The sequence below is a fragment of the Kribbella monticola genome, assembly GCF_003261635.1.
Taxonomy (GTDB): domain Bacteria; phylum Actinomycetota; class Actinomycetes; order Propionibacteriales; family Kribbellaceae; genus Kribbella; species Kribbella monticola.
In genome coordinates, this window is sequence record NZ_QFXK01000092.1 from 1 (window position 1) to 55,993 (window position 55,993).

Sequence of the window (55,993 nt, forward strand, 5' to 3'; positions counted from 1 at the left end):
ACCCCGGCACCCCCGCACCCCCGCACCCCGGCGCCCCCGGCGCCCCCGCACCCCGGCGCCCCCGCACCTCCGCACCCCGGCGCCCCCGCACCCAGCGTCACCCGCTCCCGGCGAACCCACATTTTCAGGGGTCCACCCCAGAAAATGTGGGTTCGCGGCCGGTATACGGGCAGGCAACCCGCACTTTGAGGGGTCCGCCCCCGAGGCGGTGGGTTGGCGCGGGATGCGGCTGGGCGACCTGCGACCTGCGGTTTGAGGGTGGGCTCGTGAAAGTGTGGGTTGGCGGGCGGTATGCGGGCAGGCAACCCGCACTTTGAGGGGTGGACCCCCGAGGTTGTGGGTTCGCGGGCGGGGGGTCGGCCGTTCAGGTGCGCGGGTGGGTGGGGCGTGTTGAATACGCTGGGCGACTGGGTGGTATCTGAATGAATTTGCTACTCGTGGGTCACAAGCCATGGCGTGCTAGTCCGGAACGGCTTATTGTCGTCGTCGGACAGGCACGTGGTGAGGTCACGGGGAGCATGGCGGATGCGTAGGTCTGGGGCGAATGAGCGGGGCGGTGGGTCGATCGGGGCTCTCGCTGTGCTCGTGTTGCTTGGGGGCGTGGCGGTGGCCGGCGTGCTCGGGAACAAGCACGACGAGTTGCCGCCGGTTGATCTGAGCACGCTCACCGCATCGTCGACGCAGACGACGATCGCGTCCGCGCCGCTGGATCCGGAGCCGTTCGCGGCGACCGACGGGTTGGTGGTCCATCCGCGTGCGGAGACCGCGCTCTACACCGCGCCCGATGCGGAGGCGTTCGCGAAGATCGCGCCGAACCAGTTCGGGGCGACCTGGCTGCCGGTGGTCGAGAAGACCGACGGCTGGGTCCGCGTGCTGCTGCCGTCCAAGCCGAACCGGTCGACCGGCTGGTTGCAGGACGAGGACCTGGATCGCGCTGCGTCGGCGTACCAGATCCGCGTGCACACCGGTTCGCGGACCATCGAGTTGTTCGAGCAAGGCAAGCGGCTCGGCGAGTGGAAGGCCGGGGTGGGTGCGAAGGCGACTCCGACGCCGCCCGGGCGGACCTTCCTGCTCGGCTCCATCATCGACAAGACGCGCTCCGCCTCGCCGGTGGTGCTTCCGCTGGGCGCGCACAGCCCCACCCTCGACACGTTCGGCGGCGGGCCGGGCACCGTGGCGATCCACGGCTGGCCGCGGCCGGACGTGTTCGGGGCAGCCATCAGCGCCGGTTGCGTGCGAGTACCTCGTACGGCGCTCGCCAAGCTTCAGCGGGTGCCGCTCGGCACTCTCGTCCTGATCGACAGCAAGTGACAGCAGGTGACAACGTGAGGAACGCGCAGATGCGACGACACTTCGGACCGACCGTCCTGACCATCGCGGCGGTGACTGGCGTGGTGACGTTCAGCCTGGTCGCCAGCGCTCCCGCCGGTACCGCGGCCAGCCGGCCCTCGTCGGCGTACGGGATCACCGCGACCGGACAGGTCCCGGTGGCGAAGACGCCGTACGTCGAGTCGCCGGACGGGAAGCGGCATACCTCCGCGGCGCTCGAACTGCCGCAGAACCCGTTGATCGCGCTGCGGGCCGGGAACGCCTCCGCGGGGAACGACTCGGCCTCGGTCGAACTCTTCGATCTCACCGTCGGGCCGGACCTGCTCAAGCAGATCAAGATCCCGCCGGACCTCAAGCAGAAGTGCGCCACGTTGCCGGCCACCGGTGCCGGCGACCTGCCGATCCCGGAGTTGCCGTTGCCGGATCTCGGGTTGCCGCTGCCGAAGCTGAGCACCAAGGATCTGCCGGTCAAGAATCTGCCGGACCTGTGCAACCTGCTGCTGACGCCGCCGAGTTCGTTGCTGGCGATCGACAGCGTGAATGTCTACTGCACGGGGGATTCGGGTGCGGTCGACATCGGTTCGCTGACACTGCTGGGCCAGAAGCTCGCCCTTCCCAGTACCAAGCAGACCGTCGTGATCCCGGCCGCGCCGCTGGCCAAGATCACGGTGAACGAGCAGTCGAAGGGTTCGGACGGTTCGTTCACGATCACGGCGTTGACGATCGACCTCGGCAACGGCGCCGAAGTGATCAAGCTCGCCTCGGCGACCTGCGCCAAGCCGGCCGCGAAGCCCACGCCGAAGCCGACCCACCAACCGACGATCCCGCAGCCGACCGAGCCGGGCAACGTTCCGCCGGCCCCGGTACCGAAGCCGGTCAAGACCCACCACGCCGTCACCGGCTGACCGCGCGCCCCTGTCGGCTGAGAGGCTTGGGGGATGGAAGCGGAGCAGGCGTTCGTCGTGGGCATCGATCGGGACGCGGTGCTCGCGCGGCGGGAGGTGGTCCGGCGTGGGCTTCGGCGCGGCGCCTGGATCACCGTCGGGATCGGTGCCGTGGGCATCGTTGTGGCGGTCTACGCGCTGCTCGCGTTCCGCGGCTCGGGGATGTGGCCGTTCGCATTGCTGCTGATGGCGAGCATGCTGCCGCTGGTGGCCAGTACGGTTCAGGCGCTGCGGCTGGATGCTGAGCGGCGGCGCTGGAACGCCCAGAACGAACTGCCGCCGGTGGCGTTCCGGATGTCGGCGAAAGGCCTGGAGCTCGCGTGCGACGGCGCGCCGTACCCGGTGTCGTTGCCCTGGGCCACCATCCGCGGATTCAAGCAGGAGAAGGTGTTCGGGCAGTTCGTGCTGCAACTGGAGCTGGCCCCTGGGATCGCGGCCACCACGGCCGGCGTACGCGGGCTTGATCAGCCGGCGGTCAGGGCGCTGGTCAAGCCGAGTCCGCTCCTGAAGCCGACCGGGCTGTATCTGGTCAAGGCTCTGGATCAGCCGTTGCACGTCATCGATCAAGCCCTGAAACACTTCTCCGACGGCAAGGCCGGCGTCTCGACAAGGTAGGGCTCAACAGGGGAGGGCGCGAAACGTGTAGCCCTGGGCGGACAGTTTCGTCAGCGCTCGGTCGAGGGCTGCGACGGTCTGCGTGCGGTTGCCGCCGCCGTCGTGCATCAAGATGATCGCGCCGGGGCGGGCTCCGCGCAGGATCTCGCGTTCGATCGCGGCCGCGCCGGGCTTCTTCCAGTCGTTGGTGTCGACGTCCCAGAGGATCTGGTGGAAGTGGTACGACGTGGCGATCGCCTCCACCACCTTGTTGGTGTCGCGGTACGGCGGCCGGAAGCAGCGCGACTTCACCCCGCTGGAGATCTCCTGCCGGATCCGGGCCTCGGTCAGGTGGGTGAGCATCGGGTGGTCCCAGGTGTGGTTGCCGATGTGGTGCCCCGCGGCCCGGGTCGTCTCGAGGAGTTGCGGATGCGCGGCGACCTCGCGGCCGAGCACGAAGAAGGTCGCCAGGGCGTGATGCCTGGCCAGGATGCTCAGCACCTGCGGCGTGTAGATCGGGTGCGGCCCGTCGTCGAAGGTCAGGTAGAGAGCCTTCGCGCCGTGGGTGCTCAGGTCCCAGCCGGTCTGGCTGATCCGCTGGTTCTTGCGGGTCGGCGTCTTCACTCGCTTCTCGACCTGGAGCGTGAGCGGGGCGTGGACGGCGACGGGGCGGACGGACGGCGCGGCCTGCGCGGACGGGTGCACTGCCGGTCGCGCGGCCTGGGAGAGGGCGGCGGAGAAGAGGAGAACGGCGGCGAACAGGAGTTTGCCGGGCGGCAAGGTCATGGATCGCATCCTCTCCCGTGGGCAGGGCCATCGGAAAATCAGCCGGGCCGTATCGTGCTGGAAGCCACAACCCAACGACGCGTGAGGCAGAACATGGACAACGGTGACTCTTCGACGATCGGCAGGCGCACGGTGATCGGGGGCGCCGCCGCGACGGCACTCGCCGCGGCCGGCTTCCAGGCAGTCCCCGCGTACGCCGGTACGCCCGGCCGGCCCGCCAAGACGGTCCGGTTGAGCGTGATGGGCACGACCGACCTGCACGGCAACGTCTTCAACTGGGACTACTTCAAGAACGCCGAGTACGACGACACCGCGCACAACGACATCGGGCTGGCCAAGGTCTCCACCTTGGTGAAGGCGGTCCGCGAGCGGATCGCAGCCGAGCGCCGTACGCCGGCGCCGCTGATGCTCGACGCCGGTGACACCATCCAGGGCACCCCGCTGGCCTACTACTTCGCCAAGATCCAGCCGATCACCGGTGGCCACGTCCACCCGATGGCGGCCGCGATGAACGCCATCGGGTACGACGCCGCCGCGCTCGGCAACCACGAGTTCAACTACGGGCTCGACATCCTGCGGAAGTTCCAGCAGCAGCTGAAGTTTCCGCTGCTCGGCGCGAACGCCCAGGACTGGAGCACCGGGTTGCCGGTCTTCCCGCCGTACGTGCTCAAGCGGGTGCACGTGCCGGGCGAGCGGCCGATCACGGTCGGCATCCTCGGTCTGACCAACCCGGGCATCGCGATCTGGGACAAGGCCAACGTGGAGAACAAGATCAAGTTCGGCGGGATCGTCGAGCTGGCCAAGCTGTGGGTGCCGCGGGTCCGCGCGGCCGGCGCCGACGTGGTGATCGTGGCGGCGCACTCGGGGATGGACCTGTCTTCGTCGTACGGCGACGCGCTGCCTGTGCCCGAGAACGCCTCCGTGCTGATGGCGGAGACGGTTCCCGGCATCGACGCCGTACTGGTCGGGCACGCGCACCTGGAGATCCCGGAGCGGCTGGTCACCAACAAGGTCACCGGGCAGCAGGTCGTGCTGACCGAGCCGCTCAAGTGGGGTATGCGGCTGTCGCTGATCGACCTCGACCTGCAGAAGGAACGCGGCTGCTGGAAGGTCGTCGGCCGGCACAGCCAGGTGCTGAACGCCAATACCGTCGAGGCCGACCCGCACGTCGTCAGCCTGCTGCAGGCCGATCACGACAAGGTCGTCGGCTACGTGAACGCGAAGATCGGTACCTGTACCGAGGCGATGTCCGCGGCGACCGCGCCCTGGGAGGACACCGCAGCGCTCGACTTCGTCAACTTCATCCAGGCCGACGCGGTCAGCAAGGCACTAGCCGGTACGCCGCAGGCCGCGCTGCCTGTGCTGGCCATCGCGGCGCCGTTCAACCGTGCAGCGGCGATCCCGGCCGGTGACGTCTCCGTGCGGGACGTGGCGGGCCTCTACATCTTCGACAACACCCTCCTCGCGGTCACGATGACAGGCGCTCAGATCACCGACTACCTGGAGTTCTCCGCGTCGTACTTCAAGCAGGTCAGTGGTCCCGGCCCGTTCCAGGCCGACCAGGTGACGAACGCGGTGACGCCGACCGCTCCGAACGGAACGCCCGACTACAACTACGACATCATGGGCGGTCTGACCAAGCCGCTGGCCTACCAGATCGACATCGCCAAGCCGGCCGGGTCCAGGATCAGCGACCTGACGTACGGCGGTGCGCCGGTGACGGCCGATCAGCAGTTCGTCGTCGCGGTGAACAACTACCGGCAGTCCGGCGGCGGCAACTTCCCGCATGTCAAGACCGCCCCGGTCGTCTACAACCGCCAGGTCGAGATCCGTCAGCTGATGATCGACTACGTCACCGCCACCGGCGAGGTGAACCCGTCGACCTTCCACACCACCGACTGGTCCCTCACCTCCGGCGGCGCCCCGATCGTCGTCACCGCCTGAGCCGAACCGCCGGCGCGCGCTCAACCGGGCGTGTACCGGCCCGGCATGGCTAGTCGGTGACGGTCACTCCGGCCGTGCGTAGGTCGAGGAGGGCTTGTTCGGTGCTGGCCGGCGCCACCCCAGCGGTGAGGTCGGCCAGCACCGTCGTACGGAAGCCTTCGTTGTTGGCGTCGAGGGCGGTGGCGCGGACGCAATAGTCGGTGGCGATACCGCAGACGTCCACCTCGGTGACGCCCTTGTCCCGCAACCAGGCGGCCAGGCCCGCGCCCTCCTGCGACTTGCCTTCGAAGCCGGAGTACGCCGCGGCGTACTCGCCCTTGTCGAAGATCGCGTCGAAGGGCTGCGGGTCGAGATTCGGGTGGAAGCCGACGCCGTCGGTACCGGCGACGCAGTGCCGCGGCCAGGAGTTCACGAAGTCGGGCGTGTCGGAGAAGTGGTCACCCGGGTCGACGTGGTGGTCCCGGGTGGCGACGACGTAGGAGTACTTGTGCTCGCCCGGCTCGGCCTCGTGCCACTCGTGCAGCAGGGTGCCGATCCTGAACGCCACGTCCGCCCCACCGCTGACCGCCAGACTCCCGCCTTCGCAGAAGTCGTTCTGCACATCCACCACAATCAACGCCCGAGCCATCACAACGCTCCTTCGCCGGTGTCCTGCTCCTCACGGTACAAGTTCGACTGCCTAGGCTGGGTGAAGTGGACCTCACGGGGATGCAGCAGTTCGCGGTCGTCGCGGCAGGGTTCGGCGCCGGGGTGCTGACCGCCACGGTCGGGGTGGCGTCACTGCTGAGCTTTCCCGTATTGCTCGCGCTCGGGCTGCCGCCGGTGGTCGCGAACGTGTCGAACACGGTCGGGTTGATCGCGGGCAGCCTGAGCGGGTCGATCGGCTACCGCCGCGAACTGATGGTGAAACCGCGTTTGGCGGGGTTCGTGGTGATCACCTGTACGTCGGGGGCGGTCGTGGGCGCCGTCTTGTTGCTGTGTCTGCCGTCCGGGGTCTTCGAGGCCGCCGTACCGTGGCTGATCGTGCTGGCCTGCCTGACCGTCGGGGTGCAGCCGTGGCTCGGGCGATGGATCCGCCGCAACGACGAGCCGGGCGGCCGTCGTACGCGATTGTCGCCGGCCACGACCGTGTTCGCCGCGCTGACCGGCGTCTACGGCGGGTACTTCGGTGCGGGCGCGGGCGTGATGATGATGGCCGTGCTGAGTCTCGGCCTCGACCTGGACCTTCGGGTGGTGAACGCCCTCAAAACCCTCGGACTGCTGGTGGCCAACATCGTCGCCGGCCTCATCTTCGTCCTTGTCGCCGACGTGGACTTCACCGTCGCCGGCCTCCTCGCCGTGGGTGCCGTCATCGGCGGCTACGCCGGGGCCCACCTCGGCCGCCGCCTCCCACCCACCCTCCTCCGCCTCCTCGTCATCGCCGCGGGCCTGACCACAGCCGTCACCATGCTCTGAGCCGTGAATGTACGAACTTCGTTCAGACCTGGGTCGGGGCGTGAGGCGTCGGGGGTTTTGTGGAACTCCAGGACGGTAATCTTCTGGGGGACTGCTTACCGATCGTCAAGGGGGAGGGACTGCGCGTGACGACGAATCCGGCCGACCGCGACGTGTCCGCCCACATCGACGTGACCAAGCCCAGCGTGGCGCGCGTCTACGACCTCGCTCTCGGCGGCAAGGACAACTACGAGAGCGACCGGGTCGTCTACCGGCAGATCATGGAGATCCTGCCCGAGGTGCCGGAGTGGGCGCAGGAGAACCGGCGCTGGCTGCAGCGCGCGGTCCGCTGGATGGCCCGCGACCAGCGGATCGACCAGTACCTCGACCTCGGAGCCGGCCTGCCGACCGTGCAGAACACCCACCAGATCGCCCAGGGCGAGATCCCGTCGGCCAAGGTGGTCTATGTCGACAACGACCCGTCGGTGATCGCCCACGGCCAGGCGTTGCTGATGGACAACGAGCGGACCGACTTCGCCGCCGCCGACTTCACCCGGCCGGACGAGGTGCTCACCGATCCCGCGGTGAAGGAGATGCTGGACTTCAGCCGGCCGGTCGGGCTGATCCAGGCGCTGGTCCTGCACCACATCAGCGATCTCGACGAGGTCGTCGCCCACCAGGCCGAGTATCTGGACCGGCTCCCGTCCGGGTCGTGTGTGGCGATCAGCCACGCCTGCAACCCGCGCGACGGCAGCGAGGCGGCGACGCTGGCCGCGACCTTCGAGGAGAAGTTCGAGCCGCACTTCCCGTCGCTGCGGTTCCGTACGCCGGCCGAGATCACCACCCTGTTCGGTGACCTCGAACTGGTCGACCCCGGGCTGGTCCGCCTCTTCGACTGGCACGGCCCGGGTATCGAGGTCGACGACACCCCCGCCGACCACTACCGCGACGCCGCCAGCCAGTTCCTCCTCTGCGGAGTAGCCCGCAAACCCTGAAATGTCAGGTCTCGGACCGACGCTCCGACGTTGCTCGCAGAAGGTGGAAGCGAGCTGAGCGGAGAACGAGATGAGTGTCGTGGCTGAGCAGGTGGCGGTGCCGCAGGAGTCGCTCGACGAGGTGCAGGAGCGCCTGGCCCGAGTCCGGTGGGCCGATGAGCTGCCGGACACCGACTGGGAGTACGGCGTACCGGTCGGGCTGGTTCGTGAGCAGGTGGCGTATTGGCGGGAGCAGTACGACTGGCGTCGGTGGGAGTCGCGGTTGAACGCTTTCCCGCAGTACGGCACGGAGATCGACGGGCAGCGGGTGCACTTCCTGCATGTGCGTTCGCGTCGGCCGGATGCGACGCCGTTGGTCCTGACGCACGGGTGGCCGGGGTCGGTGTTCGAGTTCCTGGATGTGATCGAGCCGCTGACCGAGCTGGGCTTCCATCTCGTCGTACCATCCCTGCCGGGGTTCACGTTCTCCGGCCCGACGAGGGAGCGAGGCTGGGACCTGGACCGGATCGCGAGGGCGTGGCACACGCTGATGCAGTGCCTCGGGTACGAGCGATTCGGTGCTGCCGGCAACGACTGGGGCTCGAGCGTCACCCTCGCACTCGGCCGCCGCTTCCCGGCCGACGTGATCGGCATGCACGTCACCCAGGTCTTCGCCGAACCGGAACCGGGTGAGCAGTTCGACGACCCGGCCGGGATCGCCGACCGCGAGTGGTACCACCAGAACATGAGCGCGTACGACGTACTGCAGTCCCAGCAGCCGCAGAGTGTCGCGCACGCGCTGGCCGACTCGCCGGTCGGGCTGCTCGGCTGGATGAACATCGTCTTCCGCGGCGGCCTCGACCTGGACTTCGTGCTCACCAACGTGATGGCGTACTGGTTGACCGGCACCGTCGCCTCGTCCATGCGCCTGTACTACGAAGCCTCCCGCACCGGCCGCCGCTTGCGCACCGGTGACGTCCCGCTCGCGGTCGCCCAGTTCGCCGACGACTACCGCTCGATCCGCTCACTGGTCGAACGCGATCACCAGGGCCTGACCCGCTGGACAGAATTTGCCCACGGCAACCACTTCGCCGCGCACTCCGCGCCGGACGACCTGGTCGCCGACGTGACCGCCTTCTTCGGCGGGCTCTAGTCCGCGAGCGGCACCGGAGTCGCTTCGAGTTTGCGCCGGATCAAGATCAGCGATTTGGGAGAGTCGTGGTCGAGCGCGAGCGCGATCTGGTCGAGCGTCTGCCAGTACTGCTCCTTGGCCGGCCAGTTCAGTGGGAGGGACGAGACCCGGGCGCTCGCGCAGCGGACCTGCAGGCGGAACCGCAAGATGGCGTGTTCGCCTTCGTAGGCAGGGGTTTTGGTGAGATTCCTGGCCAAGGTCAGTTCGTCGAGGAGGTTCTCGTGGGCGCGCTGAGCCTCGGCGTACGGGTCGCGGCGCGTCCTGTCGACGGGGCGTTGGAGTGCGGTGGCGACGAGCGCGAGGATGCCGGTTTTGACGGCCTCGTCGAGAGGGGTGGGAGAGGCCGCAACCGAGGACAGCAAGGCGATCTTGACGACGAAGGTGATCAGCTCGCTGAGCAGCGAGTGGTCCCGGGTGGTCTCGATCTCCTGCAGCTTGGTCCGCAGACTCGCCAGTCCCGCCAGAGCTTGGTCGCGACTGAATTCGCCGCGCGCTGCCAGTGAAGCCAGTACGTCGTCGACGTCGTCGCGCGAGAGCTCCAGCAGGTCGGCGACGTCCGTGAGCGGCAGGTAGCCGCGTTCGTCGATCGCGATCAACTGCGGAACGGCCTTTTTCACCTGCTTCCTGGTGCGTCGGCCGCTCGCGGAGGCGCGCAGTTCGGTCGCAGCGGCGGCGAGCAGAGCATCCAGATCGCCGATCACCGCGTGCAAAGCCTGATCGGCCAACTTCTTGTCACCGGCACTGAGCGCGGCCGACCGGGTCTGCTCATGCTGCACCAATCGTTCCCGCCCCGGCGGCGTGGCCGGATCGGTCAGCTCGTCGTCATCGACCAGCGGGTCCGGTGCCGCCAGGCCCGGTCGAGTCTCCAGTCCCTTGCCGCCCACGACAGCCGACAACGCATCGTCCCGTTTCGGGCCGGGCCTCGAAAAACTCAACGCTCCTCCTAGGACGTGGACCCCTCAACCCTAGTTCGCCCGCCGGGTTTCGATCCTGATGGGAAGGATTGTTCGCGTCCGGACCGGAACTGAGACTGGCTGCTGCGGTGGCCGTCCGAGCCCGGATGACGGCGCCGCCGAGCTCTGGAGGCGCCTGATGCGCTGGATTCGAACCGTCCTGGCGGCCGCGATGGTGGTGAGCGCCGCGGCTCTGGTGACGCCGCCCGGCGCCGGCGCCGTCGCGCTCGCCGCGGCAGCCCCCAACAGCTGGACAGAGTCGGCGTACACGTCGGTCTTCAAGGACAGCGGCCCGTCGGCGGACGCGGCGCAGGTGATCCGCCTGGACACCGCACGGAACGACTACGAAGGCGGACAGGTCGTCCTGCGCAGTCCCGATGCGTTCACCGTCAACAGCGTGACGTTCTCCGACCTCGCCGGTCCGTCGGACGCGATCGCCGCGGCCAACCTGTCGTACAACTTCGTCGGGTACCAGTACCTGAACCACAACTCGACCTTCGACGGCGTGCAGCGGGTGACCCAGACGATCCGCAACGCCCCGGGCGACTTCCCCGACCGGTTGCTCAACGACACCAGCCGATCGGTTCCCGCCAACACGACCCAGTCGATCTGGATCCGCGTCTACGTTCCGGCCGAAGCGGCCGGCGGTGTGTACCGCGGCACGGTGACGATACGGACCAGCGCCGGCGACATCCCGGTCCAGCTGAGCGTGAACGCCCGCGCGGTGACGATCCCGCCCTCCGCAGACGGTGCCTTCACCAACGTGATGTGGCAGAGCACGATCCCGATCGTCCATCCGGACGCGACGATCAAGGACACGATCCGGGAGATCTACAAGTACGAGCCGTACTCGGCGAAGTGGTGGCAGCTGCTCGACAACCAGGCCGCGATCACCAAGCGGTACCGCGGGAACAGCGTGCAGGTGCCGGTGATCGGCCTGTTGCGCGACGCCGGCAGTACGCTCGACGCCGCGACCGGCAAGTACACCTTCAACTGGACGCTGCTCGACCAGGTGATCGAGCACTTCCAGGCCAACGGCGCCGTGAAGCGGATCGAGGGCTTCGACCCGATGGGCGGCTCGCCGAAGTACCGGCCGGCGACCTTGTCGACGACCGCGGGTGCTCGTCAGGTGTACGTCGACTGGGACTCCGCGGCGGGCCAGAACTGGCTGAACCAGTACATCCCGGCGTTGCGCGATCACGTTGCGGCGAAGGGCTGGTCCGACCGGTGGTTCTACCACGTCGCCGACGAGCCGCAGGGCAGCGAGTCCGAGCAGCAGTGGATCGCCGTCGCGGCCAAGATCCGCTCGCTGTGGCCGGGCGTCAAGATCGCCGACGCCGTGGTCAACGCGTCCGCGCCGACGATCGCGAAGTACGAGGACATCGCCATCCCGAATCTGCACACCTATACGAACAACCCGGTCCCGTTCGACGCGGAGCTTGCCAAGGGCAAGGAACTCTGGTTCTACAACTGCAACATCCCGGTCGGTGGGCATTTGAACAGGTTCATCGACCAGGCGCAGTGGAACCAGCGGCTGACGATGTGGCTGGCGTACAACAAGGGCGCGACCGGATACCTGCACTGGGCCTACAACAACTGGCAGTACAAGCTCGACGACCAGGAGCCGAAGGGCGACGGCTGGATCACGCAGCCCGACGTTGCCCGCAACACCCTCGAGGTGACCACTCGCTACGAGTCGTTGCGCGACGGGATCGAGGACTGGGAGGTGCTGAACCTGCTGGGCAAGACCAAGCCCGGCGTCGCGAAGCAGCTGGCCCGCAGCCTGGCCGAGCGCAGCGACAAGTACACCTTCGACACGGCGTACATGCAGCGGATCCGCGCGATGATGCTCGACGCCGCGGCCGGAAAGCCGTTGGTCGCTGATGACGCCGCAGCGGGCCGTACGACGACCGCCTCCAGCCAGCTCGCCGGATCGGAACCGGCCAAGGCAGTGGACGGCGACGGTACGACGGGGTGGCAGCCGGCCGGCAACACCAAGGACGAGTGGCTCCAGGTCGACCTCGGCGGCCAGGCCAAGGTCACCGGAGTGCACCTGACCTGGTCCGGTACGGCGCCCGCCAACTACCGCGTGCAACTGTCGTACGACGGCGCGACCTGGAGTGATGCCGCCACAGCCACCGCCACGGACAGCGAGTACTTCGCCGGGATCAACGGCAAGGCGAGATACCTGCGGGTCGTCGTACCGGCGGGAGCTCCGGCGGTGAGCCTCACCTCGGTCGAGGTCACCGCCGACCGGTTCCTCCAGCAGAACCTTGCCGGAGGCAAGAGTTATACCCGCTCCGTCGCACCGGCCGCGGCCTACGGCGACGCCGGCCGGGAGGCGACGGACGGCGTCCTCGCCCACGACAAGGCGGACAAGCGCGGCTTCGGCTACGACGTACCGGCCGACGGTGCGGCACACTCGTACGACGTGACGGTCGACCTCGGCGTCGTACAGACCGTCGCGCGAGGCCGGATCCACGCCTACGAAGACAATCCGGCGTTGCAGGCCGACGTGATGGCAGTGTCGACCAGCGGTGACGGGGTCAACTTCACCAGGCGCGGCCAGGTGTCAGCGGTGAACGGGATGTGGAAGCGGTGGTACGACGTCGACTTCGCACCCGCCAGGGCGCGGTACATCAGGTTCACCTTCACCAAGACCCGTACGGCTGACGGGACCCAGACCTTCGTCGACGATGTGGAGGTCTACGGCACCGGCAGCGTCTCGGCGGTCGACGACATCCCGGGCTCGGCCGGCTATGAGTGGAGTGGTCAGGAGCTGGTGTTCGCGCCGTCGACGACGCAGACGATGCGGCGGTGGAACTGGTCGAGCGGCCAGGGAACCGTCAACACCGACTGGGGTGGCGGCCCGATCGTGGGCAGGCCGTCCGGTTATGCGTGGAACGACCAGCAGCACGCGGTGGCGCGGAACGCGAACGGCGATCTGCTGCACTGGTGGTGGATCAACGGCGAGACCCAGCCGCACCTGGCGAACTGGGCCGGCGACGCCGCGTCCGATCCAGTGGCCACGGTCTGGGGAGGGCAGCAGCACATCTTCGCCGCCTCGACCGCGGGTGCTCTGTCGCACTGGTGGTGGGATCCGGCCGACGGCAAGCTGCGGCTGGACACCTGGTCGGGCGCACCCGGAGCCATCGTCGGCCGGCCGGCGGTCTACACCTGGAACGACCAGTTGCACGTCGTTGCCAGAGGCGCCGACAACCACCTCCACCACTGGTGGTGGATCGCGGACGAATACGAACCGCACTTCGCTGACTGGGGCGGTGAGGCGTACTCCGAGCCGTCGGCGTTCACCTGGAACGGCCAGCAGCACATCTTCACCCAGGCGGCCGACGGCCAGCTCTACCACTGGTTCTGGGACGCGGGCGACGGCTTGCACAAGGTGAAGTGGACCGGCGCACCGGGCAAGTTCGTCGGTGCACCGGCGGCCTTCAAACAGGGCGCGCAGCAACATGTGGTTGCCCGCGGCCCCGGAAACACCCTCTACCACTGGTGGTGGGACCAGGCGACCGGCTTGGTGAAGTGGGAGGACAAGGGCGGCCAGGCTTACTCCGACCCGATCGCCTATGTCTTCCAGGGCCAGACCCAGCTCTTCGCCGAATCCGCGAAGAACACCTTGTACCACTGGTGGTGGACGCCCGAGGACGGCTGGCACCAGAACGACTGGGGCGGCAGCGTCGACTACAAGTAGCTCTCGGATCGCGGCCGGTCCTGACCGTTCTCAGGACCGGCCGCGCCGATCAGGCCAGGCCGGTGAGCGAGGAGATCGTTGCCTTGTGCAAGTGGGTGATCACGTTCAGGGTCTTCGGGTCCGAGCGGTAGGTGTGCGAGCCCGACTCGAACACCAGGTAGGCGCGGCCGCCGTACTCGGTGATGCCCTCGGACATGCTCGGCGCGCGGAAGCAGCTCAGCTTCGCCTTGTCGAGGTCGGGCTGGCCGCGACGCACGACGTACAGGTTGCTGCGGTTGGTCCGGCCGTACGACGTGCTGAAGACGAAGTGCGTGCCGGTGACCAGCAGGCCCTGGGTCTTGGTCGGCACCTCCCACGCCTTGTTGATCGTGGTCAGCGAGCCGTTGCTGTTGATCTTGTACTGGTACATCTTGTCGCGGCCCTTGTCGTTGAACTTGCCGGACCAGACGTAGCCGCCGTAGCTGGTCAGGAACGACGCGCCGTACACCTTGCGGTCGGCGCCGACGGCCTTGACGAACGGCGTGCCGGCCTTCTTCAGTCCGGCCTTGAGGTCCGACAGCCGGTACTTGCGGATCGTGTTGGTGCCGCCCTGCACGAACGCCCAGCCGTTGCTGGTGGTGATGCCGCCGCCGTGCGTCGGGGCGATCGCGACCACACCGACGGTCTTGTTGGTGGCCGGGTCGATGCCGATGATCTGCGAGTTCGAGCCGGTGCGGTAGGCGGCGACCAGCAGCAGGTTCTTCTTGCCGTCCCAGTTCCACCAGGTGCCGATGCCCTGCGGGGTGTGGGTCGACAGGTTCGGGACCGCCGCGCTGTTGCTGAAGCGGGCGTCGTACACCTTCGAGGCCGACGGGCCGTCGTAGAAGGGCTTCCCTCCCGTCGCGGTGCTGCAACTGATCGCCTGCAGGGCAGCCGTGCTCTGCGTCGCGGCCTGCGACGCATCGGAGCCGGTGAGCGCGACCGTGACGGCCGTTCCGGTGGCCAGTACGCCGGCCAGGCCGAGCGCAATCGCCATCCGGCGACGGGAAAGCATGTTCATGTGTTCCTCTCGAAGAACGTCGGACGGCCCGACCTTATTCGGTGAGGGTGGCAACGAAGCGGTTCAGCGCGACCGGATCCAGGTCCGCGGTGTAGGCGGCGTAGCCGGGCTGGTTCCAGCCGTCGGCGCCGAAGCCGCGGTAGACACCGCCGGCCTGTTCGACGATCAGGCGGCCGGCGCAGATGTCCCAGGCGTTCACCGAGGTGCCCATCGCGGCGTCGATCCAGCCCGCGGCGACGTGCGCCAGGCTTAGCGCCGCACTTCCGGACCGGCGCAAGGTCCCGTACGCCGTGACGAGGTTGCCGAAGCGGGCGAGACCGTTCGGGCCGTCGGTCGCCACGTCGCGCGCGCTCGGGTAGCCGGTGATGATCAGCGCCTCGGCTTCGGCGCGGTGACCGGTGGACCGCATCGGCTCGCCGTTCAGCCAGGCGCCGGACAGGTCGGCGGTGAACAGATCGCCGGTCATCGGGTCGAGGATCGCGCCGGCCACGATCCGGTCGTCGACGACGGCTCCGATCGACGTACACCAGAACGCCAGGCCGCGAGCGAAGTTCGCCGTACCGTCGATCGGGTCGACGTACCAGGTGACGCCGCCGGTCCCGGGCTGGGCGCCGTCCTCCTCGCCGACGACCCCGCTGTCCGGGATGCGGGCGGTGAGCGACTTCGTGATGGCTTCCTCGGCGCGCCGGTCGTGCTCGGTCACCGGGTCGTGCTGGTCCCGCTTGAACTCGACCGTCATCGTGCCGCGGAACGCCGCGCGCAGGTCGTCGGCGACGAGGCGGGCCGCGTCGGCCGCGGCGGCGCCGAGTTCGGCGGAATAGGCGACCAGGGCATCGGGGGAGGGCATCAGGCTCCAAGGGGTGGACGGTCGGGCGTGGCAGCGGACGCGCTCCACCCTAAGGTCAGCATGTCAGGATCAAGTGAGGAAGGCGGCTGGGCGTGACCGGATTGCGGAACTGGGCGGGGAACATCGAGTTCGGCGCGAAGACGCTGGACGTGCCGGAGTCGGTCCTGGAGTTGCAGGAACTGGTCGCGGCGAACGACAAGGTCCGGGTGCTCGGCAGCGGGCACTCCTTCAACCGGATCGCCGACAGCCCGGGGCGGCTGGTGTCGGTGGCCGACCTGCCGAAGGTGCTGCAGTTCGACGAAGACGTCGCCACGATCACCATCTCGCCCGGCCTGCGGTACGGCGAGGTGACAGCCGCCGTCCAGGCCCAGGGGTACGCGCTGCACAACCTCGGTTCGCTGCCGCACATCTCGGTCGCCGGGGCGTGCGCGACCGGGACGCATGGTTCCGGCGACACCAACAAGCCGCTGGCCGCGGCCGTCTCCGGGTTGGTCTTCGTCCGCGCCGACGGTGAACTCGCCGTGCTGAAACGGGACGACCCCGACTTCGCCGGCGCGGTCATCTCGCTCGGCGCCCTCGGGGTGATGGTCCGGATGACGCTCGACCTCGAACCGGCGTACGAGATCAGCCAGATGGTGTACGACGACCTGCCGGTCGAACGGCTGAGCACGGATCTCGACGAGGTGTTCGGTACGGCGTACTCGGTGAGCGCGTTCACCGACTGGGTCGACCCCGGCGTGATGGTGTGGCGGAAGTCGAAGGGGACCAGCTTCGAGCCCGAGTGGCTGGGGGCGCGGATCGCCGACGGGGCGCGGCACCCCATCAAGGGCATGCCCGCCGACTTCGCGACCGAGCAAGGCGGCGTCCGCGGTCCGTGGAACGAGCGGCTGCCGCACTTCCGGCTCGAGTTCACCCCGAGCAACGGCGAGGAGCTGCAGTCGGAGTACTTCGTACCGCGGGAGCGCGCCGCCGAGGCGTTCACCGAACTGCGGGCCCTGGGCAACCAGCTGGCAGGCCTGCTGCAGGTCTCCGAGATCCGCACGATCGCCGCGGACGAGCTCTGGCTGAGCCCGAGCCAGGGCCGGGACACGGTCGCGCTGCACTTCACCTGGATCCGCGACGAGGACGCCGTCCGCCCGGTGCTCGAGCAGCTGGAAGAGAAGCTGCTGCCACTGGGAGCCCGCCCGCACTGGGGCAAGGTGTTCACCGCCGACGCCGGCGTCCTGCGGGACTGCTACCCGAAGGTCCCCGACTTCACCGCGCTGGCGACGAAGTACGACCCGAACGGCAAGTTCCGCAACGAGTATCTGGAGAAGTACCTGCCGGTCACCTGATGATCCGCGGCGCGAAGGGGTTGTGGGCGACCACTTCGCCGCTGTACTCCGTCGGGATGGCCGGTTCGCCACGGCTGAGCTGGCTGGCGCTGCGCGGGAGCTCGTCGCGGACCTTCAGGTGGTGCGCCTGCGACTCGGCGGGCGTCGTCCGGCCGATGATCTTGCCGCCCTCGACCAGCGGTTTCAGCAGCTCCCGGTCGTCGCCGTCGTCGACCGGGGGCTGCCCGACGCCGATCAGCTCCAGCTCGGCGACACCGGCGTCGGACCGGCGGCGCAGCGCGTATTTGCGGCCGCCGATGGAGATCTTGTCCGGGCTCTTCTTCGCCACCGGGGTCAGCTCGCCGCTCGAGTCCTCGCGCGCGACCAGCTTGTAGACGAACCCACAGGTCGGGTAGCCACTGCCGGTCACCAGCGAGGTGCCGACGCCGTACCCGTCGACGGCAGCCGGTGCCAGCGCGGCGATCTGGAACTCGTCCAGGTCGCTGGTCACGATGATCCGGGTCTTGGTGGCGCCGAGCGCGTCGAGCTGCTCGCGGACCTGGCCGGCCAGCGACGGCAGGTCGCCGGAGTCGAGCCGGACCGCGCCCAGCTCGGGCCCGGTGATGTCGATTGCGGTCTTGACCGCCTCGGTCAGGTCGTAGGTGTCGATCAGCAGTGTCGTTCCCTTGCCGAGGGCATCGACCTGGGAGACGAAGGCGTCCCGCTCGGAGTCGTGTAGCAGGGTGAACGAGTGCGCCGCCGTACCGGCGCTCGGGATGCCGAACCGCCGGGCCGCCTCGAGGTTCGAGGTCGTGGCGAAGCCCGCGATGTACGCCGCCAGCGCGGCGGCGACCGCCGATTCCTCGTGGGTCCGGCGCGAGCCCATCTCGATACACGGCCGGCCGCCGGCCCACCAGGTCATCCGGGACGCGGCCGAGGCGACCGCGGAGTCGTGGTTCAGGATCGACAGGAACAGGGTCTCCAGCAGCACCGCTTCGGCGAAGCTGGACTCCACCACCAGGACGGGGGAGCCGGGGAAGAAGATCTCGCCGTCGGCGTACCCGCTGATGTCGCCGCTGAACCGGTACTGCGCCAGCCAGTCGCAGGTAGCCTGGTCGACGATGGCCCGGTCGTGCAGGAAAGCGATCGTCTGCTCGTCGAACCGGAACCGCTCCAGGGCGTCCAGCAGCCGGTTCACGCCGGCCACCACGCCGTACCGGCGGCCGTCCGGCAGGCGGCGCGCGAACAGCTCGAAGACCGAGCGGCGATGTGCCGTACCGTCGGCAAGGCTGGCCTGCAGCATGGTCAGCTCGTAATGGTCCGTCAGTAGCGCCGTGGACGCGTCCCGTGTGCTAGTCACAAGTGCAGCCTATTGCGAGCCGGGATCCGATGATGGAGAGAATGGGTAAGTGACCACCGCACCAAGCGAACTCGACAGCCCCGAAGTCGACGAGGCGATCGAGTTGAGCCCTCCGTGGGTGACCATCGTCTGGAACGACCCGGTCAACCTGATGGACTACGTCACGTTCGTGTTCCAGACCTACTTCGGCTACTCCAAGACCAAGGCGGAGAAGCTGATGATGCAGGTGCACGAGGAGGGCAAGTCGGTGGTCTCGAACGGCAACCGCGAGGCGATGGAGCGCGACGTCGAGGCCATGCACACCTACGGCCTGTGGGCCACCTGTGAGAAGTCGTGACGAGGTTCCGCAAGCGCAAGAAGACCGTGATCATCACCTTCGCGGAGCACGAGGCCGACATCCTGGCCAACCTGCTGCGCAACCTGGTCGAACTCCTGTACGACGGGATGCCGCCGCGCGCGACCGAGTCGAGCGACCCGCTGGCGGCCCTGCTCGACAACGACGGGCCGACCTCGCCGCCGGAGGACGTCGTACTGCAGCGACTGCTGCCGGACGCGTACTCCTCCGACGACAATGCCTCAGCTGAGTTCCGCCGGTTCACCGAGCGCGGCTTGCGCGACACGAAGGCCGGCGACGCGAAGCGCGTGCTCGCGGCACTGGAGTCGTCCACGGCCGACGAAGGCATCACCCTCGAAGGCGACGACCAGCTCTCCTGGCTCCGCGCCCTCAACGACCTCCGCCTGGCGATCGGCACCCGCCTGGACATCAAGGAAGACGACTACGCCGTCTGGGAGAAACTCCCCGAGGACGACCCCCGCCGCCTGACCTACGACCTGTACGACTGGCTCGGCTACCTCCAGTCGGCCCTGCTCCACAACATGCGCTGATCAGCAGGCCAGTAGCTCGATGTGCCAGGTGCCGGTGAACTTCGCGGTGAACTCGAGGCCGTTGATCATGCCGTTCGTGGTCCAGTAGGTTCCTACCGACGGGACTTCCAGCCACTTGATGACGGGCAGCCTGGTCAGCACAGCCCCTCCGTGGGTGTCGCATCCGCCGTTCGCGAGTTCGACGTACCGCACGAGCAGCAAGACCTCGGCGTGCTTGCGGGAACTCGCCGGGTATTTGCCGATCGATGCGGTCGCCGCCGCGAGCGACCGGGCCGCGGCGAGATCACCGTCGAAGCGGACCGCGGCGGCGTGTCCGTTGCGGATCTGCTGCAGGCCGACCTGGGTCGGCGTCTCGCCCGCTGACAGCGGTGGCTGGAACGGACCGACGATCTCGAACGAGCTGATGGCGTGCCGCCGCGACGACAGGTCGCTGTAGACGAGCACGACGGCCTGCTGGAGGCTCGGCGGGAGGCCGGCCGGGATCCGGCGAGCCACCGGCTTGAGGTCGGCGGCCCGGACCTTGGCCGCGGCGGCCGGCGTGATCGTGGTCCACGGCGGTCCGGCGCCGTTGATGGCGGCTGCCGCCTCCTGGAGCTGACGGTCGAGCTTCGCCGCGGCTGTCAGGAAGGGCGTGAGGGCCCGAAGCGCGCTCGCTCCTTCGCTCGGCGTGCTCGGCGTGGTGCTCGGCGTGGTGCTCGGCGTGGTGGTGTCAGGAGTTGGCGTCGACGGGGTGACCGTCGGCGGCGTCGTACTGGGTGAGACGGACGGTGCCGTACTCGTCGGTGACGCCGTGCCGCCCGGGTCGGCCGGTGCGGAATCGTGGTTCCGCAGGACCAGCAGGGCGGTGCCGCCGATGACGATCAGGATCGTGACGACGGCGGCGACGACGACTGCGAGGTGACGGCGTCCGCGTGGCGGCTCGTGCCGGCTACTCGACGAAGTGCTCATACTTTCACGGTGGATCCCGGATCAGGACCTTCTCAGGGCCCTAGGCCCCGAGGCGGGCCGCCGAACGTCCCGATCCACGGCTCGTCCGGGCGCATAGTCTGTGGTCCATGGAGAAGCGGATTCTTGGACGTACGGGGCGGCAGGTCGGCGTGGTCGGGCTGGGGGCCTGGCAGTTGGGGGCCGACTGGGGTGAGGTGGGGGAGGACGAGGCACTCGCCGTACTGCGGTCTGCCGTGGACGGTGGCGTCACCTTCATCGACACCGCGGACGTGTACGGCGACGGCCGGAGCGAGCGGGTCGTCGGGAAGCTGCTGAAGGAGCACCAAGGGCTCACGGTCGCGTCCAAGATGGGCCGCCGGGTCGAGCAGAAGCCCGAGAACTACACGCTGGACAACTTCCGCGCCTGGAACGACCGCTCCCGGGAGAACCTCGGCGTCGACACCATCGACCTGGTCCAGCTGCACTGCCCGCCGACCGAGGTGTACTCCACCGACGCGGTCTTCGACGCGCTCGACACCCTCGTGCAGGAGAAGCGCATCGCGGCGTACGGCGTGAGTGTGGAGACCTGCGCGGAGGCGCTCACCGCGATCGCCCGGCCGAACGTGGCCAGCGTGCAGATCATCCTCAACGCGTTCCGCCTGAAGCCGCTCGACGAGGTGCTGCCGGCCGCCGCCGATGCCGGTGTCGGCATCATCGCCCGGGTCCCGCTGGCCAGCGGTCTGCTGTCCGGCAAGTACGACGAGAACACCACCTTCGGCGCCGACGACCACCGCAACTACAACCTCAAGGGCGAGGCGTTCGACGTCGGCGAGACCTTCTCGGGCGTCGATTTCGAGACCGGCCTCGAAGCGGTACGCCGGCTCCGCCCGCTGGTGCCCGAGGGTGCGACGATGGCCCAGTTCGCGCTGCGCTGGATCATCGACCAGCCGGGCGTCTCGGTCGTCATCCCCGGCGCCCGCAATCCCGAGCAGGTGGCCGGCAACGTCGGTGCGGCCGAACTCGCCCCGCTCACCGGCGACCAGCTGACCGCAGTACGGGCCGTGTACGACGAGTTGATCCGGCCGCAGGTGCACGACCGCTGGTAATTGTCCACATTCTGGACCGACTTCGGCGTTGGCGGGGTCGGTCCAGCGGCCGCCGTACCGTTGAGGCGTGCTCATCATCGACACCGCGACGTACGACGCGATAGTGGCTCATGCTCGCCGGGACCACCCGGACGAGGCGTGTGGCGTGGTCGCCGGGCCGGCGGGCAGCGATCGGCCGGCCCGGTTCATCCCGATGCTGAACGCGGCGATGTCACCGACGTTCTACGAGTTCGACTCCGGCGATCTGTTCCGCCTGTACAAGGAGATGGACTCCCGGGACGAGGAGCCGGTGGTGATCTACCACTCGCACACGGCCACCGAGGCCTACCCTTCGCGCACCGACATCAACCTGGCGCAGGAGCCGAACGCGCACTACGTCCTGGTCTCGACCAGACACGGTGCGGACCAGCCGTCGTACGACGGCCCGGTCGAATTCCGGTCCTACCGGATCGTCGACGGCGAAGTGACCGAGGAAGAGATCCAGGTCGTGGCGGACTACAACACAGGAGATATCTGAGATGGCGATCGAGTTGCGCGTACCGACGATCCTGCGCACCTACACCGGTGGTGAGAAGGCGGTCAGCGGTGACGGCAGCACGCTGGCCGAGTTCATCGACAACGTGAACGGCGCGCACCCGGGACTGAAGGAGCGCATCGTCGAGGGTGAGCCGGAGGAGCTGCGCCGGTTCGTCAACGTGTACGTCAACGACGAGGACGTGCGCTTCACCGGTGGGCTGAAGACCGAGGTCAAGGACGGCGACGTCGTCGTCGTGCTACCGGCTGTCGCCGGCGGCTGAGCATGCGCTTCGACAGCCTGCTCGACTCGGTCGGTGGTACGCCGCTGGTCGGGCTGCCCAAGCTGTCCCCGTCGGCCGACGTCCGGTTGTGGGCCAAGCTGGAGGACCACAACCCGACCGGCTCGATCAAGGACCGGGCCGCGCTGCGGATGCTGCTGGACGCCGAGAAGGACGGCCGGCTCCGGCCTGGCAACACGATCCTCGAGCCGACCTCGGGCAACACCGGGATCTCGTTGGCGATGGCGGCCAAGCTGCGCGGTTACCGGATGGTCTGCGTGATGCCGGAGAACACCTCGCAGGAGCGCCGGCAGATCCTGCGGATGTGGGGCGTCGAGATCATCTCCTCGCCGGCCGCCGGTGGGTCGAACGAGGCGGTCCGGGTGGCCAAGCAGGTCGCCGAGGAACACCCGGACTGGGTGATGCTGTACCAGTACGGCAATCCCTCGAACGCGGCCGCGCACTACGACGGGACCGCCCGCGAGATCCTCACCGACCTGCCGTCGGTGACGCACTTCGTGGCCGGCCTCGGCACCACCGGCACGTTGATGGGCGCCGGCCGGTTCTTCCGTGAGCACAAGCCCGAGGTCCGGATCGTCGCCGCCGAACCGCGGTACGGCGAGCTCGTCTACGGCCTGCGCAACCTCGACGAGGGCTTCGTCCCCGAGCTGTACGACGCTTCGCTCATCGACGCGCGATTCTCGGTGGGCCCTCGCGACGCCGTACGCCGGGTGCGCGAGCTGCTCGACAACGAGGGCATCTTCGCCGGCATCTCGACCGGGGCGATCCTGCACGCCGCCCTCGGTCAGGCGGCCAAGTGCGTCCGGGACGGACAGACCGCGGACATCGCGTTCGTCGTCGCCGACGGCGGCTGGAAGTACCTGTCCACCGGCGCCTATGAAGGCACCATCGACGAGGCCGAGGACCGCCTCGAGGGCCAGCTCTGGGCCTGATCCCGCAGCTCTGGGCCTGAGCCGCAACTTCCGGCCTGCTCAGGCGACCGCGCGCCGGAGGTGTTCGGCGGTGCGGGAATCCGGGTGGTCCAGCAGGCCGGCCGGGGTGCCTTCGAAGAGGAGGCGGCCGCCGGCGTGGCCCGCGCCCGGACCGAGGTCGAGGATCCAGTCGGCGCCGGCGATCACGTCCAGGTTGTGCTCGATTGCGATCACCGTGCTGCCGTCCTCGACCAGCCGGTCGATGATGCCGAGGAGCTGCGCGACGTCGGCCATGTGCAGCCCGGTCGTCGGCTCGTCCATCACGTAGACCTTTGCCGAGGTGCGCAGTTCGGTCGCCAGCTTCACCCGCTGGCATTCGCCGCCGGACAAGGTGTTCAGCGGCTGGCCCAGCTTCAGGTACCCGAGGCCGACGTCGTTCAGTGCGGCAAGCACCCGCTCCACGGTCTCGCTCGGGAACACGCCAGGTGCCTCGCCGACGGTCAGCTCCAACGCATCGGTGATGGTCCGGCCGTCGAGCTTGTAGCCGAGCACCTCGGGGGTGTAGCGCTTGCCGCCGCACACCTCGCACAGCGACTTCAGATCGTCCATGAACGCGAGCTCGGTGTAGACGAAGCCGAGCCCGCGGCAGTTCGGGCAGGCACCCTCGGAGTTGGAGCTGAACAGCGCGGCACTGACGCCGTTCGCCTCGGCGAAGAGCCGCCGAAGCTCGTCCATGATCCCCGTGTACGTCGCCGGCGTGGACCTGCGGTTGCCGGACAGCTGGCTCTGGTCGATGGCCACCGCGCCGGGATGCTGGCGGGGCAATTCGTCGTTCACCAAGCTGCTCTTGCCCGACCCGGCCACGCCGGTCACCACCGTGAGCACGCCGGTCGGGATGTCCACGGTGAGATTCCGCAGGTTGTGTGCGCTTGCCCCGGTGATCGTCAGCGCGCCGGTTGGCTGCCGCGGCGTACGGTTCAGCTTCGTCGGCTCGCCGAGGCATCGGCCGGTCGCGGTGTTCGCAGTACGCAATCCCGCGACCTTGCCCTGGTAGACGATCTCGCCGCCCGACGGACCGGCGCCGGGGCCGACGTCCACGACGTGGTCGGCGATCTCGATGACGTCGCGGTCGTGCTCGACGACCAGGACCGTGTTGCCCTTGTCGCGCAGCTTGCGTAGCAGCGCCGCGAACCGCTCGACGTCGGCGGGATGCAGACCCGCGGTCGGCTCGTCGAAGATGTACAGCATGTCGCCGAGGCTGCTGCCCAGGTGCCGGACCATCTTGATCCGCTGCGACTCGCCGCCGGACAGCGTGGTGGTCTGCCGATCGAGGCTGAGATAGCCGAGCCCGATCGTCACCAGGTTACCGAGCCGGTCGCGCAGGCTCGCGGCCACCGGGCTGTCGATCGGCGCGATCGCCTCGAGCAGTTCGTCGGCGTCCAGGGCGGCGAACTCGGCGATATTGCGGCCGTCGATCCGGCAACTGAGCGCCTCCGCGTTCAGCCGGCCGCCGTGACAAGTCGGACAGATGCCGGAGCTGACCAGCCGCTCGAACACGGCCCGGTTCGTCGCCGACATCTTGGTGACGTCCTTGCGCAGGAACAACCGGTGGAACCGGTCGATGACACCCTCGAAGTCGCTCGGGGTAGCGGGCAGCGGATCGTCCGCCCGGGCGCCGCGGCGCAACGTCTCCCACTCGCGCGCGGAGTACTTGCCGAGCGGTTTGCCGGTGTCGAAGAGCCCGGACTCGGCGTAGTACTTCCAGTACCAGCGGCCGACGGCGAAGCTCGGGTGCCGGAACGCGCCTTCGTCGAGGGACCGGTCGCGGTCGAGGAAGACGTCCTCGTCGAGGGTCGCGCTCACGCCGGTGCCCTGGCAGGTCAGGCACATCCCGGCCGGATCGTTGAAGGAGAACCGGTTCGAGTAGCCGACGTACGGCTCGCCGTGCCGGGAGAAGAGCAGCCGGAGCAGCGGGTGGATGTCGGTGACCGTGCCCACCGTGGAGCGGGCGTTGCCACCGAGGCGGCGCTGGGCCACCACGATCGCCGGCGAGAGGTTCTCGATCGCGTCGGCATCGGGTTCGCCGTACTGCGGCAGGCGGTTGCGGATGAACGTCGTGAAGGTCTCGTTCAGCTGGCGTTGCGCCTCGGCGGCGATCGTGTCGAAGACGAGCGAGGACTTGCCGGAGCCGGACACCCCGGTGACCACGATCAGCTGCTGCTTCGGCAGCTCGACCGAGACGTCGCGGAGGTTGTTCTCCCTGGCCCGCACGATCCGGATCACGCTCATGACCGCCAACGTACCCAGGGGCGCCGACAGAATTCGGCGCTTGGAGCGGCGCCTTGCGGCGCGCCGGAGCGGGCGCCGGGCGGGGCGCCTGCCGGAGTGCTACCCGATCAGGTCGATTGTTTGAACAGCAGCTTTCGTCCTAGCCGGGGGTGAGTCCCGCGGCCCTTGCAGCTGTTGCAGGGGCGTTGGGCGTAGGTGAAGATGGTGCCTTTGTGCCGTCCGGCCCCGTTGCAGCGTCCGCACTTGGCGTTCGGGTGCAGCGAGAGCGAGATGACGTAGACGGCAAAGACGGCGATCGCGAGCAGCAACAGCATCCCGGTCGGCCCGAGGGCCGAGCCGATGTCTGCCGCCGTACTGCCCGAGGTCGTTTCCGCGGCCTGGCCGGCGGCGTGCCCTGCGGCCGCGGCGTTGGTGCTCGGTTGCGGATTCGGTGCGGCGGTGGAACTCATGGCCACCGCGAACTGGACTGCCAAATTCATGGCATCGCAAGGGGCGGTTGGAAACACATCCGTTAAGAGTGGCCTGGGTCACGTCACAATGCAATTCCTGGGAGTAAAGATGTGGATAACTCCGGCGTGTCGTTTCCCTTCTCAGGTTAGCCTCACCAACTCGATTGCCCGCTGCCGGACCTGTCGGCGGTCCCGGCTAGGGTTCGAACTGTGGCAGACGCACCGATCGGCATCTTCGACTCCGGCTTCGGCGGGCTGACCGTGGCGCGCGCGGTGCTGGACCAGTTGCCGCACGAGCCGATCCTCTACCTGGGCGACACGGCCCGCCAGCCCTACGGTCCGAAGCCGATCGCCGAGGTCCGGGAGTACGCACTGGAGTGCCTGGACCACCTGGTCGAGGGCGGCGTGAAGATGCTCGTGATCGCCTGCAACTCGGCCAGCGCCGCGATGCTCCGCGACGCCCGCGAGCGCTACGACGTACCGGTGGTGGAGGTGATCCTGCCGGCGGCCCGGCGCGCGGTCGCTGCCACCCGCAACAATCACGTCGGCGTGATCTGCACCCATGCCACGGCGTCCTCGCTGGCTTATGAGGATGCGTTCGCCGCCGCGCCGCAGGTGGATTTGCTCACCCAGGCGTGCCCGAGTTTCGTGGACTTCGTCGAGGCCGGCGTGACGTCGGGTCCGGAGCTGCTCGCGGCGGCCCATGAGTATCTCGATCCGCTGGTCGAGGCCGGCGTCGACACGCTCATCCTCGGTTGCACGCACTATCCGTTGCTGACCGGCGTCATCTCCTACGTGATGGGCGACGAGGTCAGCCTGGTGAGCAGCGCCGAGGAGTGCGCGAAGGACGTGTACGGCGTGCTCACGAAGAGCGGGCTGTTACGGGACGGCACGTTGCCCGCCCCGCAGCACCGGTTCGTGACCACCGGCAATCCGGCCGAGTTCGCGGCGATCGGCTCGCGGTTCCTCGGTCCGGTGCTGTCCGGGGTCGACCAGTTCGCCTGGGTTCGGTAGACACGCGGAGGTGGGTGTGATGCAGCTCGCAGTAGAGGCTGCCGTTCTGTTGTCCTCGGCACCGGTACCGGGGCGGCAGGGCCCGGAATCGACGCCAGGTAACCGGTTCAGCTGATCGGCGACGCCGTGATGTCGTCGCGCGAAGCGGTCAACCCGCCGGTAATGTTCAAGATATGAAGCTCACTGTGCTCGGCTGCTCCGGGTCCGTCCCCGGACCGGACTCGCCTGCCTCGAGCTATCTCATCAGCGCGGACGGATTCCAGCTGGTGCTCGACCTGGGCAGCGGCGCATTGGGAGCACTGCAACGGCATCTGAGCGTGCCCGAGATCGGCGCGATCGGCCTGTCCCACCTGCATCCCGACCACTGCATGGATCTGTGCGGCCTGTACGTCTCGGCGAAGTACTCGCCTGACTCGCCGTTCCCCCGCATCCCGGTCTTCGGCCCGCCCGGCACGGCCGCCCGGATGGCGCTTGCCTACGACCTTCCCGAGGATCCGGGGATGGAGGAGGAGCTGGATTTCCACGTCTGGCAGGAGATCCAGCAGATCGGGCCGTTCACCGTCCGCACGATCCCGGCGGTCCATCCCGTACCGGCGTACTCGATCAGGGTTGAGCACGGCAACAAAGCCCTCGTCTTCACCGGCGACACCGGACCGAACGACGCACTGATCGAGCTCGCCCGCGGCGCCGACCTGCTGCTGTCCGAGGCCGCGCTGAAAGACGACGATCCGAACAACCCGGTCGATCTGCACCTCACGCCTGCCGATGCCGGCGAGCATGCCAAGCGCGCGGGAGTGAAGCGGCTCGTCATCACCCACGTGCCACCTTGGTTCGACCGCTCGGTCCAGGCGGAAGGTGCCCGCCGCACCTTCCCGGGTGAGGTCCTGATCGCCACACCCAACGCCGTCTTCGAGATCTGATGTACGTCGAGCTGTCGGACGGCGTACGCCTGCGCACGATGACCACCGGTACGCCGTCCGCCGCACCGCCCGTCGTCCTTCTGCATGGCGGTCCTGGCCTGTGGGACTACCTGGAGCCGATCGCGAAGTTGATCGACGACCGGACCGTGGTGCATCGCTTCGACCAGCGGGGCTGCGGTGGTTCCGGCCCGTCGGACGATCAGTCGATGCGACGGCTGCAGGACGACATCGAGGAACTGCGGCTGCACTGGGGTCACGAGAAGATCGTTGTCATCGGCCACTCGTTCGGCGCCACGCTGGCGCTGACCTACGCGGCGTCGTACCCGGACAGCATCCTTCGGGTCGGCTACCTCGGCGGCGCCGGGACGGGGGACTGGCTGGCTCAGGCCGAGGCAGAGCAACTGCGCCGAATGACGGCCGCACAGGCTGCGCGACTCGACCAACTAGTCGGCAGGAAGCGAACGCAGGAAGAGGAAACGGAGTTCCGCGCGCTGTCCTGGTTCACCGATCACGCCGATCGCGAGCGCGCCTGGGGATGGGCCCTGGAGGACGCGGCCGTGCCGTATCCGATCAACTTCGCGGCCAATCGAGCGATCAACGCCGAGGCCAACGCCTGGTCGAACGAAGACCGCGCTCGTACTGCGGCTGCCGTCAAGGCGCCGGTGTGGTTCGTGCACGGCGACGGCGACCCACGCCCGGCAAGCGCAGTACGGCAACTGGCGCGACATGTCGCGCAGCACGAGTTCCGATTGATCGAAGGCGCCGGCCACTCCCTCTACCGCGAGCGACCGGACGCCGTACGAGCAATCCTCACCGAACTGATCAGCTAAGGCCGGGACTGGTCGGCTAGGGCCGGGACTGGCCGCGGTCGAAGTACTCGATCAGGGCTGGGTCCAGGGCCGGGATGTCGATCGGGACGCCGTTGGAGCGTAGCGACGTGGTGGCGGCGTGGCCGGCGGCAACGGCTGCGCGGGCCGCGATCGGTGAGGTGATGGTGGTGCCGCCGTCGCGGACGAAGTTGACGAATTCCGCCACCAGGCGAGGATCCGCGCCCGCGTGCCCGCCGTCCGCGCTCGGGATGTCGACCACGATGTCGGCGTCCTCGCGGTAACCGGACCGGCGGCTGTTCCACACCTTCACCACACCGCCGGGGCCGTCACCGAAGTTCTCCAGCCGCCCGGCCGTGCCGATCACCGTGTAGTTGCGCCAGTAGTCCGGGGTGAAGTGGCACTGCTGGTAGGTGAGGAAAACGCCGTTGTCCAGTTGGAGATTCGCCATCGACAGGTCCTCGACATCCAGCACCGGTGCGAGGCCCTTCTGCTCCAACGGCGGCCAGTTGTCCTCGGAGACGAAGTCGGCGAACCGCTGCCCGGAGCGATCCTGGCGATCCGCGATCCCGCCGTACAGGACCAGGCCGCCGAGTGCGTTCGCCCGGGTCGTGTAGCCATCGGCGAGCCAGTGCATCACATCGATGTCGTGGGCACCCTTCTGCAGCAGCAGGCTGGTGGTCCGGCGCCGATCGGCGTGCCAGTCCTTGAAGTAGAAGTCGCCGCCGTGCCCGACGAAGTGCCGGCACCAGATCGTCTTCACCTCGCCGATCGCACCCGACCGGATCAGCTCCCGCATCGTCTGTACTACGGGCATGTGGCGCATGTTGTGCCCGACGTACAGGCGCGAGCCGCTGTCGTACGCCGCCTGCAGCACGCGGTCGCAGCCGGCCGTCGTGATCGCCAACGGCTTCTCGACGAACACGGCGACGCCGGCCTGCAGGAAGTCGATCGCGGGATCCTCGTGGAGGTCGTCCGGCGTGGTCAGGAAGACGCCGTCGAGGTTGAGGTCGAGCAGTTCCTTGTGGTCGCCGTACGCCTTCGCCTCGGGGTAGTTGTCGAGGGCGGCCTGCTGCTGGGCGCCGACCGGGTCGCAGACGGCGACGATCGCCGAGCCCTCGCCGGGCCGATGCGCATGCCGAGCGATCCCGCTGCGGGCACCGAGTCCCACCACGCCGAACCGAAGATCAGTCATAATCAGGCAACTCCTGCACGTAGATGTTTGTTTAAGCCTATGTCTGGACACTTCCGCTCTTCAACACCCGGCTCATCAGGTGGCGTCAACCAACCGGCCATCTGACCGGCACGCAGCCCTCGCTCCGGTGCCTCACCATGGCGGAACGTGAGCCTCCACTTCGTGGCACTGGGCGACTCGACGACCGTGGGCGTCGGCGACCCGATGAACGGCAGTACGACCGACCTGTCCGGTGCCGGCGCGCGCCCGGGAGAGGGGTGGCGGGGCTGGGCCTCGCTGCTCGCCGACTCCTTGGGCAGCTCCCACCGTGTGACGTTCGCCAACTTCGCCACCAGCGGTGCCACCGCGCCCATGGTCGCCGCCGACCAGCTCCCGTCGACCGGCTCGGGGCCGATCGACCTCGCCTCGCTGATCGTCGGAGTCAACGACACGCTGCGCTCGACCTTCGACGCGGTTGAGATCCGAAACTGCCTGCAGTACTGCGGGGAGCAGCTGACGGCGCGCGGTGCGCTGCTGCTGACCGTCCGATTCCACGACCACGGTCAGGTGTTCGGCCTTCCGTCGTGGTTGCGGCGACCGCTCTGGCAGCGGATCGAGCAGGTGAACGCGGCGTACGACGAGTTGTACGCCCGCTTCGGCGGGGTCCGGATCGACATGGCCGATCACCCCGAGGTGTACCAGCGGGACTTCTGGAGCGTCGACCGCCTGCACCCCGGTGAGCTCGGTCACCGGCGACTGGCCCGCGCCTTCGCCGACGAGTTGCACCGCCACGGCGTACCGATCGCCACCCCACCGGCCCTCAGCTGCGCCGGCCAGACCCCCTCCAAGTGGGCCGACGCCCTCTGGATGCTCCGCGAAGGCGCCCCCTGGCTGGCCCGCCGAGCCCACGACCTGACCCCCTGGGCCGCCCGCATGGCCCTGACCAACCTTCGTCCCACCGCCATCACCCCGAAGCCCGACCACCTTCAGGCCTAGCACCCCCACCTTCCTTCCGTTGGCTGCCGATGCGGAGGTAAGGCGCGTTCAGGCTTAGGGTTTCGCAACCCACCGCCTTCCTTCCCTTGGCTGCCGATGCGGAGGTGTGGGGTGTTCAGGCTTAGGGTTTCGGGCATGGCTCGTATTGATGGACGTACACCTGATCAGCTCCGGCCGGTGACGCTGACCCGGAAGTGGCTCGACCATGCCGAGGGGTCGGTGCTGGTCGAGTTCGGCAAGACCCGGGTGCTGTGTGCGGCCAGCGTCACCGAGGGTGTGCCCCGCTGGCGCAAGGGGTCCGGCCTGGGCTGGGTGAGCGCGGAGTACGCGATGCTGCCGCGGTCGACCAACACCCGCTCGGACCGCGAGTCGGTCAAGGGCCGGATCGGCGGCCGCACGCACGAGATCTCCCGGCTGATCGGCCGCTCCCTGCGCGCCGTGATCGACTACAAGGCGCTCGGCGAGAACACGATCCTGCTCGACTGCGACGTCCTGCAGGCCGACGGCGGCACCCGGACGGCGGCGATCACCGGCGCGTACGTCGCGCTCGCGGACGCCGTGTCGTTCCTGCGCGACCGCAAGGCGCTGAAGGGCGAACCGCTGACCGGCTCGGTCTCCGCGGTGTCCGTCGGGATCATCGACGGCGCCCCGATGCTCGACCTCTGCTACGAGGAGGACGTCCGCGCCGAGACCGACATGAACCTGGTGCTGACCGGCGACGGGAAGTTCATCGAGGTGCAGGGTACGGCGGAAGGCGCGCCGTTCGACCGCGCGGAGCTGGACGCCCTGCTCGAGCTCGGCTCGGCCGGGTGCGCCGAGCTCACCAAGCTGCAGCAGGAGGCCCTCGCGTGAGCAAGGTGCTGCTGGCATCGAACAACCAGAAGAAGCTCGAGGAGTTGCGCCGCATCCTCACCCCGATCGTGGCCGGCATCGAGGTCCTCGGGCTCGCCGACGTCACGCCGTACGAGGAACCCGCCGAGACCGAGCCGACGTTCGAGGGCAACGCTCTGCTCAAGGCGCACGCCGCCCTCGCCGCGACCGGGCTGCCGTCGATCGCCGACGACAGCGGGATCTGCGTCGACGCGCTGAACGGGATGCCCGGCGTACTGTCGGCTCGCTGGTCGGGGCCGGCGAAGGACAACCACGCGAACAATCTGCTGCTCCTCGGGCAGCTGGAAGACGTTCCGGACGAGCGCCGCGGTGCGTCCTTCGTCGCGGCCATTGCGTTCTGCCGGCCGGATGCCGAGGACGAGATCGTTCGCGGTGAGATGCGCGGCTCGGTGATCCGCGAGCTGCGCGGTACGGGCGGCTTCGGGTACGACGTGCTGTTCCAGGCCGAGGGCTACGACCGCACCACGGCCGAGCTGTCGATCGAGGAGAAGGACGCCATCAGCCACCGGGGCAAGGCGCTGCGGGCGCTCGCCCCGATCGTCGCCAAAGCACTGGGAGCCTGAGATGTTGTTCGCCGGATCCGATCGTGACGGAGTCGCCGAGGGACGCATCACCTCGGCGTACCGGCGTTGGGCCGAGCCGCGGGTGGTGGCCGGCCGCATCTACCGGACCAACGCGGGCCGGATCGAGATCGACAGTGTCAGTCAGATCAACCCCGACCTGCTCGCCGACAACGACCCCGACGTGATCGCCGCCGACCGCGGCAACGCCAAGGACGTCCGCCGCCGGCTCCGCGGCAACGAGGACTGGCCGACCTTCCTGATCCGCTTCCACCTCGTCGAAGGCCCCGACCCGCGCGAAGAACTCGCCGCCTCAGCCGACCTCACACCGGCCGACGTCGAGGACCTCCGCGCCCGGCTGGCCAAACTCGACGAACTCAGCCGCCACGGCGCCTGGACGACCGCCACCCTCCGCCAGATCCAGGCCAAACCCCACACCCGCGCCGGGGACCTCGCAGCTGAGGTCGGCCGAGACACAGCAGGCTTCAAACTCGACGTCCGCAAACTCAAGAACCTGGGCCTGACCTACAGCCTCGAAGTCGGCTACGAACTGAGCCCACGCGGTACGGCGTACCTCGACGCGCTCTAGGAGATTCCCCCACGCAGATCCTGCCGGGGAAATCTCCCCGCAGTACGAGAAGGTGCCAGAGGAGGGACTCGAACCCTCACACCCAAAGGGCACCGGCACCTAAAGCCGGCGTGTCTGCCATTCCACCACTCTGGCTCGGAAGACCTGCTCCCCAAGACATCTTAGGGAGCAGGTCTGCGAGATCGCTCAGCGACTCTGCAGCGCGTTGATGAACACGCCTTTCAGGTCGCCCGGGTTGCGGGCGACGTAGCTGAGACCGCCGGTCGCCGCGGCCAGCTGTCCGAGCTCGTTGCCGTCCACGTCGGGACCCATGCCGAGCGCGATGATCCGGACCGGGCGGGCCGGGTCGCGCAGGCTTTCGAGCTGACGGACGGTCTGGGCCAGGGTCAGCCCGTTCGGGTCGTCGTTCTTGCCGTCGGTGAAGATCATGACGGCGTTGACGGCACTGGAGTCGAAGTTCTCCTTCACGGCGCGGACCGCGGCGATCGCCGTCTCGTACAGTCCGGTGCCACCGTTGGGAATCGCCTTCTGCTGCTGCAGGGTGGCGACGATCGTATTCCGTTGCGCCTTGTTCAGCTTCCGGATCGGAACCAGTTGCCGATAGGCGGCATGGGACGGGCCGATGTTGGTCGAGAACGTCCACAGCCCGAGCGCGGCGTTGTCCGGGAACAGCTTGAGGCCCTCTTGGGCGGCAGCGATGGTGAGCTGCATCCGGGTCTTGTCGCCGACCTTCTCGTTCATCGAGCCGGACACGTCGATCACGGCCAGCGAGTGCGCCGTCAGCGACAGCCGGGTCCAGTCCAGCAGTGCCTTGTCGACCGCGCTGGCCGTCGGCTTGGTGAGCTGGGTGATGTCGCCGACACCCCGGCCGCCGGTGAGCGGGCTCAGCAGCCCGTCACGGAAGCCGGCTTCGTCGCGGGCCTGGTCGGCCGCATCCGTCAGCATCTCCGCGGCGAGCGACTTGGCCGCCTCGGTGATGACCTGGTTGTTGTCGGCCTTGCTGGTCACCGCGATCGGGTAGTCGAACACGAGCGTCCCGGTCTGCGGTACGACGGCCTTCAGTTCGGCGTCCGGGTGCTCGTCCTGGTACTTGACGAACGCCTGCTCCGAAGCCGGTACGACGACCTGGCTGTTCTCCGCGGCAGCCCGGCCGAACACACCGTCCACGTCGGTGAACGGCTTGGCCATCGAGCCCAACTGCTGGGCGAGCGGGACCATCACCGAGGACACCAGGCTGTCGGTGGCCGAGGTCTTGGACCGTTCGGAACCGACCGCCAGCAAGGCGAGCAGGCCGGCCGACTCAGTGCCCGGGTCGAGCAGGGCCGGCTTGGTGGTCCCGAAGGCGCCCAGCCAGGACGAGATGTTGGCGAAGTTCTCGTTCCGTCCGACCAGGACCAGAGGTGAGGTGGCGATGGACGGGACCACGACGGTCGGGATGGAGTCGCCGTCGTCGGCCTGGGGGATCCATGCGGACGAGTCCGGTACCCACAGGTCTGGCGTGCTGTCACCCTTGTTGGCGATGGTCCGCGCATCGACCGAAGACTTGACCGGGCTGATCGTGAACTGCAGACAGGGCGCGTCCTTGTCCTTCTTGGCGGCCAGCGACTTGGCCGCTGCCTCCAGTTGGGGCTGGATCTCGGGCGTGGTGTGCAACTGGATCTGGGTCGGGTCGTCGCACGACCCACCGCCCAGGAACCCGTCGGCACCCGATTCCGATCCGAAGGAGCGGACCACAAACACGGCGCCCAAAGACAGCACCAGTAGGCCGACGGCGGTCAGATAAACCGGACGACGGTTGTTGTTACTTTTCGTCACCGCAGAGGAGTGTTTTCCCATCGCGGCAGGTCCCTCCCTCCCAGAGGCAGACTGCGGGCGCAGATTACCCGGTTTGCACTGGTCAGGGCGAAGTTCACGGACCGGTTTCACGGCATGGACGCAGGGTTGCAACTGAACGCCGGATGGGGATGCAGTACTGGTCGTCCCTGCGAAGGCCGAAAAGCTCACGGAGGGTAGCCTTGCCGCTCCGATCAGGTGAGATCGGAGTGTGATCCAAATCACAGTAATCGGTTCGCTCAAACGACCGTTCCATGGACCAGGCCCATGAAACGGTCGAGGGTTTCCCTTCGTCTGCTGTCCTGACAAACAGGATCTGTACTACGGACGCGGCCGCTCGGGAAAAGGTTGGCTTTTCGCCAACGGGTGCTCAGAGCCCGAGATCGCGGCGGAGTTTGGCGACGTGCCCGGTGGCCTTCACGTTGTACTGCGCGACCGCGATCTTGCCGTCCGGGTCGACCACGAAGGTCGACCGGATCACGCCGGTCACCTTCTTGCCGTACATGGTCTTCTCGCCGAAGGCGCCGTACGCCGTCAGCACCGTCTTGTCCGGGTCGCTCAGCAGCGGGAAGGTGACGCCGTCGCGCTCACGGAACTTGGCCAGCTTCGCGGGCTTGTCCGGGGAGATCCCGAGCACGGTGTAGCCGTGCGCCGCGAGGGAGTCGAGCGAGTCGCGGAAGTCGCAGGCCTGCTTGGTGCAGCCGGGCGTCATCGCGGCCGGGTAGAAGTAGACGATCACGTTCTTGCCGCGCAGGCCGGCCAGCGAGACGTCGTTGCCGTCGGCGTCGGGGAGGGTGAAGTCGGGTGCGGTGTCGCCGACGGTCAGACGCTCGGACATCGGGTTCCCCCATCGCTCGCGGTTGATTGTCCGACATTCTGCCGTACGCCGGTCCGCCGCCGGCAGGCGGTCTCAACGGCCCCACCAGCCGCTCCTGTCACAACCCGGCTCTCCATCGCGAGGGGTGACCGCGGTCGGCGGTGCAACTTGCGCGAAGCGTTCCGTGCGCTGTGGAGTGGGCCGTATGCGGGCAATGACGGTGGTACCGGGCAAGGCAAACAGTGCTTCGCTGGGCGAGGTCCCCGAACCACCGATCAGCGACGGCTCGGTCCTGGTCGAGGGCGTCCTGGCCGGGATCTGCGGCACCGACCACGAGATGGTCGCCGGCGAGTTCGGTACCGGCCGGCCCGGTGCTGATCGGCTGGTGATCGGCCACGAGTCCCTCGGCCGGGTACTTCAGGCGCCGCCGGGTGCGGGCGTCAGCGCCGGCGATCTGGTCACGGGGATCGTCCGCCGCCCCGATCCGGTGCCGTGCCCGGCCTGTGCTCGCGGCGAGTGGGACTTCTGCCGCAACGGCCGCTACACCGAACGCGGCATCAAGGAGATGGACGGGTACGGCGCCGAACGCTGGCGCATCGACCCGTACTACGTGGTGCCGGTGCCCGCGGAGCTGGGCGCGCTCGGCGTACTGGTGGAGCCCGCCAGCATCCTCACCAAAGCGTGGGACCAGATCGATCAGGTCGGCGCCCGGTCCTGGTTTCGGCCCGAGCATGTACTCGTCACCGGAGCCGGACCGATCGGCCTACTGGCTGCGCTGATCGCTGTGCAGCGCGGCCACACCGTCCACGTTCTCGACCTGGCTACCGATGGGCCCAAGCCGCAGTTGGTGCGCGATCTCGGCGGGCAGTACCTGACCGAGCTGGCGGAGCTGGACGTCACTCCCGATGTGGTGATCGAGGCGACCGGCGCCGGGCAACTGGTGGTGGACTGCGCCAAGCTGCTGCCACCGGCCGGAGTCATGTGCCTCACGGGTATCTCGCCCCGGCCTTCGTCGATCGACGTACCGATGGATGCGCTGATCCGGCAACTGGTGATCCGGAACGCGATCCTGGTCGGATCGGTGAACGCGGCCAAACGGCACTATGCCGACGCCGTGGAGGTGCTGCGAGCGGCCGATCCGGCCTGGCTCGGACGCCTGATCACCCGGACCGTTCCGCTGTCGGACTGGCCGGCCGCGCTGGTCCGCGAACGCGACGACATCAAGGTGGTCGTGGATCTGCAGGCCTGACCTGCAAGGATGTGAACACCACGGCCTTCCCGGGCCATCCCGGTGAAGGCCCGCAAGGCCGCAACAGTCGAAGGGAGCGTCGGACAGGTGTCGGACACGAAGGCTCGGACCGCCGAGCAGATCGAGGCGGACATCGCCGCCACCCGCGCGCGTCTCGCCTCGACCGTCGACGAGTTGGTCGACCGGGCGCACCCGAAGAACGTCGCCAAACGGCAGGTCGAGCAGGCCAAGGCGCAGGTCTTCGACGAGCGCGGTCAGCTGCGCACCCAGAAGCTGGTCGCGGTCGGCGGCGCGGCCGTCGGAGTGATCGCCGTCCTGCTGCTGATCCGCCGGCTGGTGGGTCGCCGGTGACTCCTCGCAAGCGGGTCGACGACGACAAACTGCCGATCCGGATGCTGCACGACCGGGTCCTGGTCGCGCTCGAGACCGAGGGCGAACGCAAGTCCTCGGCCGGCATCCTGATCCCGGCCACCGCGCAGATGGGCCGCCGGCTCGCCTGGGCGAAGGTGGTCGCCGTCGGCGCCAACGTCCGGACCGTCGAGGTCGGCGACCGGGTGCTGTTCGACCCCGAGGACCGCGCCGAGGTCGAGGTCCGCGGCGACGACTACGTCCTGCTCCGCGAGCGCGACCTGCACGCGGTCGCGGCCGGCCGCCTCGAGGACGGCCAAACCGGCCTCTACCTGTAGACGGCCGAACCGGCCGCTACCTGTAGCCACTCCCGGCCCAGAAGCCGCTCAGACGTTCAGAGCTTCTACCTGCTCCCCGTTAGTTGACGTCTCGAGTCACACCGACGATTAGGTTGATGCGTCAACTGATGGTTGTACGATGGCGTCATGGGGGACGACGAGGTGCGCTGGCTGAAGCCGGACGAGTTGCAGGCGTGGATGACGCTGGCTGGGCTGATGTTCAAGCTGCCCGCCGCACTGGACGTCCAGTTGCAACGCGACTCGGGTCTGACCCACTTCGAGTACCTCGTCCTGGCCGGCCTCTCGGAGTCGCCCGAGCGGTCCCGTCCGATGAGCGACCTGGCCGGCTTCGCGAACGGCTCGCTGTCGCGGCTCTCGCACGTGGTGAAGCGACTCGAGCAGCGCGGCTTCGTGCGCCGCTGCCCGTCGCCCGCTGACGGCCGGATCACGGTCGCGACCCTGACCGATGCCGGCTACGAGGAGCTGGTCGCGGCCGCACCCGGCCACGTCGCGACGGTCCGTCAGTACGTCATCGACGCGCTGACCCCCGAGCAGCTCAGCCAGTTGAAGACCATCGGCGATCAGATCTTGCAGAAGGTGGACCCCGGCCGCGCCTGCTGAACAAGCAGGGGAGAATGCCGGAGTGACCTTCGCACCCACTTCCAGTCGTCTGCCCGACTTCCCTTGGGACAAGCTCGCCCCTTACAAGCAGAAGGCGGCCGCGCACCCCGACGGCATCGTCGACCTGTCGATCGGCAGCCCGGTCGACCCGGTGCCCGACCTGGTGAAGCAGGCACTGGCGGCAGCAGCCGACGCACCGGCGTACCCGACGACGCTCGGTACTACGTCCGCGCGGCAGGCCGCTGTCGACTGGATGGCCCGCCGCCTGGGAGTGCCCGGAGTGGACCCGCAGACCGCAGTACTGCCGGTGATCGGGACGAAGGAACTGATCATGCTGCTGCCGACACTGCTCGGCATCGGCTCCGGCGACACCGTGCTCATCCCGGACCTCGCCTACCCGACGTACGAAGCGGGCGCTGCGCTGGCCCGGGCTACGAGCGTGCCGGTCGCCGACCCGACGACGTACGACGGTCCGGTGCGAGTCGCGTACCTCAACTCGCCGCGGAACCCGTCGGGTGAGATCACCTCGGCAGCAGACCTCCGTACTGCGGTCGAGTGGGCCCGTGCGAACAACGTGCTGCTGGTGAGCGACGAGTGCTACATCGAGCTCGGCTGGGACGCGCAGCCGGTGTCGGTGCTGCACCCCGAGGTCTGCGGCGGCTCGTTCGACAACCTGCTCGCGGTGCACTCGCTGTCGAAGCGGTCGAACCTGGCCGGGTACCGCGCGGGCTTCGTCGCCGGTGATGAAGCCGTCGTCGGCGAGTTGCTCGCGGTTCGCAAGCACGCGGGGCTGATGGTGCCCGCGCCGATCCAGGCAGCGATGGCGGCGGCACTGGCCGACGACGCTCACGTCGACGAGCAGCGCGCCCGGTACCTCCGCCGCCGGACTGTACTGCGGCAGGCGCTGACCGACGCGGGCTGGACGATCACCCTGTCCCAGGGCGGCCTCTACTTGTGGGCCGAGCACCCGGCGTACGACTCGTACGAGTCCGTCGCCGCGTTGGCGGACCGCGGCATCCTCGTCGCGCCAGGTGCCTTCTACGGGACGGCAGGGGAGCGCCACATCCGAGTGGCGCTGACGGCGACCGACGAGCGGGTCGACGCAGCGGTCAAGAGACTGCAGGAATAGGCGAACCTTTGGCAGGAGTGTGACGTCCTCAGTAGTGGAAGCATCTAGGTAGGTAGTGGGAGCTACCCGGGCTTCTTCTGAGGGGGAGGACGGCCATGAACCTGCGCATGCTGGGGGTTGCCGCAGTCACGGCGGCTCTACTGACCGGATTGGTCCCGGCCACGGCCCAAGCTGATCCGAGTCCGTCGCTACCGGTGGTCAGTACGCCGGCCGATCCGGCTACGCCACCGATCACACCGGCCTCGGAACCGCCCGCCACGTCGACCTCTGAACCGCCCGCCACGTCGACCTCGACGCCGCCTGCCACGACACCTTCCACACCCACGTCGACGCCGACGGCACCACCCCGTACGGCGGCCGCCGTGCCGCTGTCGATCTCGCTCGACCAGCCGGCCACCTCCTGGGAGGACCGGCCGATGACGTTCACCGGCAAGGTCAGCAACGGGGCAGTCGGCTGGTACATCTCGCTCTGGCAGGCGCTGCCCAGCGGCTGGACGCTGCGCAGCTCGACGAAGACGACCACGGGCGGTGCGTACCGGATGACGTACACGCCGACCACGCCGATCCATACGACCTTCCGTGCGGTGGTCGGGCCGAAGTTCTACGAGGCGCCCGCCATCTCACCCGCGCGCATCGGCACCGCGCAGGACCGGAAGATCGTGCTCAACGCCCCGTCGCCGTCGTACATCACGCTCACCGGTGTCGCCGCCTACGGCCACACCACCCCCGCTGAGCCGGGCCTCGAAGTCGTCCTCCAGGACCTGCTCGGGAACGGCACCTGGCGCTGGCTGACCAGTACGAAGGTCGATGCCAACGGCTACTTTCATCTGCCGATCCCGGACAACTTCCCGCATACCCGGACAGTGCGAGTCGTCAGTCGCGGCGTCGCGGCCACCGCGGTCGAGGTGTCGGCCTCGGCCCGGTTCGTCATCAAAGCAGCCCTGAACCCGAAGGTCTTCACCGTCGCCGCCAGCATGGTGCCGAAGACCTATCGCTCCGGCTGCCCGGTCGGTCCGTCGTCGCTGCGGCTGCTGATCTTGAATTACTGGGGCTTCGACGGGCTCGTTCACAAGGGTGAGCTGATCCTGCGCGACGCTGCCGTGCAGAAGATGATCACGGTCTGGACCGCCAGCTTCAACGCGCACTTCCCGATCCGGCGGATGCAACGCGTCGACGTGTTCGGTGGCAACGACATCACCTCGATGGCCGCCGACAACACCTCGGCGTTCAACTGCCGCCAGGTGACCGGCGATCCGTACTCCCTCTCACCGCACTCGTACGGCTTCGCGATCGACATCAACACCGTCGAGAACCCGTACCTCGCGGCGAACAACGTGTGGTACCCGTCGAACGGCCTCAGCTACCGGAATCGCAGCGCGGTCCGCCCGGGCATGCTCTTCTCCAGCAGCACGACCACGAGGTCGCTGGTCGGTCAGGGCTACTTCTGGGGAGCCAACTGGAGCAAGCCCGACTACCAGCACTTCGAACCGAAGTGAAACCGCTCCTAGCCTCCGTTGCTGTACTGGGACTGCTGGTTGGATGCAGCAACAGTGCAGCCTCGGGGGAGCCGCCACCGCCGACCACGCCCATCCCCAGCACGGTCGGCGGCACAGTGCCGGTCCCGACGAACACCGTCGGTACTGCGAACCCGACCGATGCTGCCAAGCCGCCGCAGCTACCGGAGCAAGCGACGGCACCACCGCCTGCCTCTGCAGGTCCCGTGTCCGCGAAGAACCTCCCCGCCCCGGAGAAGCTTGGCGAAGGCTGGAAGACGTACACGGACCCAGGTGGCTCGGAGCAGGGCTTCCTGGGCAACGACACCTGGACCAGGCGTCGCGACGGGCACCAGGCTGCCTACGAGGCTCTGCCGGTCGGGTGCTCGAATCCTGCGCCGAAAGGCTCCCTGCCGGTCCCACTGCACGCACTGCAGGGTTCTTACCGAACCGGCACCAACCAGCCGGCCAACGCTCTGCTCCTGCGTTTCGCGGACGCCACTAAGGCGAAGGCCTACTTCACGGGCTACCAGGCCCGCATCAAGGCCTGCGGTGACGGCGGTGACTTGGCTGTGCAGTCCCTCTGGTCGACGGAGACGGCGGCAGGCGCCGTACGCCGGTATGCCGGGGCTGACGCCTTCGTCGAGGTTTCCCTCGTGCAGGGATCTACTGTGGCGCTGCTGGCACAGCAGACCGCCAAGCCGGACGACCAGGCCGATTGGTCGCACTCCGTGGTACCGGAGTTGGAAGCTGTGATCGATCTGCGCTAAAGATGCACTACCTTTCAGTATTTTGCCGTCGTAAACTCCTGACATGGGCGACTTCGACAGCTATGGGCGACTCACGGCCGACCTCGAACCGCCGTATGCGGTGGTCGACCTGGCGGCCTTCCGCCGGAACGCGGACGATCTGGTCCGCCGCGCCGCCGGTACGCCGATCCGGGTGGCGTCCAAGTCGGTGCGCTGCCGTGCGCTGATCACCGAGGCGCTCCAGCGGCCCGGTTTCCACGGCGTGATGGCGTACTCGCTGCCCGAAGCGCTCTGGCTGGCCCGCAACGGAGTCGACGACATCCTGATGGGCTACCCGACCGTGCATCGCGCGGCGCTTCGCGAGCTGGCCGCCGATGCCGACGCGGCCGCGCGGATCACCTTGATGATCGACGACGTCCAGCACCTCGAGTTCATCAAGGCGACCACCGGCGGTGGCGAGCGGATCCAGGTCTGCCTCGACGTCGACGCCTCCCTGCGAATCTTCGGCCAGCACCTCGGCGTACGGCGCTCGCCGCTGCGTACCCCCGAGCAAGTGCTCGCGCTGGCGCACACCGTGGCGGCCGATGACGCCTTCGAGCTGGTCGGGGTGATGTTCTACGAGGCGCAGATCGCCGGTCTGCCCGACACGTCACCCGCAGTGCGCTGGGTCAAGCGCCGGTCCGCCGCCGAGCTGTCCGAGCGGCGAGGACTGGTTGTCGACGCGGTGAAGCAGGTCGCACCGCTGCGGCTGGTGAACAGCGGCGGCACCGGCAGTCTCGAGGTCAGCAGCGCCGACCCGGCCGTCACCGAGGTGACCGCGGGCTCCGGACTCTACGGCCCCACCCTGTTCGACAAGTACGACGTCTTCCAGCCCGAGCACGCGGTCGCTTACGCGCTCGGCGTTGTCCGCCGGCCGGCGCCGCGGATCGCGACCCTGTTCGGCGGCGGCTACATCGCGTCGGGCCCGGCGAAGAAGTCGCGGCAACCGTCCCCGACCTGGCCGGCCGGGCTCGGCCTGCTCGGCACCGAGGGGGCCGGCGAGGTACAGACCCCGGTGCGGGGAGAATCGGCGCGAGGCCTGCGGATCGGCGACCGGGTCTGGATGCGTTATGCCAAGGCAGGCGAGCTGCTGGAACGATTCGACCGGCTGTACGCGATCGACGGCACCGAGCTGACCGAGCTCGTGACGTACCGGGGCGAGGGGAAGAACTTCGGATGAGTACCTGGCGCAACTGGTCCGGCACCGAGACGGCGACCGGAGTGGAGGTGCTGCGGCCTTCGTCCACCGACGAGGTGGCTGCGGCGGTGAAGACGGCCGCCGAGCAAGGCAAGAAGCTCAAGGCAGTCGGCTCCGGCCATTCCTTCACCGGTTGTTCGGTGCCGGAGCAGGTGATGATCCGGCTGGACGGACTCGCCTCGATCACCACCGCCGATCGCGCCAGCGGCCGGGTCACGCTCGGAGCGGGCACCGGGCTGGCCAAGTTGAACGCGGGGCTGGCGTCCTTCGATCTGGCGATGGCCAACCTCGGCGACATCGACAAGCAGACCATCTCCGGCGCGATCTCCACCGGCACGCACGGCACCGGCGCCAAGCTCGGCGGCCTCGCGACCCAGGTCACCGGGCTCGAACTGGTTACCGCCGATGGCTCGGTCCTGCACTGCTCCCCGGAAGAGAATCCCGACGTCTTCGCCGCAGCGCGGGTCTCGGTCGGCGCGCTCGGTGTGATCACCGCGGTCACGCTGCAGTGCGTGCCGGCCTTCCTGCTCCGCGCCCAGGAGATGCCACTACCGCTCGGCGAAGTACTGGACGGCTTCGATGAGCTTGCCGGCGGCAACGATCACTTCGAGTTCTACTGGTTCCCGCATACCGACCTGGCGTTGACGAAACGCAACAACCGGGTCGCTGCCGGGGTCGGCGCAGCGCCGGTCGGGCGGCTGCGCGGCTGGATCGACGACGAGCTGCTGTCCAACCGCGTCTTCGAACTCACCAACCGGCTCGCGGTCCGCCGGCCGGCGCTGGTGCCCCGGATCAACCAGCTGGCGTCGCGCGCGTTGTCCGCCCGCGAGTACGTCGACGCGTCGTACAAGGTGTTCTGTTCGGAGCGGAACGTGGTGTTCCGGGAGTCGGAGTACGCCGTACCGCGGGAGCATGTTGTCGAGGTGGTCCAGCAGTTGCGGGCCTGGATCGATCGCTCGGGGGAGCGGATCCCGTTCCCGATCGAGGTCCGGGTCGCGGCGGCGGACGACATCTGGTTGTCGACCGCCTACGGCCGGGCGACGGCGTACGTCGCGATTCACCAGTACCACCGGCTGGCGCACGACAAGTACTTCGACGCGTTCGAGCAGATCGCCGGCGCTTTCGGCGGGCGGCCGCACTGGGGCAAGCTGCACACGCTCGGCGCGGACCAGTTCCGCGAGCGGTACCCGCGCTTCGACGACTTCCTCGCCGTTCGCGATCGCCTCGACCCGCGGCGTACGTTCAGCAATCCCTACACCCGGCAGGTCTTCGGCTCATAGCCTCCGCGGAGCAATTGGAGTTTCGGTCGCCCGGTGCCGGGCATAGATTCGTGTCATGACCGCACCTGAGCCGCTCGAGCCGTTGACCGAGGACTGGACCAAGGCCCTCGCCGTTGTCGCGCATCCCGACGACCTGGAATTCGGCGCCGCCGCCGCGATCGCGCGCTGGACCGCCCAGGGCAAGGAGATCGTCTACTGCCTGCTCACCTCCGGGGAGGCCGGCATCGACGGCATCGCGCCGGCCGAATCCGGCCCGCTGCGCGAAGCCGAGCAGATCGAGTCCGCCCGGGTCGTCGGCGTCGACACGGTCGAGTTCCTCGGCCAGCCCGACGGCACGATCGAGTACGGCGTACCGCTGCGCCGGCTGATCACCCAGGCGATCCGGCGGCACCAGCCGGAGATCGTCATCACCAACAACTTCCGCGACACCTGGGACGGCGACGCCCTGCTGAACCAGGCGGACCACATCAACACCGGCCGCGCCACCCTCGACGCGGTCCGCGATGCGGCCAACCGGTGGATCTTCCCCGACGACGGCCAGCGCTGGAACAGCGTCCGTCAGGTCTGGGCGAGCGGCTCACCGAGCAGTAAGCACGCGGTCGACACGACCGAGACCTTCGACCTCGGGGTCGAGTCGCTGAAGGGCGCACAAGGCGTACATCGAGGGCCTCAACTGGCCGCATTTCGACCCGGCGGAGTTCCTCGAAGGCATCTCCCGCACGACCGGCACACGCCTCGGCACCACCTACGCGGCGCCGTTCGAGGTGTTCACCGTCTGATCCGCACCGACCGATCATGTGTTGTCCACCTGGTGTTCTCCGGGAGCGAGCTGCGAACCTGGCAGACTCGGGGGTAGGCGACAGCGCAGCTTCCAGGACTTTCGAGGATCGGACGGGCGATGAGATCAGACGACGCCGTTACGGCGCTGCGAGTGCTCCGACCGCTGCCCGAGTGGACGGGCGGCGTCGACCGAACCGACGGGTCGCGGACGGCCCATTGGAGGGCGCACCGGGAAGCCGGGAAGCCGGCTGTGATGGACGTCGAGCCTGCTGAGACCTGGCAGCCACCTTGGTGGCTGCTCGTCTTCGGCCCCATGTGTTGGCTGTTGCTCTCGGCGCTGGTGCTGGAGGAGCGCGGCCGGCTGGTCGCGGTCGTCGCCTTCGTTCTGCTCGCGCCGGTCGGGATGCCGATTCCCGCCGTACTGCGGTGGGTTCGCAAGCATCGCCGTCTCGACGGGGCCTACCTCGGCCCGTTGGTTTTCGCGGGCATGGCCGTCCTCACCGATGTCCCCTTGTGGGTCTGCGGCGCCGCCGGTCTCGGTGCCGCGTTCCTCGGCCTGATGCTGGGCGCAATGCGCGGCTTCGCCCACCACTGACGCGGTTCGGTCAGAGCTCGAGGACCCGCTTGGCGTCGGCGAGGACCGCTTGCGAGGCCAATGACTGCCAGCGGGGAACCAGTTCCTGCAGGTGCGGGCGGAGTTTGGCGTCGAGGTCCGGAGCATGGTCCAGGACGTCGAGTTCGTTGACGATGGTCAGGTCGACGAAGTCCCGCAGTTCGTCGTCGGTCAGCTCCTCCGACGTACCGGTGAAGCGGTCCGTGACCGTGCGGTGCTCGGCGAGATCGCGCCAGCTCGACTCCCGGTCGCAGGAACCGTACCGATAGACGAGCAGCTCCGCTTCGGGGCCGATCACGGCCTCCAGCACCGAGCGCTCGGTCTGCCAGTCGAACAGATGCGTCGGGAACCCGTCCGTCCCGTACGCCGCGTGCGCGAGCCCCGCGAGCGCCAGCGTGTCGGAGGCACCGAGTGAGGTGAGCCGCTTCGCGACCCGGTGCAGATGCACGTACAGCGTGCCGCCTGCGTGGTCCAGCTCGTCCGCACCGCGGACCAGCAACATCGATCCAAGGTCTTGGAAGGTGCTCATCTGACCCCTTCTGGCTTCGGAGTGGTCAGGGCCCTGACTGGACCGGCCCAGGCACCCAAGGTACGGCCTGCCGTGCACCGCCGCCCAGCGATGCGGCGTGCCGGATCGGTCACACTGCGGTCACCCGACGGGCACCCACAAGCCACCGATCCGGCACCTCCTCATTCACCTCTCCCGAAGCCATCGGTGCCGGACGCCTCTGACACCGGCCTCGGGAAACCCACGAGCACACGCCTACCCGATCCAGCGCGTCCGCGGACGAGTGAGGGAAGCACTCGTCCACCACGCCACACCAGAAGGCACACCGCAGGTGAGGGTCTATAAGCCGCAACCCGAAAGAGTGCGGCGGTTTGCCCCAACCAGTCGCACCCCGCAAGGCGTGCGGCCGGTTGTATCGACCAAGCCGCACCGCGACAGGCGCGCGGCGCTTGCATCGACCAAGCCGCACCGCGACAGGCGTGCGGCGCTTGCATCGACCAAGCCGCACCGCGACAGGCGTGGCGGCTGTTGTGGTGACCACCAGTCGCACCTCGCGAGCGTGCGGTTGGTTGGAGTCAGTCGTCGAGTTCGGCGAGGGCTTTGCGGGCTGCTTCCAGTTCGGCTTCGAGGGCGGCGACCTTGGCGGCCTGCTGCTCGCGGGCGGCGTCGATGACCTCGTCGATCGGGCCGGACAGGTCCTCGTGCAGCTCCTTGGCCGCGCGGGAGACGGCCGCGGCGGCGACCAGCAGGTTCTTCGCGATGTAGCTGTTGCCCTGCTTGAGCTCGGCCTTCCACTCGCCGTCGGCGGTGCCGGTGACGGTCAGGGTGAGCTCGAGGGTCTTGGTCTTCTTCGGGGCGGCCTTCTTGGCCGGCGCCCGCTTCGGCTTCTCGGCCACCGGAGCCGCCGGCTCGACGTCGGCCTCAGCGGCGGCGTCGGCATCGTCGGCGACCGGCGCGGAGACGGCTTCCGTTGCCGTGTCAGCAGCTGACGTGACAGCTTCCGCTGTGTCGGCAGGACTGTCGATCACCGCGTCGGGAGTGTCGACGACGTCGGTCTGAGCTTCTACTGCAAAGGTGTCTACAGTCATCGTTGCGGCGATCTCCCTGAGTAACAATGTCCCCGCCGGAGCGGGCTGGCGCTGAGAGTGTATTAGAACACACGTTCGACCCCCAGCGCCAATCGCCTCGCCGCAACGCGAAGGTCAGGCCGGCTGCTCCTTGCGATCGCCCGACCAGTCCAGGTGGAACGCACCCTCACGGTCGATCCGGTGGTACGTGTGCGCCCCGAAGAGATCGCGCAGACCCTGGATCAGCGCGGCGGGCAGTCGCTCGGCGCGCAGCCCGTCGTAGTACGAAAGCGCCGCGGAGAAGCCCGGAGCCGGTACGCCGGCCGTCGCGGCGGCCGCGACCACGCGACGCCAGGCGTCCTGTCCGCTCACGACGGCGTCCTTGAAGTAGTCGTCCACCAGCAGCGACGGCAGGTTGGCGTCGCGGTCGTACGCCTCCTTGATCCGGTCCAGGAAGCGGGCCCGGATGATGCAGCCGCCGCGCCAGATCGTCGCCATCGCACCCAGGTCGATGTCCCAGCCGTACTGGTCCGAAGCGGCCCGGATCGCGTCGAAGCCCTGCGCGTAGGCGACCAGCTTGGACGAATACAGCGCGTGCCGCACATCCTCGATGAACGCGTCCCGATCGACGTCCAGCTTGGCGTCCGACGACGGCCCGGCCAGTACGCCGGCAGCAGCCTGCCGCCGTACGACGTCGCCTGACAGGGAGCGGGCGAACACGGCCTCGGCCATGCCGCTGACGGGAATGCCCAGGTCGAGCGCGACCTGGACAGTCCAGCGACCGGTGCCCTTCTGCTCCGCCTGGTCCAGTACGACGTCGACGAACGGCTGCCCGGTGGACTCGTCGACCTGGCTGAGCACCTCGGCGGTGATCTCGATCAGGAATGACTCGAGGTCGCCGGAATTCCACTCGCGGAACACGTCGGCGATCTCGGTCGCGCTCAGGCCGAGCACGTGCCGAAGTAGGTCGTACGCCTCGGCGATCAGCTGCATGTCGGCGTACTCGATGCCGTTGTGCAGCATCTTCACGAAGTGGCCGGCGCCGTCGGGACCGACGTGCACGCAGCAGGGCTGATCGCCCACCTGCGCGGCGATCTTGGTCAGCATCGGCTCCAGGGCGGAGTACGCGAAGGTCGATCCGCCCGGCATGATGCTCGGTCCGTTCAGCGCGCCTTCCTCGCCACCGGAGACGCCCGCGCCGACGAAGTGCAGACCCTTGGCCTTCAGGGCGTCCTCGCGCCGCCGGGTGTCGGCGAAGTGCGCGTTGCCGGCGTCGACGACGATGTCGCCCTCGTCCAGCAGCGGTACCAGTTCCTCGATCACCGCGTCGGTCGGCTCGCCGGCCTTGACCATGATGATGATCTTGCGCGGCTGCTCCAGCGCGGCGACCAGCGCGGGCAGGTCGTCCGCCGCGGTGAACTCGCCTTCGTGCCCGAACTGCTCGATCAGCGCGTCCGTGCGGGCCTTGGACCGGTTGTGGACGGCGACGCGGAAGCCGTTGCGGGCCAGGTTCCGGGCCAGGTTGCGGCCCATCACCGCGAGACCGGTGACAGCGATCTGGGCTGGAGCTGAACTCATGAAATCTCCTGCGGAGTGAGTGCTGGAAGCTGCGTGCGGAACCAGTCTGTCGCCTCGGGCAACCCCGCCCTCCAGCGGGTGACCACCTGCTGGAACACGTTTGCCCTTCCGGCGCCGAGGGATTGCCAGCGTCCGGCAACGGTGGTAGACATCTGAGAAATCGATTTCCCGGCAACGTGAGGTCCCGCCCATGACCGCATCTCTGCGTCGCGCCACCGCCCTGCTGCTAGGAGCATTCCTGGCCTTTCCCGTGTCCACAGCGCCCGCCCCAGCCACCGGTACGCCGTACGCGGCGGCGACCGCGGTCGCCCGAGGTGCCGGCAACGGGCCGGTCGGCTGGGACGTCTACCGCCACCTCGACCGCCTGCCGGAGTTGCAGAGCGGCGTACGGACCAAGCAGTTCTCCAGCTTCGGTCGCGACGGCACCAACAACGACGGTTTCGACGGCACCTACTCCTGCCTGCGTACTACGGCCGCCGGCTGTGTCATCGCCGAAGCTCGAGGCGCGGGCGAGATCGCCTCGATCTGGTTCACCCGCGACGAGGGGGACGTCCGCAAGACCGGGAAGATCACCGTCGAGGTCGACGGCCGGACCGTCCTCGACGCGCAACTACAGGACGTCGTGGACGGCAAACTCGGTGCGCCGTTCGTCTATCCCTTGGTAGCCAACGCGCTGCAGACCTCCGGTGGTGTCTACCTCCGCGTCCCGATGCCCTATCGGAAGTCGATGCGGGTCACCGTGCAGAACAACCCGCTCTTCTACCACGTCGACTACCGCGAGTTCCCGCATGCGACCGGGGTGAGCACCTTCGACCCGACCGACAAGGCTGAGGATGTCGTCGCCTTGCTGAAGGGCTTCGGCACGAAGGACCCGAAGCCGGCCGTGCCTGGTGCGCGGACCACCGCGACGCCGATCAACCTTGCCCCAGGCAAGCAAGTCACCCTGGCCGACAGCTTCGGTCCCGGTGAGCTGAGCGCGCTGCGCCTGAAGCTGCCGCAGATCGTCGGCCTCGACCTGAAGAGCTTCACCGACGACGGCCGGGCCTTCCTCGGCGGCAGCCAGTTCACGGTCAAGGTCGATCCGGCCAACACCGGCGTGAAGCTGATCCGCCGGATGGACCTGCGGATCGGCAACCAGCGCGCGAAGATCTTCGTCGACGGTGTCCCGGCCGGTGAGTGGGCGCCGCTCCCGGCGAAGGGCGCCCAATGGGCCGACCAGGTGGTCGAGCTGCCGGCCTCGGTGACCGCCGGCAAGTCGCAGCTGGTGATCCGCAACGAGTTCGTCTCCTCGGATCTGGACTTCAACGAGTTCACCTACTGGGCCGACTCGATCGTCGGAGGGGCGGTCAAGCGCACCGACACGCTCGACGTCGGACCCGATCACGTCGCCGATGAGCAGGCTCACGCCTACTCCATCACTCAGCAGAACTGGAGCGGCTCGCACTCGATGCCGTACGCGGCGACTGCCGACGACGCGGCGCGGGTGAAGTCGTCCGATGCACTCCTGGGCGGAGTACGGGTGCAGGTCACCGTCGACGGCAAGAAGCGAGTGGACGCGCCGCTGGGTGAGTTCTTCGGCTCGGGGCTCGGTGAGAACGAGGTGCGCTCGCTGTTCTTCGCGATGGATCCGAACGGCTGGTACTCCGCTTGGTGGCCGATGCCCTACTTGGCGAGAGCGACAGTCACCCTGGTCAACACCACGCAGTACAAGCTGTCCGGGGAGTCAGAGGTCACCACGGCCCGTAGTACGCAGGCCGGAGTGGATCTGGTCACTGGCAAGTCCGGCTACTTCAGTGCGATCTCCAACCGCGGGCAAGCGACGTTCGGCAGCGACTGGAAGATCGCGGAGACCACAGGGCGTGGCAAGTTCGTCGGTGTCTCGCAGACGATGGAAGGCCTGCAGCCGGACGGGAACACCCGTGGCTACCTCGAGGGCGACGAGCGTGTGTACGTCGATGGCGAGCGCACCCCAGCGATCCACGGCACCGGGACCGAGGACTACTTCGAGTCCGGCTGGTACTTCAACCAGGGCACCTACTCCTCACCCTTCCACGGCAACTCGGGCCACGAGGTTGCTGCGGGCAACTGCAAGAACGAGTGCGATAGCGCGTACCGCTTGCACATCACCGACGCGGTGGACTTCCAGAACCAGCTCACGTTCGGAATCGAGCACGGTCAGCAGAACGATCACCCGGCCGTCTACGGCACCACCGCCTTCCTGTACTCCGCTGGGCGGTTCGGAGCGCGCGAGACCGATCGGATCGACACCGGCTCGGCCGCGAACCGTCAGCAGCACGCGTACGCCGACGGGTCGGCGGCGACTCAAACGGAGCTGACCAGCGTCTACGAAGGCGACCACGACGACACGGCGGTCACCGACCAGGTCCGGTCCACCACGACGCCCATCCGGTTCGAAGCGAAGGTTGATCCGAGCAACAGTGGGGTGACGCTCCGACGTACGAGCGACCAGAACGTGGCCGGACAGTCGGCAAAGGTCGTTGTCGACGGCAAGGATGCGGGGACCTGGTTGCAGCCACTGGGCAACGCGAGACAACGCTGGCTCGACGACAACTACCAACTCCCCGCATCACTCACCTCCGGCCGGACCAAGCTCACCATCGAGCTGCAACCGACCGGACCTGCCTGGACCGCCTCCGCGTACGCCGTACAGTCCCTCGTCACCCCGTACGCCGACCGGCAGGCGCCGACGCGACCGACAGACCTCACTGCGAAGGGCCGCACCGACAATGCGATCGCGTTGTCTTGGTCCGACTCTGCCGACGACACCGGTATCGCCCGGTACAACGTCTATGGAGCCAAGGCGGGGACGGTCGAGAAGCTGATCGACACCAGCACAGTCCCCGGCTTCCTTCACCAGGGCCTCGGCTTGGAGGAGACCTGGCAGTACAGGGTTTCGGCAGTAGACCTTGCCGGGCATGAGAGCAGCAAATCGTCAATAGCAGAAGGCACTTCGGGCAGCACGCTGCGGGTAGAGGCGGAGTCGCTCCTGCCGGCCGTGTCCGCGACTGTGCCGGCTGATCCGCAAGGGAACTGCTGTGGGGTCAGTTGGTCCGGTGGTAGCCAGCTGTGGATCCACGGGACCAAGGCCGGCGACAAGGTCGTGCTGGAGTTCGCAGTGCCGACCACCGGGACCTACCAGTTGTCGACCGTACTCACCAAGGCAGCTGACTACGGCATCGCGGAGCTGGCCGTCGATGGCAAGGCGCCGGTGTCGTTCGACGGCTACGTCGCGTCCGGTGTGACCACACAAAACGTAGACCTCGGCAGCCAGGTGCTGACGGCCGGAAAGCACCAGCTGAGCATCACCCTGACCGGCAAGAACCCAGCCGCCACCGGCTACCTGGTCGGTGTCGATCTCCTCCAGCTGGAGCTGACCATGATCCACGATGTCCCCTTCCAGAAGGTCGACAAAGTGGTTGCCGCTGGCAAGTTCACGAAGGTCTACGACCCGAGTGTCGGCGAGTCCGGCCCGTGGTACTACAACGACCACACGATGGTCCAGGATCGCAAGACCGGTACCTGGCACGTCTTCGCGATCACTCACGCCGAACCGGCCAACCCGCTCGACGAGAAGAGCTTCGGCCACGCCACCGCGCCTACACCGAACGGCCCGTGGACCAAGCAGCCCCCCGCGCTGGTTGCCGATCCGACCGCGGGGGAGAGCCACATCTGGGCGCCGTACGTGCTGTACGACGCGGGCACCTACTACATGTTCTACGCCGGCGGGACGCCCGACCACACGGCGTACCGGATGCAGTTGGCCACGTCGACCGACCTGGTGCACTGGACGCGCAGTACGGCGAATCCTTTGTTCACGGACGGATTCGACGGGCGCGACCCGATGGTGCACAAGGTCGGCAAGCAGTGGGTGATGTACTACACCGCCAACTCCACCCCGAGTGGCGGCAACCACATCGTCGCCTACCGGACCAGCAACGACCTGCTGCACTGGAGCGAGCGCCGTACGGCGTTCCAGCATCCGGAGACTGGCACGTTCGGTGGGCCTACCGAGTCGCCGTTCGTGGTGCAGCGCGGCAAGGACTGGTACTTGTTCGTCTGCTGTGACGGCGGCTACGAGTCGACAAAGGTCTACAAGAGCAAGGATCCGCTGCACTTCAGCCTCGACCAGCTGGTCGGGACGATCCAGGCGCACGCGGCGGAAGTGGTACAGGACGGCGATCAGTGGTTCGTCACCGGCGCGGGCTGGGGGAAGGGTGGTCTGTTCATCGCGCCGCTCGACTTCGATGCCTGGCAGGTGACGAAGGGCCACGTGATCAGCAACAAGTACTACCGGGCCACTGTGCAGACGGCTCCGAAGACCGTGCTCACTGCGCTGGACGTGGATCCCAGCGGCCAAGGCAACTATCGCCCGGCACTCGACCACTCCTCACGTGGAACCACCCCGTATCTGGGCGTAGGAACTTTCGGCAACACGGATGTCGCAGGAGCAGCGGCCCGGGTCGAAAGCAGCGACGGCCGGCTGAAGCTGGAAGGCATCCCGTTCGGAGACGAGCCGGTGACTGCGGACTGGACGTTCGACTTCGGCGCGAAGACGTTCGATACCAGTCTGAGCTGGAACGTCACCGGTCCGACCAATGCTCCGGTCTGGGAAGTCGCCTTCAACGTCGACTCGGCGCTGGCCGACCAGGGCGATACCGGCGGCTTCGAACGCAACGGTGACATTCCCGGCTTCCCCGACTGGTCGATGGCAACCGGCCCGGGGCTCAGCGTCGTGACCGCCTACAAGCACGGCTCGGCCTGGGCAGAGGACAACCACTGGTACGACGCACCCACCGGCACCGTCGCTTGGCAACCTCTGTGGCAACCGGGCGGTCGCGCCCTCCCACCCGGCTCGTACGCCGGTGGCACCTGGCGCGTCGGCTTCTCCGCCACCGAGAAGGACACAACCCTCGCCACCCAGCTGTCGGGAGGTCTCAACTAGGCTCGTCGACGTGACCATCCCGACCTTGGATCCTCGTCGTACCGCCTTGATCCTGATCGATCTGATGCCGCGCATCGTCGCGCTGGACACGGCTCCGCTGTCCGGGCCGGCCGTGCTCAAGCGCTGCGTCGCGCTGGCCGAGGCGACCCGGGCCGTCGGTGGGCTGGTCGTGCACGTGCGGGTCGAACGCCCGAACGTGACCGTCCAGCCCGCCGGGAGCGAGCTCGCACCCGAACTGGACCCGCAGCCGGGCGACATCGAGATCGTCAAGCAGACGGTCGGCGCGTTCCACCGGACCGGCCTGGACGACGCGCTGCGCACGCACGACATCGAGACCGTCGTCCTCGGCGGCATCGCGACCAACTTCGGGGTCGAGTCGACCGGCCGGGCGGCCGACGAGCACGGGTACCGCACGATCTACGTCACGGATGCGATGACCGGGCTCGACGCGCACGCGCACGACTTCGCGGTCTCCTACATCTTCCCGCGCTTCGGCGAGACCTGCACCGGCACGGAGTACGTGGCCGCACTCGGCCGGCGCTGATCAGCACAGCGGAAGAGCGCGGCGTTCTCCTGCGTCCACTCCTCCAAGGTCCGCGGGGCATGCCCGGTGACCGTTTCGACCGTGTCGGTCACCGTGGTCTCGTCGACGTTGCCGTCGGCAAAGAATCCCTCGATCGCACTCGCGTACTGTTCCGGCATCGAGGCGAACAACTCCGCGTGGGACTCCTCCCGGCTCAGCTCCCGGGCGGTCAGATTGCGGCCGAGCGCCCGGCCGAGGATCTCCACCTGCTCGGCGGGCCGCAACGCGACAGGCCCCGTCAGCCGGTACGCCGTACTCGCGTGCCCGTCGTCGGTCAGGGCCCGGACGGCGACGTCACCGATGTCGCGCGGGTGGATCGTCGAGATCGGCACGTCGGGGAACTGAACCCGGACCTCGTCGCCGGCGCGCAATTGGTCCAGCCAGCGCAGGGTGTTCGACATGAAACTGTTGGGCCGCAGGAACGTCCACTCGAGCCCGGACGCCCTGACGGCCTGCTCGGCAGCGAGGTGGTAGGCCGCGACGGCGTTGTCCGTCGACTTGCCGACCACCGAGCTGCTCGACAGCAGAGCGACCCGCCGTACGCCGGCCTCGACCGCCTTGGCCAGAAGCTCTTCCACCCGGTCGTAGCCACTCAGCAGGAAGATCCCCGAGACGCCGGACAGCGAATCGGCGAAGCTGTCGGGCTGATTCAGATCGCCGTACACCGGCTCGATACCGTCCGGCAGCTGCACCGCCTTACGCACCAGCGCACGCCCCGGAAGCCCCGCCGCGGCCAGCGAAGCGACCACCGCGCTCCCTGCGTTTCCGCTCGCGCCCGTCACCAGAACTGTCATCTCGTTCCCCTTTCCGGAGTCCAGCAAACACTGTCAGACGAAAGGTCCGGACGCGGGCGGCGCATCACGTCGGTGGCGTCAGGCGATGCCAGCTGCGGGGGCCGGTGCGAAGGGTGGTGGGATCGGTCAAGGTGACCAGCTCGTCGGGGTCGGTCAGCTTCGTGCCGTCGAGCCAGACGGCGCCCTGATGGATCAGGCGGCGGAGTTCGGAGTTGCTCGCCGTTGGCCGGGCCGCCTTCAGGAGGTGGAGCAGGGTCGCCGGGATCGCGTCGATCGGGACCGCGGGGATGTCGGCCGGCTCTTCGCGCTGGCTGAAGACGCTGGTGAAGGCGTCCTGTTCGGTCCGGGCCGCGCCGGCACCGTGGTACCGCGTGACGATCGCCGAAGCGAGCCGGAGTTTGGCGTCCCGGGCCGGTGGACCGCCGAGTTCCGCGGCATCGCCCAGGGCAGCGACCGTGTCCAGCGGGAGCTCGGTGTAGACGCGGGCGTAGGTCTCGACCAGCGCATCGGGCAGACTCATCACCTTGCCGAACTTGTCCCGGGGGGTGTCGGTCAGCGCGATGAAGTTGTTCAGCGACTTCGACTGTTTGGGGCCGCCGTCGAGGCCCGGCGTGATCGTGCTCGTGATGACCACCTGTGGCGGCGCGCCCAGCCGTTGCTGGAAATGCCGGCCCATCTGCTCGTTGAACAGCTGATCGGTCCCCACGATGGTGAGATCGCTGCCGATGGCGAAACTGTCGTAGCCCTGCAGTACCGGGTAGATCAGCTCGTGCAGCGCGATCTCGCGTCCTTCGGCGACGCGGGTTCGGAACATGTCCCGCGCCATCAGCTGCGCGTGCGTCACCTGGCTGAACAGTTGGAGGAGCTCCGCGGTGTTCATCGAGCCGAACCACTCGGAGTTGCGGCGGACCTCGAATACATCCGGGGTGGTTCGCAGGACGAGCCCGACCTGCTCGGTGAAGGCGGTCGCATTCGCCTCGATCTCGCTGGGCGTGAGCACCGGCCGGGTCTCGGAACGGCCGGTGGGATCGCCGATCCGGGTGGTCAGGTCCCCGAGCAGGAAGACGACCTGATGTCCGAGATCCTGGAGTTGGCGCATCATCCACAGGTTCACGGCGTGGCCGAGATGCAGGAACGGCGCGGTGCAGTCGACGCCGTACTTGATCCGCAACGGCCGCCCGGAGGCGAGTCGCTCGCGCAGGTCGGCCTCGCCGACGATGCTGTCGGTGGTACGCCGCAACC

At 68.2% G+C, this 55,993-nt stretch carries 53 protein-coding genes and 1 tRNA gene (1 of these 54 cut by a window edge); 35 read left to right on the forward strand and 19 right to left on the reverse strand.

Annotation, left to right across the window (positions count from 1 at the left end):
- Nucleotides 1–525 precede the first annotated feature (525 nt).
- The 3 genes from DIZ26_RS36285 to DIZ26_RS36295 are packed head-to-tail and all read left to right on the forward strand — an operon-like array spanning nt 526 to nt 2,888.
- Entirely contained in the window at nt 526–1,311 is a 786-nt protein-coding gene (locus DIZ26_RS36285) for a L,D-transpeptidase (RefSeq protein ID WP_112249109.1), read from the forward strand.
- A gap of 29 nt (nt 1,312–1,340) precedes the next feature.
- Nucleotides 1,341–2,234, forward strand: coding sequence for a hypothetical protein (locus DIZ26_RS36290; RefSeq protein WP_112249110.1), 894 nt, complete (start codon nt 1,341–1,343; stop codon nt 2,232–2,234).
- Nucleotides 2,235–2,267: 33 nt separating this feature from the next.
- Entirely contained in the window at nt 2,268–2,888 is a 621-nt protein-coding gene (locus DIZ26_RS36295; RefSeq protein WP_112249111.1) for a hypothetical protein, read from the forward strand.
- 3 nt (nt 2,889–2,891) lie between these two features.
- Here DIZ26_RS36295 and DIZ26_RS36300 read toward each other — a convergent pair whose 3' ends face one another.
- Nucleotides 2,892–3,653, reverse strand: a complete 762-nt coding sequence (locus tag DIZ26_RS36300; RefSeq protein ID WP_112249112.1) for a polysaccharide deacetylase family protein — start codon at nt 3,651–3,653, stop codon at nt 2,892–2,894.
- A gap of 81 nt (nt 3,654–3,734) precedes the next feature.
- Between DIZ26_RS36300 and DIZ26_RS36305 the strand changes: the two genes are divergently transcribed.
- Entirely contained in the window at nt 3,735–5,597 is a 1,863-nt protein-coding gene (locus DIZ26_RS36305) for a bifunctional metallophosphatase/5'-nucleotidase (protein WP_232828925.1), read from the forward strand.
- Nucleotides 5,598–5,646: 49 nt separating this feature from the next.
- On the opposite strand, the gene DIZ26_RS36310 is transcribed toward DIZ26_RS36305, so the two are convergent.
- Nucleotides 5,647–6,225 (reverse strand): isochorismatase family protein, encoded by a 579-nt coding sequence (locus tag DIZ26_RS36310; RefSeq protein ID WP_112249114.1) that lies wholly within the window; start codon nt 6,223–6,225, stop codon nt 5,647–5,649.
- A 65-nt stretch (nt 6,226–6,290) separates the two neighbouring features.
- Between DIZ26_RS36310 and DIZ26_RS36315 the strand changes: the two genes are divergently transcribed.
- The 3 genes from DIZ26_RS36315 (at nt 6,291) to DIZ26_RS36325 (ending at nt 9,158) form a co-directional block, all read left to right on the forward strand.
- On the forward strand, nt 6,291–7,052 hold the full coding sequence (locus tag DIZ26_RS36315; RefSeq protein WP_232828927.1) for a sulfite exporter TauE/SafE family protein: 762 nt from the start codon (nt 6,291–6,293) through the stop codon (nt 7,050–7,052).
- Nucleotides 7,053–7,177: 125 nt separating this feature from the next.
- On the forward strand, nt 7,178–8,026 hold the full coding sequence (locus DIZ26_RS36320) for an SAM-dependent methyltransferase (RefSeq protein ID WP_157979934.1): 849 nt from the start codon (nt 7,178–7,180) through the stop codon (nt 8,024–8,026).
- Between the two features lie 70 nt (nt 8,027–8,096).
- The gene (locus tag DIZ26_RS36325) at nt 8,097–9,158 is read left to right on the forward strand and encodes an epoxide hydrolase family protein (RefSeq protein ID WP_112249117.1); all 1,062 of its coding nucleotides are present in this window, start codon (nt 8,097–8,099) and stop codon (nt 9,156–9,158) included.
- Here DIZ26_RS36325 and DIZ26_RS36330 read toward each other — a convergent pair.
- On the reverse strand, nt 9,155–10,132 hold the full coding sequence (locus DIZ26_RS36330; RefSeq protein WP_157979935.1) for a hypothetical protein: 978 nt from the start codon (nt 10,130–10,132) through the stop codon (nt 9,155–9,157). The genes DIZ26_RS36325 and DIZ26_RS36330 overlap by 4 nt on opposite strands.
- Nucleotides 10,133–10,289: 157 nt before the next feature.
- On the opposite strand from DIZ26_RS36330, the gene DIZ26_RS36335 reads away from it, so the two are divergent.
- Nucleotides 10,290–13,859 (forward strand): glycoside hydrolase domain-containing protein, encoded by a 3,570-nt coding sequence (locus tag DIZ26_RS36335; RefSeq protein ID WP_198676483.1) that lies wholly within the window; start codon nt 10,290–10,292, stop codon nt 13,857–13,859.
- 49 nt (nt 13,860–13,908) lie between these two features.
- Here DIZ26_RS36335 and DIZ26_RS36340 read toward each other — a convergent pair whose 3' ends face one another.
- Nucleotides 13,909–14,898, reverse strand: coding sequence for a hypothetical protein (locus tag DIZ26_RS36340; protein WP_112249120.1), 990 nt, complete (start codon nt 14,896–14,898; stop codon nt 13,909–13,911).
- A 34-nt stretch (nt 14,899–14,932) separates the two neighbouring features.
- On the reverse strand, nt 14,933–15,745 hold the full coding sequence (locus tag DIZ26_RS36345) for an inositol monophosphatase family protein (protein ID WP_112249121.1): 813 nt from the start codon (nt 15,743–15,745) through the stop codon (nt 14,933–14,935).
- 92 nt (nt 15,746–15,837) lie between these two features.
- On the opposite strand from DIZ26_RS36345, the gene DIZ26_RS36350 reads away from it, so the two are divergent.
- On the forward strand, nt 15,838–17,079 hold the full coding sequence (locus DIZ26_RS36350; protein ID WP_112249122.1) for a D-arabinono-1,4-lactone oxidase: 1,242 nt from the start codon (nt 15,838–15,840) through the stop codon (nt 17,077–17,079).
- Here DIZ26_RS36350 and DIZ26_RS36355 read toward each other — a convergent pair.
- Nucleotides 17,072–18,418, reverse strand: a complete 1,347-nt coding sequence (locus DIZ26_RS36355; protein WP_112249123.1) for a nicotinate phosphoribosyltransferase — start codon at nt 18,416–18,418, stop codon at nt 17,072–17,074. The two genes, DIZ26_RS36350 and DIZ26_RS36355, sit on opposite strands and share 8 nt — an antisense overlap.
- Nucleotides 18,419–18,467: 49 nt before the next feature.
- Between DIZ26_RS36355 and clpS the strand changes: the two genes are divergently transcribed.
- Together clpS and DIZ26_RS36365 are read left to right on the forward strand one after the other, a co-directional pair.
- Nucleotides 18,468–18,755 (forward strand): ATP-dependent Clp protease adapter ClpS, encoded by a 288-nt coding sequence (gene clpS / locus DIZ26_RS36360; protein ID WP_112249124.1) that lies wholly within the window; start codon nt 18,468–18,470, stop codon nt 18,753–18,755.
- Nucleotides 18,752–19,303: a DUF2017 domain-containing protein gene (locus tag DIZ26_RS36365; RefSeq protein ID WP_112249125.1), complete on the forward strand. Its 552-nt coding sequence runs from the start codon at nt 18,752–18,754 to the stop codon at nt 19,301–19,303. The genes clpS and DIZ26_RS36365 overlap by 4 nt, the downstream gene beginning before the upstream one ends.
- Here the strand turns inward: DIZ26_RS36365 and DIZ26_RS36370 are convergent, their stop codons facing one another.
- Nucleotides 19,304–20,251, reverse strand: coding sequence for a hypothetical protein (locus DIZ26_RS36370; RefSeq protein ID WP_112249126.1), 948 nt, complete (start codon nt 20,249–20,251; stop codon nt 19,304–19,306).
- Nucleotides 20,252–20,358: 107 nt separating this feature from the next.
- On the opposite strand from DIZ26_RS36370, the gene DIZ26_RS36375 reads away from it, so the two are divergent.
- From DIZ26_RS36375 to DIZ26_RS36390, 4 genes are all read left to right on the forward strand, one after another.
- Nucleotides 20,359–21,336, forward strand: coding sequence for an aldo/keto reductase (locus tag DIZ26_RS36375; protein WP_112249127.1), 978 nt, complete (start codon nt 20,359–20,361; stop codon nt 21,334–21,336).
- Between the two features lie 67 nt (nt 21,337–21,403).
- Complete coding sequence (locus tag DIZ26_RS36380) at nt 21,404–21,853, forward strand: Mov34/MPN/PAD-1 family protein (RefSeq protein WP_112249128.1); 450 nt, start codon at nt 21,404–21,406, stop codon at nt 21,851–21,853.
- 1 nt (nt 21,854) lies between these two features.
- Entirely contained in the window at nt 21,855–22,133 is a 279-nt protein-coding gene (locus DIZ26_RS36385; RefSeq protein ID WP_112249129.1) for a MoaD/ThiS family protein, read from the forward strand.
- A gap of 2 nt (nt 22,134–22,135) precedes the next feature.
- Nucleotides 22,136–23,083 (forward strand): cysteine synthase, encoded by a 948-nt coding sequence (locus tag DIZ26_RS36390; protein WP_112249130.1) that lies wholly within the window; start codon nt 22,136–22,138, stop codon nt 23,081–23,083.
- Between the two features lie 39 nt (nt 23,084–23,122).
- Here the strand turns inward: DIZ26_RS36390 and DIZ26_RS36395 are convergent, their stop codons facing one another.
- On the reverse strand, nt 23,123–25,351 hold the full coding sequence (locus DIZ26_RS36395; protein WP_112249131.1) for an ATP-binding cassette domain-containing protein: 2,229 nt from the start codon (nt 25,349–25,351) through the stop codon (nt 23,123–23,125).
- A gap of 107 nt (nt 25,352–25,458) precedes the next feature.
- Nucleotides 25,459–25,800, reverse strand: a complete 342-nt coding sequence (locus DIZ26_RS36400; RefSeq protein ID WP_232828929.1) for a hypothetical protein — start codon at nt 25,798–25,800, stop codon at nt 25,459–25,461.
- Nucleotides 25,801–26,010: 210 nt separating this feature from the next.
- Here DIZ26_RS36400 and murI point away from each other — a divergent pair, with 210 nt between their 5' ends.
- From murI to DIZ26_RS36415, 3 genes are all read left to right on the forward strand, one after another.
- Nucleotides 26,011–26,814 (forward strand): glutamate racemase, encoded by an 804-nt coding sequence (murI, locus tag DIZ26_RS36405; RefSeq protein WP_112249133.1) that lies wholly within the window; start codon nt 26,011–26,013, stop codon nt 26,812–26,814.
- Nucleotides 26,815–26,987: 173 nt separating this feature from the next.
- A complete protein-coding gene (locus tag DIZ26_RS36410; RefSeq protein ID WP_112249134.1) occupies nt 26,988–27,734 on the forward strand; it encodes an MBL fold metallo-hydrolase in 747 nt (248 codons plus the stop codon).
- Nucleotides 27,734–28,564 (forward strand): alpha/beta fold hydrolase, encoded by an 831-nt coding sequence (locus DIZ26_RS36415; RefSeq protein ID WP_112249135.1) that lies wholly within the window; start codon nt 27,734–27,736, stop codon nt 28,562–28,564. Before DIZ26_RS36410 ends, DIZ26_RS36415 begins: the two co-directional genes overlap by 1 nt.
- Before the next feature lie 16 nt (nt 28,565–28,580).
- Here the strand turns inward: DIZ26_RS36415 and DIZ26_RS36420 are convergent, their stop codons facing one another.
- Nucleotides 28,581–29,756, reverse strand: coding sequence for a Gfo/Idh/MocA family protein (locus DIZ26_RS36420; protein WP_112249136.1), 1,176 nt, complete (start codon nt 29,754–29,756; stop codon nt 28,581–28,583).
- A 147-nt stretch (nt 29,757–29,903) separates the two neighbouring features.
- On the opposite strand from DIZ26_RS36420, the gene DIZ26_RS36425 reads away from it, so the two are divergent.
- The 4 genes from DIZ26_RS36425 (at nt 29,904) to DIZ26_RS36440 (ending at nt 32,771) form a co-directional block, all read left to right on the forward strand.
- Nucleotides 29,904–30,731, forward strand: a complete 828-nt coding sequence (locus DIZ26_RS36425) for an SGNH/GDSL hydrolase family protein (RefSeq protein ID WP_232828931.1) — start codon at nt 29,904–29,906, stop codon at nt 30,729–30,731.
- A gap of 135 nt (nt 30,732–30,866) precedes the next feature.
- Nucleotides 30,867–31,583 (forward strand): ribonuclease PH, encoded by a 717-nt coding sequence (gene rph / locus DIZ26_RS36430; protein ID WP_112249137.1) that lies wholly within the window; start codon nt 30,867–30,869, stop codon nt 31,581–31,583.
- Complete coding sequence (gene rdgB, locus DIZ26_RS36435) at nt 31,580–32,185, forward strand: RdgB/HAM1 family non-canonical purine NTP pyrophosphatase (RefSeq protein ID WP_112249138.1); 606 nt, start codon at nt 31,580–31,582, stop codon at nt 32,183–32,185. The genes rph and rdgB overlap by 4 nt, the downstream gene beginning before the upstream one ends.
- A 1-nt stretch (nt 32,186) precedes the next feature.
- On the forward strand, nt 32,187–32,771 hold the full coding sequence (locus DIZ26_RS36440; protein ID WP_112249139.1) for a hypothetical protein: 585 nt from the start codon (nt 32,187–32,189) through the stop codon (nt 32,769–32,771).
- Between the two features lie 53 nt (nt 32,772–32,824).
- On the opposite strand, the gene DIZ26_RS36445 is transcribed toward DIZ26_RS36440, so the two are convergent.
- The 3 genes from DIZ26_RS36445 to bcp form a co-directional block, all read right to left on the reverse strand.
- Nucleotides 32,825–32,906 (reverse strand) — tRNA-Leu (locus DIZ26_RS36445).
- Nucleotides 32,907–32,957: 51 nt separating this feature from the next.
- Nucleotides 32,958–34,586 (reverse strand): substrate-binding domain-containing protein, encoded by a 1,629-nt coding sequence (locus DIZ26_RS36450; RefSeq protein WP_232828933.1) that lies wholly within the window; start codon nt 34,584–34,586, stop codon nt 32,958–32,960.
- Nucleotides 34,587–34,974: 388 nt separating this feature from the next.
- Complete coding sequence (bcp, locus tag DIZ26_RS36455) at nt 34,975–35,442, reverse strand: thioredoxin-dependent thiol peroxidase (protein WP_112249141.1); 468 nt, start codon at nt 35,440–35,442, stop codon at nt 34,975–34,977.
- Between the two features lie 193 nt (nt 35,443–35,635).
- Between bcp and DIZ26_RS36460 the strand changes: the two genes are divergently transcribed.
- The 5 genes from DIZ26_RS36460 to dapC all read left to right on the forward strand — a co-directional run bounded on the left by DIZ26_RS36460 (nt 35,636) and on the right by dapC (nt 39,106).
- Nucleotides 35,636–36,670: a glucose 1-dehydrogenase gene (locus tag DIZ26_RS36460; RefSeq protein ID WP_232828935.1), complete on the forward strand. Its 1,035-nt coding sequence runs from the start codon at nt 35,636–35,638 to the stop codon at nt 36,668–36,670.
- A gap of 87 nt (nt 36,671–36,757) precedes the next feature.
- The gene (locus DIZ26_RS36465; protein WP_112249272.1) at nt 36,758–37,021 is read left to right on the forward strand and encodes a DUF3618 domain-containing protein; all 264 of its coding nucleotides are present in this window, start codon (nt 36,758–36,760) and stop codon (nt 37,019–37,021) included.
- Nucleotides 37,018–37,356 carry a GroES family chaperonin gene (locus DIZ26_RS36470; RefSeq protein WP_255513653.1) on the forward strand — a complete coding sequence of 113 codons (339 nt, stop codon included), beginning with the start codon at nt 37,018–37,020 and terminating at the stop codon, nt 37,354–37,356. The genes DIZ26_RS36465 and DIZ26_RS36470 overlap by 4 nt, the downstream gene beginning before the upstream one ends.
- Before the next feature lie 147 nt (nt 37,357–37,503).
- Entirely contained in the window at nt 37,504–37,977 is a 474-nt protein-coding gene (locus tag DIZ26_RS36475) for a MarR family winged helix-turn-helix transcriptional regulator (RefSeq protein WP_112249143.1), read from the forward strand.
- Between the two features lie 22 nt (nt 37,978–37,999).
- Nucleotides 38,000–39,106, forward strand: a complete 1,107-nt coding sequence (gene dapC / locus DIZ26_RS36480; RefSeq protein ID WP_112249144.1) for a succinyldiaminopimelate transaminase — start codon at nt 38,000–38,002, stop codon at nt 39,104–39,106.
- 28 nt (nt 39,107–39,134) lie between these two features.
- Here the strand turns inward: dapC and DIZ26_RS36485 are convergent, their stop codons facing one another.
- On the reverse strand, nt 39,135–39,548 hold the full coding sequence (locus DIZ26_RS36485; protein ID WP_157979936.1) for a hypothetical protein: 414 nt from the start codon (nt 39,546–39,548) through the stop codon (nt 39,135–39,137).
- Here DIZ26_RS36485 and DIZ26_RS36490 point away from each other — a divergent pair.
- From DIZ26_RS36490 to DIZ26_RS36515, 6 genes are all read left to right on the forward strand, one after another.
- Entirely contained in the window at nt 39,523–40,602 is a 1,080-nt protein-coding gene (locus DIZ26_RS36490) for a M15 family metallopeptidase (RefSeq protein WP_112249274.1), read from the forward strand. The two genes, DIZ26_RS36485 and DIZ26_RS36490, sit on opposite strands and share 26 nt — an antisense overlap.
- Before the next feature lie 116 nt (nt 40,603–40,718).
- Nucleotides 40,719–41,369 (forward strand): hypothetical protein, encoded by a 651-nt coding sequence (locus DIZ26_RS36495; RefSeq protein ID WP_157979937.1) that lies wholly within the window; start codon nt 40,719–40,721, stop codon nt 41,367–41,369.
- Between the two features lie 43 nt (nt 41,370–41,412).
- The gene (locus DIZ26_RS36500) at nt 41,413–42,567 is read left to right on the forward strand and encodes an amino acid deaminase/aldolase (protein WP_112249147.1); all 1,155 of its coding nucleotides are present in this window, start codon (nt 41,413–41,415) and stop codon (nt 42,565–42,567) included.
- Nucleotides 42,564–43,865: a D-arabinono-1,4-lactone oxidase gene (locus DIZ26_RS36505; protein ID WP_112249148.1), complete on the forward strand. Its 1,302-nt coding sequence runs from the start codon at nt 42,564–42,566 to the stop codon at nt 43,863–43,865. Before DIZ26_RS36500 ends, DIZ26_RS36505 begins: the two co-directional genes overlap by 4 nt.
- A gap of 55 nt (nt 43,866–43,920) precedes the next feature.
- Nucleotides 43,921–44,721, forward strand: coding sequence for a PIG-L deacetylase family protein (locus tag DIZ26_RS36510; protein WP_232828937.1), 801 nt, complete (start codon nt 43,921–43,923; stop codon nt 44,719–44,721).
- A 42-nt stretch (nt 44,722–44,763) separates the two neighbouring features.
- Entirely contained in the window at nt 44,764–45,240 is a 477-nt protein-coding gene (locus tag DIZ26_RS36515; RefSeq protein WP_157979938.1) for a hypothetical protein, read from the forward strand.
- A 10-nt stretch (nt 45,241–45,250) separates the two neighbouring features.
- On the opposite strand, the gene DIZ26_RS36520 is transcribed toward DIZ26_RS36515, so the two are convergent.
- The 3 genes from DIZ26_RS36520 to gndA form a co-directional block, all read right to left on the reverse strand.
- Nucleotides 45,251–45,787, reverse strand: coding sequence for a DUF6817 domain-containing protein (locus DIZ26_RS36520; protein ID WP_112249150.1), 537 nt, complete (start codon nt 45,785–45,787; stop codon nt 45,251–45,253).
- 554 nt (nt 45,788–46,341) lie between these two features.
- Nucleotides 46,342–46,854 carry a DUF6319 family protein gene (locus DIZ26_RS36525; RefSeq protein ID WP_112249151.1) on the reverse strand — a complete coding sequence of 171 codons (513 nt, stop codon included), beginning with the start codon at nt 46,852–46,854 and terminating at the stop codon, nt 46,342–46,344.
- Between the two features lie 114 nt (nt 46,855–46,968).
- Complete coding sequence (gene gndA / locus DIZ26_RS36530; RefSeq protein WP_112249152.1) at nt 46,969–48,411, reverse strand: NADP-dependent phosphogluconate dehydrogenase; 1,443 nt, start codon at nt 48,409–48,411, stop codon at nt 46,969–46,971.
- A 190-nt stretch (nt 48,412–48,601) separates the two neighbouring features.
- On the opposite strand from gndA, the gene DIZ26_RS36535 reads away from it, so the two are divergent.
- Together DIZ26_RS36535 and DIZ26_RS36540 are read left to right on the forward strand one after the other, a co-directional pair.
- Nucleotides 48,602–53,374 carry a DUF2961 domain-containing protein gene (locus tag DIZ26_RS36535; RefSeq protein ID WP_157979939.1) on the forward strand — a complete coding sequence of 1,591 codons (4,773 nt, stop codon included), beginning with the start codon at nt 48,602–48,604 and terminating at the stop codon, nt 53,372–53,374.
- 10 nt (nt 53,375–53,384) lie between these two features.
- Nucleotides 53,385–53,918, forward strand: a complete 534-nt coding sequence (locus DIZ26_RS36540) for an isochorismatase family protein (RefSeq protein WP_232828939.1) — start codon at nt 53,385–53,387, stop codon at nt 53,916–53,918.
- Here DIZ26_RS36540 and DIZ26_RS36545 read toward each other — a convergent pair.
- Nucleotides 53,849–54,751, reverse strand: coding sequence for an NAD(P)H-binding protein (locus tag DIZ26_RS36545; protein WP_112249154.1), 903 nt, complete (start codon nt 54,749–54,751; stop codon nt 53,849–53,851). The genes DIZ26_RS36540 and DIZ26_RS36545 overlap by 70 nt on opposite strands.
- A 64-nt stretch (nt 54,752–54,815) precedes the next feature.
- A protein-coding gene (tyrS, locus tag DIZ26_RS36550) for a tyrosine--tRNA ligase (RefSeq protein ID WP_112249155.1) crosses the window boundary here: on the reverse strand, nt 54,816–55,993 show its 3' portion. 28 nt of this gene lie beyond the right edge of the window; 1,178 of the gene's 1,206 nt are visible here — the last part of the coding sequence; the start codon falls outside the window, past its right edge; the stop codon is at nt 54,816–54,818.

Coding starts and splice junctions, on each gene's coding strand:
- gndA (WP_112249152.1), bottom strand. CDS start 48,411: ATGAGTTCAGCTCCAGCCCAGATCGCTGTCACCGGTCTCGCGGTGATG.
- DIZ26_RS36345 (WP_112249121.1), bottom strand. CDS start 15,745: ATGCCCTCCCCCGATGCCCTGGTCGCCTATTCCGCCGAACTCGGCGCC.
- DIZ26_RS36525 (WP_112249151.1), bottom strand. CDS start 46,854: ATGACTGTAGACACCTTTGCAGTAGAAGCTCAGACCGACGTCGTCGAC.
- DIZ26_RS36290 (WP_112249110.1), top strand. CDS start 1,341: ATGCGACGACACTTCGGACCGACCGTCCTGACCATCGCGGCGGTGACT.
- DIZ26_RS36295 (WP_112249111.1), top strand. CDS start 2,268: ATGGAAGCGGAGCAGGCGTTCGTCGTGGGCATCGATCGGGACGCGGTG.
- rph (WP_112249137.1), top strand. CDS start 30,867: ATGGCTCGTATTGATGGACGTACACCTGATCAGCTCCGGCCGGTGACG.
- DIZ26_RS36310 (WP_112249114.1), bottom strand. CDS start 6,225: ATGGCTCGGGCGTTGATTGTGGTGGATGTGCAGAACGACTTCTGCGAA.
- DIZ26_RS36400 (WP_232828929.1), bottom strand. CDS start 25,800: ATGAGTTCCACCGCCGCACCGAATCCGCAACCGAGCACCAACGCCGCG.
- DIZ26_RS36375 (WP_112249127.1), top strand. CDS start 20,359: ATGGAGAAGCGGATTCTTGGACGTACGGGGCGGCAGGTCGGCGTGGTC.
- DIZ26_RS36410 (WP_112249134.1), top strand. CDS start 26,988: ATGAAGCTCACTGTGCTCGGCTGCTCCGGGTCCGTCCCCGGACCGGAC.
- DIZ26_RS36505 (WP_112249148.1), top strand. CDS start 42,564: ATGAGTACCTGGCGCAACTGGTCCGGCACCGAGACGGCGACCGGAGTG.
- DIZ26_RS36285 (WP_112249109.1), top strand. CDS start 526: ATGCGTAGGTCTGGGGCGAATGAGCGGGGCGGTGGGTCGATCGGGGCT.
- DIZ26_RS36420 (WP_112249136.1), bottom strand. CDS start 29,756: ATGACTGATCTTCGGTTCGGCGTGGTGGGACTCGGTGCCCGCAGCGGG.
- DIZ26_RS36545 (WP_112249154.1), bottom strand. CDS start 54,751: ATGACAGTTCTGGTGACGGGCGCGAGCGGAAACGCAGGGAGCGCGGTG.
- DIZ26_RS36475 (WP_112249143.1), top strand. CDS start 37,504: ATGGGGGACGACGAGGTGCGCTGGCTGAAGCCGGACGAGTTGCAGGCG.
- DIZ26_RS36520 (WP_112249150.1), bottom strand. CDS start 45,787: ATGAGCACCTTCCAAGACCTTGGATCGATGTTGCTGGTCCGCGGTGCG.
- DIZ26_RS36370 (WP_112249126.1), bottom strand. CDS start 20,251: ATGAGCACTTCGTCGAGTAGCCGGCACGAGCCGCCACGCGGACGCCGT.
- DIZ26_RS36490 (WP_112249274.1), top strand. CDS start 39,523: ATGACGTTCACCGGCAAGGTCAGCAACGGGGCAGTCGGCTGGTACATC.
- DIZ26_RS36300 (WP_112249112.1), bottom strand. CDS start 3,653: ATGACCTTGCCGCCCGGCAAACTCCTGTTCGCCGCCGTTCTCCTCTTC.
- bcp (WP_112249141.1), bottom strand. CDS start 35,442: ATGTCCGAGCGTCTGACCGTCGGCGACACCGCACCCGACTTCACCCTC.
- DIZ26_RS36340 (WP_112249120.1), bottom strand. CDS start 14,898: ATGAACATGCTTTCCCGTCGCCGGATGGCGATTGCGCTCGGCCTGGCC.
- DIZ26_RS36335 (WP_198676483.1), top strand. CDS start 10,290: ATGCGCTGGATTCGAACCGTCCTGGCGGCCGCGATGGTGGTGAGCGCC.
- DIZ26_RS36510 (WP_232828937.1), top strand. CDS start 43,921: ATGACCGCACCTGAGCCGCTCGAGCCGTTGACCGAGGACTGGACCAAG.
- DIZ26_RS36415 (WP_112249135.1), top strand. CDS start 27,734: ATGTACGTCGAGCTGTCGGACGGCGTACGCCTGCGCACGATGACCACC.
- DIZ26_RS36385 (WP_112249129.1), top strand. CDS start 21,855: ATGGCGATCGAGTTGCGCGTACCGACGATCCTGCGCACCTACACCGGT.
- DIZ26_RS36325 (WP_112249117.1), top strand. CDS start 8,097: ATGAGTGTCGTGGCTGAGCAGGTGGCGGTGCCGCAGGAGTCGCTCGAC.
- DIZ26_RS36395 (WP_112249131.1), bottom strand. CDS start 25,351: ATGAGCGTGATCCGGATCGTGCGGGCCAGGGAGAACAACCTCCGCGAC.
- DIZ26_RS36440 (WP_112249139.1), top strand. CDS start 32,187: ATGTTGTTCGCCGGATCCGATCGTGACGGAGTCGCCGAGGGACGCATC.
- DIZ26_RS36535 (WP_157979939.1), top strand. CDS start 48,602: ATGACCGCATCTCTGCGTCGCGCCACCGCCCTGCTGCTAGGAGCATTC.
- DIZ26_RS36500 (WP_112249147.1), top strand. CDS start 41,413: ATGGGCGACTTCGACAGCTATGGGCGACTCACGGCCGACCTCGAACCG.
- DIZ26_RS36390 (WP_112249130.1), top strand. CDS start 22,136: ATGCGCTTCGACAGCCTGCTCGACTCGGTCGGTGGTACGCCGCTGGTC.
- DIZ26_RS36515 (WP_157979938.1), top strand. CDS start 44,764: ATGAGATCAGACGACGCCGTTACGGCGCTGCGAGTGCTCCGACCGCTG.
- DIZ26_RS36460 (WP_232828935.1), top strand. CDS start 35,636: ATGACGGTGGTACCGGGCAAGGCAAACAGTGCTTCGCTGGGCGAGGTC.